This window comes from Pseudomonas sp. YuFO8 (assembly GCF_035065025.1).
In the GTDB taxonomy this organism is placed as follows: domain Bacteria; phylum Pseudomonadota; class Gammaproteobacteria; order Pseudomonadales; family Pseudomonadaceae; genus Aquipseudomonas; species Aquipseudomonas putida_AE.
On record NZ_JAXDEQ010000002.1, the window covers coordinates 1 to 57,671 of the forward strand.

Annotated in this window: 40 protein-coding genes and 1 pseudogene (1 of these 41 running past the window's edge); 27 read left to right on the top strand and 14 right to left on the bottom strand. The window is 61.4% G+C overall.

What is annotated here, in order from left to right; all coding sequences use genetic code 11:
* The 4 genes from SOP95_RS01860 to SOP95_RS01875 form a co-directional block, all read left to right on the top strand.
* Positions 1-201: hypothetical protein (locus SOP95_RS01860; RefSeq protein ID WP_323605743.1), on the top strand; the 201-nt coding region annotated here is incomplete at its 5' end.
* A gap of 351 nt (positions 202-552) precedes the next feature.
* Positions 553-1,353, top strand: a complete 801-nt coding sequence (locus SOP95_RS01865) for an endonuclease/exonuclease/phosphatase family protein (protein WP_274077317.1) — start codon at positions 553-555, stop codon at positions 1,351-1,353.
* Between the two features lie 229 nt (positions 1,354-1,582).
* Complete coding sequence (locus SOP95_RS01870) at positions 1,583-4,297, top strand: autotransporter outer membrane beta-barrel domain-containing protein (protein WP_323605747.1); 2,715 nt, start codon at positions 1,583-1,585, stop codon at positions 4,295-4,297.
* A gap of 310 nt (positions 4,298-4,607) precedes the next feature.
* Positions 4,608-5,675, top strand: a complete 1,068-nt coding sequence (locus SOP95_RS01875; RefSeq protein WP_323605749.1) for an autotransporter outer membrane beta-barrel domain-containing protein — start codon at positions 4,608-4,610, stop codon at positions 5,673-5,675.
* A 79-nt stretch (positions 5,676-5,754) separates the two neighbouring features.
* Here SOP95_RS01875 and glgB read toward each other — a convergent pair whose 3' ends face one another.
* From glgB to SOP95_RS01890, 3 genes are all read right to left on the bottom strand, one after another.
* Entirely contained in the window at positions 5,755-7,989 is a 2,235-nt protein-coding gene (gene glgB / locus SOP95_RS01880; protein ID WP_323605751.1) for a 1,4-alpha-glucan branching protein GlgB, read from the bottom strand.
* Between the two features lie 2 nt (positions 7,990-7,991).
* Positions 7,992-11,333, bottom strand: coding sequence for a maltose alpha-D-glucosyltransferase (gene treS / locus SOP95_RS01885; RefSeq protein WP_323605753.1), 3,342 nt, complete (start codon positions 11,331-11,333; stop codon positions 7,992-7,994).
* A gap of 142 nt (positions 11,334-11,475) precedes the next feature.
* Positions 11,476-13,473, bottom strand: coding sequence for an alpha-1,4-glucan--maltose-1-phosphate maltosyltransferase (locus SOP95_RS01890; protein ID WP_274077322.1), 1,998 nt, complete (start codon positions 13,471-13,473; stop codon positions 11,476-11,478).
* Between the two features lie 219 nt (positions 13,474-13,692).
* Between SOP95_RS01890 and SOP95_RS01895 the strand changes: the two genes are divergently transcribed.
* A complete protein-coding gene (locus SOP95_RS01895; RefSeq protein ID WP_274077323.1) occupies positions 13,693-13,860 on the top strand; it encodes a hypothetical protein in 168 nt (55 codons plus the stop codon).
* 543 nt (positions 13,861-14,403) lie between these two features.
* Here SOP95_RS01895 and SOP95_RS01900 read toward each other — a convergent pair.
* Entirely contained in the window at positions 14,404-14,907 is a 504-nt protein-coding gene (locus tag SOP95_RS01900) for an MgtC/SapB family protein (RefSeq protein WP_274077324.1), read from the bottom strand.
* A gap of 125 nt (positions 14,908-15,032) precedes the next feature.
* Here SOP95_RS01900 and SOP95_RS01905 point away from each other — a divergent pair, with 125 nt between their 5' ends.
* The 3 genes from SOP95_RS01905 to mapR all read left to right on the top strand — a co-directional run bounded on the left by SOP95_RS01905 (position 15,033) and on the right by mapR (position 18,446).
* Entirely contained in the window at positions 15,033-15,266 is a 234-nt protein-coding gene (locus tag SOP95_RS01905) for a DUF3203 family protein (protein ID WP_274077325.1), read from the top strand.
* 195 nt (positions 15,267-15,461) lie between these two features.
* Positions 15,462-16,892, top strand: coding sequence for a cytochrome c oxidase accessory protein CcoG (gene ccoG, locus SOP95_RS01910; RefSeq protein ID WP_323605756.1), 1,431 nt, complete (start codon positions 15,462-15,464; stop codon positions 16,890-16,892).
* 144 nt (positions 16,893-17,036) lie between these two features.
* A complete protein-coding gene (mapR, locus tag SOP95_RS01915; protein ID WP_323605758.1) occupies positions 17,037-18,446 on the top strand; it encodes a GntR family transcriptional regulator MpaR in 1,410 nt (469 codons plus the stop codon).
* Positions 18,447-18,508: 62 nt separating this feature from the next.
* Here mapR and SOP95_RS01920 read toward each other — a convergent pair whose 3' ends face one another.
* The 7 genes from SOP95_RS01920 to tpx all read right to left on the bottom strand — a co-directional run bounded on the left by SOP95_RS01920 (position 18,509) and on the right by tpx (position 31,468).
* Complete coding sequence (locus tag SOP95_RS01920; protein ID WP_274077328.1) at positions 18,509-19,255, bottom strand: SDR family oxidoreductase; 747 nt, start codon at positions 19,253-19,255, stop codon at positions 18,509-18,511.
* A gap of 92 nt (positions 19,256-19,347) precedes the next feature.
* Entirely contained in the window at positions 19,348-21,429 is a 2,082-nt protein-coding gene (locus SOP95_RS01925) for a putative bifunctional diguanylate cyclase/phosphodiesterase (protein WP_323605760.1), read from the bottom strand.
* Positions 21,430-21,807: 378 nt separating this feature from the next.
* Positions 21,808-23,271, bottom strand: coding sequence for an efflux transporter outer membrane subunit (locus SOP95_RS01930; RefSeq protein WP_274077330.1), 1,464 nt, complete (start codon positions 23,269-23,271; stop codon positions 21,808-21,810).
* Positions 23,268-26,375, bottom strand: coding sequence for an efflux RND transporter permease subunit (locus SOP95_RS01935; RefSeq protein WP_274077331.1), 3,108 nt, complete (start codon positions 26,373-26,375; stop codon positions 23,268-23,270). Before SOP95_RS01935 ends, SOP95_RS01930 begins: the two co-directional genes overlap by 4 nt.
* Entirely contained in the window at positions 26,372-29,476 is a 3,105-nt protein-coding gene (locus SOP95_RS01940; RefSeq protein ID WP_323605762.1) for an MdtB/MuxB family multidrug efflux RND transporter permease subunit, read from the bottom strand. Before SOP95_RS01940 ends, SOP95_RS01935 begins: the two co-directional genes overlap by 4 nt.
* Complete coding sequence (locus SOP95_RS01945) at positions 29,473-30,789, bottom strand: MdtA/MuxA family multidrug efflux RND transporter periplasmic adaptor subunit (protein WP_323605764.1); 1,317 nt, start codon at positions 30,787-30,789, stop codon at positions 29,473-29,475. The genes SOP95_RS01940 and SOP95_RS01945 overlap by 4 nt, the downstream gene beginning before the upstream one ends.
* Positions 30,790-30,967: 178 nt before the next feature.
* Positions 30,968-31,468, bottom strand: coding sequence for a thiol peroxidase (tpx, locus tag SOP95_RS01950; RefSeq protein ID WP_274077334.1), 501 nt, complete (start codon positions 31,466-31,468; stop codon positions 30,968-30,970).
* A gap of 358 nt (positions 31,469-31,826) precedes the next feature.
* Between tpx and SOP95_RS01955 the strand changes: the two genes are divergently transcribed.
* The 17 genes and pseudogenes from SOP95_RS01955 (at position 31,827) to SOP95_RS02035 (ending at position 53,035) form a co-directional block, all read left to right on the top strand.
* Positions 31,827-32,252 carry a YciI family protein gene (locus SOP95_RS01955; RefSeq protein ID WP_323605766.1) on the top strand — a complete coding sequence of 142 codons (426 nt, stop codon included), beginning with the start codon at positions 31,827-31,829 and terminating at the stop codon, positions 32,250-32,252.
* A gap of 319 nt (positions 32,253-32,571) precedes the next feature.
* Positions 32,572-33,363: a hypothetical protein gene (locus SOP95_RS01960; protein ID WP_274076948.1), complete on the top strand. Its 792-nt coding sequence runs from the start codon at positions 32,572-32,574 to the stop codon at positions 33,361-33,363.
* A gap of 14 nt (positions 33,364-33,377) precedes the next feature.
* On the top strand, positions 33,378-34,829 hold the full coding sequence (locus SOP95_RS01965; protein ID WP_323605768.1) for a DUF1254 domain-containing protein: 1,452 nt from the start codon (positions 33,378-33,380) through the stop codon (positions 34,827-34,829).
* Positions 34,830-34,855: 26 nt separating this feature from the next.
* A pseudogene (locus SOP95_RS01970) lies at positions 34,856-35,629 on the top strand (DUF1254 domain-containing protein); the annotation flags it as partial.
* 23 nt (positions 35,630-35,652) lie between these two features.
* Entirely contained in the window at positions 35,653-36,600 is a 948-nt protein-coding gene (locus tag SOP95_RS01975) for a SphA family protein (RefSeq protein ID WP_323605770.1), read from the top strand.
* 8 nt (positions 36,601-36,608) lie between these two features.
* Positions 36,609-37,589, top strand: coding sequence for an AAA family ATPase (locus SOP95_RS01980; RefSeq protein ID WP_274076951.1), 981 nt, complete (start codon positions 36,609-36,611; stop codon positions 37,587-37,589).
* A complete protein-coding gene (locus SOP95_RS01985; protein WP_323605772.1) occupies positions 37,586-38,521 on the top strand; it encodes a DUF58 domain-containing protein in 936 nt (311 codons plus the stop codon). The genes SOP95_RS01980 and SOP95_RS01985 overlap by 4 nt, the downstream gene beginning before the upstream one ends.
* Positions 38,518-39,093, top strand: coding sequence for a DUF4381 domain-containing protein (locus SOP95_RS01990; RefSeq protein ID WP_323605773.1), 576 nt, complete (start codon positions 38,518-38,520; stop codon positions 39,091-39,093). Before SOP95_RS01985 ends, SOP95_RS01990 begins: the two co-directional genes overlap by 4 nt.
* Entirely contained in the window at positions 39,080-40,072 is a 993-nt protein-coding gene (locus tag SOP95_RS01995) for a vWA domain-containing protein (protein ID WP_323605774.1), read from the top strand. Before SOP95_RS01990 ends, SOP95_RS01995 begins: the two co-directional genes overlap by 14 nt.
* 1 nt (position 40,073) lies before the next feature.
* Entirely contained in the window at positions 40,074-41,654 is a 1,581-nt protein-coding gene (locus SOP95_RS02000; RefSeq protein ID WP_323605776.1) for a VWA domain-containing protein, read from the top strand.
* Positions 41,651-43,033: a hypothetical protein gene (locus tag SOP95_RS02005; protein ID WP_323605778.1), complete on the top strand. Its 1,383-nt coding sequence runs from the start codon at positions 41,651-41,653 to the stop codon at positions 43,031-43,033. The genes SOP95_RS02000 and SOP95_RS02005 overlap by 4 nt, the downstream gene beginning before the upstream one ends.
* Positions 43,030-44,058, top strand: a complete 1,029-nt coding sequence (locus SOP95_RS02010; protein ID WP_323605780.1) for an HAD family hydrolase — start codon at positions 43,030-43,032, stop codon at positions 44,056-44,058. Before SOP95_RS02005 ends, SOP95_RS02010 begins: the two co-directional genes overlap by 4 nt.
* A gap of 75 nt (positions 44,059-44,133) precedes the next feature.
* Positions 44,134-45,714, top strand: coding sequence for an arylsulfatase (locus tag SOP95_RS02015; protein ID WP_274076958.1), 1,581 nt, complete (start codon positions 44,134-44,136; stop codon positions 45,712-45,714).
* A gap of 184 nt (positions 45,715-45,898) precedes the next feature.
* Entirely contained in the window at positions 45,899-48,412 is a 2,514-nt protein-coding gene (locus SOP95_RS02020) for a fused MFS/spermidine synthase (protein ID WP_323605782.1), read from the top strand.
* Between the two features lie 187 nt (positions 48,413-48,599).
* Positions 48,600-50,972, top strand: coding sequence for a tetratricopeptide repeat protein (locus SOP95_RS02025; RefSeq protein WP_323605784.1), 2,373 nt, complete (start codon positions 48,600-48,602; stop codon positions 50,970-50,972).
* A gap of 414 nt (positions 50,973-51,386) precedes the next feature.
* Entirely contained in the window at positions 51,387-52,814 is a 1,428-nt protein-coding gene (gene ccoN / locus SOP95_RS02030) for a cytochrome-c oxidase, cbb3-type subunit I (protein WP_323605785.1), read from the top strand.
* Entirely contained in the window at positions 52,814-53,035 is a 222-nt protein-coding gene (locus SOP95_RS02035) for a cbb3-type cytochrome c oxidase subunit 3 (protein WP_274076962.1), read from the top strand. Before ccoN ends, SOP95_RS02035 begins: the two co-directional genes overlap by 1 nt.
* Positions 53,036-53,129: 94 nt before the next feature.
* On the opposite strand, the gene SOP95_RS02040 is transcribed toward SOP95_RS02035, so the two are convergent.
* Together SOP95_RS02040 and SOP95_RS02045 are read right to left on the bottom strand one after the other, a co-directional pair.
* Positions 53,130-53,624 carry a hypothetical protein gene (locus SOP95_RS02040; protein ID WP_274076963.1) on the bottom strand — a complete coding sequence of 165 codons (495 nt, stop codon included), beginning with the start codon at positions 53,622-53,624 and terminating at the stop codon, positions 53,130-53,132.
* Between the two features lie 109 nt (positions 53,625-53,733).
* Positions 53,734-54,255: a GNAT family N-acetyltransferase gene (locus tag SOP95_RS02045; protein WP_323605788.1), complete on the bottom strand. Its 522-nt coding sequence runs from the start codon at positions 54,253-54,255 to the stop codon at positions 53,734-53,736.
* A 301-nt stretch (positions 54,256-54,556) separates the two neighbouring features.
* On the opposite strand from SOP95_RS02045, the gene SOP95_RS02050 reads away from it, so the two are divergent.
* Positions 54,557-56,530, top strand: coding sequence for an S-type pyocin domain-containing protein (locus SOP95_RS02050; RefSeq protein WP_323605791.1), 1,974 nt, complete (start codon positions 54,557-54,559; stop codon positions 56,528-56,530).
* The gene (locus SOP95_RS02055) at positions 56,527-56,784 is read left to right on the top strand and encodes a bacteriocin immunity protein (RefSeq protein WP_274076966.1); all 258 of its coding nucleotides are present in this window, start codon (positions 56,527-56,529) and stop codon (positions 56,782-56,784) included. Before SOP95_RS02050 ends, SOP95_RS02055 begins: the two co-directional genes overlap by 4 nt.
* A 60-nt stretch (positions 56,785-56,844) precedes the next feature.
* On the opposite strand, the gene SOP95_RS02060 is transcribed toward SOP95_RS02055, so the two are convergent.
* Positions 56,845-57,671 carry the 3' portion of a LysR family transcriptional regulator gene (locus tag SOP95_RS02060; RefSeq protein ID WP_323605794.1) on the bottom strand. It continues 154 nt past the right edge of the window, so 827 of the gene's 981 nt are visible here — the last part of the coding sequence; its start codon lies beyond the right edge, outside the window — the gene reads right to left on this strand; it ends in the stop codon at positions 56,845-56,847.

Genomic DNA, 57,671 nt, shown 5'->3' on the forward strand with positions numbered 1-57,671 from the left:
GATTTTGAACTGAACGGAATACTTGCCCATTGGAACACCCCAAAAGTCAGGATCGGTGTCCAACTTTTGGGGGGCAGTTCAAACTGTAGGAGCTGGCTTGCCAGCGAAGGCGGCCTGACAGCCGAGCAATCTCCTGCAGATATACGCCGATCAAACTGTAGGAGCTGGCTTGCCAGCGAAGGCGGCCTGACAGCCGAGTAATCTCCTGCAGATATACGCCGATCAAACTGTAGGAGCTGGCTTGCCAGCGAAGGCGGCCTGACAGCCGAGTAATCCCCTGCAGATGTACGCCGATCAAACTGTAGGAGCTGGCTTGCCAGCGAAGGCGGCCTGACAGCCGACCTCTTATGTGTTGACCGAAAAAAATCTGGACAACACCGTCACTCAGACAGTGTGCGTCATCGTTGACGACCATCGCTGGCAAGCCAGCTCCTACAGTTTGATCGGGGATAGCCGCGAAAACCAAGGAAATAGATAAGTACGCAAAAGAGCTGAACTGCACGCTGCCAGATCAGTCGCATACATAAGCAACCCGGATTCAGAGGAGTGAAAGTGAGCAGCGACTCTAATCGCCAGACCCTTGGCTCAATACCGTTGGACAACCCCCCGGTCATCCATCGACTGCGCGTGCTGACGGTCAACACCCACAAGGGATTTACCGCACTCAACCGGCGCTTCATCCTCCCGGAGTTGCGCGATGCGGTACGCAGCACCTCAGCCGACCTGGTGTTCCTGCAGGAAGTCGTCGGTGAACATGAGCGCCATTCCTCGCGCTACAACAACTGGCCGCAAATGTCGCAGTACGAGTTCCTGGCCGACAGCATGTGGAGCGACTTCGCCTACGGACGCAATGCGGTCTACCCCGACGGTCACCACGGCAATGCGCTGCTGTCCAAATACCCGATCCGCGAATACCGCAACCTCGACGTTTCCATTACCGGGCCCGAACGCCGTGGCCTGCTGCATTGCGTGCTGGACGTGCCGGGTCACGCCGAGGTCCATGCGATCTGCGTGCACCTGAGCCTGCTGGAGAGTCATCGCCAGTTGCAGCTGCAGTTGCTCTGCCAATTGCTCGAATCCTTGCCCGATGAGGCGCCCGTGATCATCGCCGGCGACTTCAACGATTGGCAGTTGCAGGGCAACGCCGCCCTCTCCCGTCGCGACTACTTGCACGAAGCCTTCGAACGCCACCATGGCCGTCCTGCAAAGACCTACCCAGCCCGATTCCCGTTGCTGCGCCTGGACCGGATCTACCTGCGCAACGCCAGCAGCCATGAGCCGAAGATCCTCAGCCACAAGCCCTGGACGCACCTGTCAGATCACCTGCCATTGGCGGTCGAAGTACATCTGTGATGCGTCTGATCTGATCTCTACCTGTCATTTGTGACAGTAGATACCCCAAAAAACACCTGCTACGGTGCTCCCGTCCGTTTCGAACGAATCGTGCGGACAGGCCCCGTAGCCGTCGTTGCCCGAAAGGTTTTGCCTTCCTGATGATGTCTCGCAACTCGCGCTGCCGATGCACTTGATGCCTTGCCCTGCTGGCAAGACACAGGGTGCCGATTCTTACGCGGAGACGAGCATGAAGCTTTGCAAAGAACTGCCCAACTACCGTTACAGCGCCTGTGCCATTTCCATCTGGCTCTGCATGGGCTGGTCACTGCCCGCTAACGCGGCTTGTAACCTCACCCCCTCCCCCGGCAACGACAACTTCGTCTGCGACAGCGGCAACAGCGGGCCGCTGACTGACCTTGCCGGTAACAACAGCCTGAGTTTTCCCGCCAATGGCAGCGGCTCGATCACAGGTAATGTGACCTTCGGCGCCGGCAACGACACCCTGGGCATGAATTCCGGCGTCATCACCGGGATCGTCAATCAGGGCGACGGTAGCGACACGTTCAACATCAGTGCCGGCCAGGTCACCGGGGCGGTGAACCAGGGTAATGGCGTCGATACCTTTGTCATGAGCGGCGGGACCCTCCAGTCGCTGGCCCAGGGCGACAGTCGCGACTTTTTCGAGATGAGCGCAGGCACCATCACGGGCGCCTTCGAAGACGGCGACACCGCCAGGATGACCGGCGGCAGCATCGGCCGGGTCGACATGAAGCTCGATAACAATCTGTTCGACATGTCTGGCGGGCAGATCCTCGGCAATCTGGTCACCGGGTTCGGGACTGACACCATCATCGTTTCCGGTGGACGGATTGGCGGCAACATCAGTGTCAGCGGTGGCAACGACAGCATTACGGTGACCGGCGGCGAAATCGTCGGCGAGATCCGTACCAGCGTGGGCGATGACACATTGACCTGGGAAGGCGGCGGGATCATCCGCTCGGCGATCCTGATGGGAGATGGCAATGACCAGGCAACCCTGCGCAATCTCAATGACACCATCCTGGCCCAGACGCCGACCATAGATGGAGGCAACGGCAGCGACCTGCTGACCTTCGATAACACCACGTCCAGCGGCGCTGCGCGTTACACCAACTGGGAAACCGTCAACCTGGACAAAGGCTCGCGGTTCGACTTCGACGGCAACTTCGTCCTGGGTGACAGCGACACTGGCAGCGGCGTGTTCAACATCGACAGTAGCAGTGTCGTGACTTCGACCCAGGGCAGCCTCACCCCGTTTACCGCAGGTCAGCGTGCGACGCTGAACAACGCCGGGGTCATCGACCTGAGCAGCGGCAATAGCCGCACCAGCGACACCCTGACGGTACAGGGCAACTATGCGGGCAACGGCGGCCAGTTGTGGGTACAAAGCGTCCTGGGCGATGACAGTTCCCCCAGTGACAAACTGGTGGTCAAAGACGGCACCTTGACCGGCACCACCTCGATTACCGTCAACAACCTGGGTGGCACGGGTGCGGCAACCCTGCAAAACGGCATTCAGGTTGTCCAGGCCCAGGGAACGGCCATCAGCGACAGTGGCGCCTTTACGCTAAAAACCCCGTTATCGGCCGGCGCTTTCGATTACCAACTGTTCAAGGGCGGCGTCACCGCTGGCAGCGAAAACAGTTGGTTCCTGCGCTCATCCGTAGTGGCCGCGCCAGTGGTCGAGGTGCCGAATCCGAACCCCGCCTTGCCACCGATTCTGGTTCCACCGCTTGTGGTGCCCAACCCGGATCCTGCCTTGCCACCGATCCTGGTAGCACCGGTCGCAGTGCCCAACCCGGATCCCACCTTGCCACCGATTCTGGTTGCACCGGTCTCGGTGCCTAACCCCAATCCTGCCTTGCCACCGATTCCGGTACCCCCGGACGCGGCGCCGCTCGCGACGCCGGTAGCGGCCGTCGGCTCGCCGCCATTGCCGGTCCCTGAACCCGGTGCAGCGCCCATTCCCCTGTACCGTCAGGAAGTCCCGGTCTGGTCCGTATTGCCACCGGCGGCCGCGCAGCTGGCCCTGACGGCGCTCGGCACCTTCCATGATCGACAGGGTGACCAACGACTGCTCAACGAAACCGGTGCCTTTGGTGCGGGCTGGGGTCGGGCCTACGGGAAAAACTTCGACCAGACCTGGGCCGGTACCGTCACGCCACGGCTCGACGGCTCGCTGAACGGGTTCCAGGTGGGCAACGATCTGTTCGCTTCGCAAACGTCCACCGGGCAAACCCAGCGCACTGGTTTTTTCGTCGGTCACAGTCGCTTGCAGGGTGATGTCGACGGTTTCAACCAGGGTTTCCATGACCAGCGCGCCGGCAAGGTCGAGTTGCAAGGCGACAGCCTCGGGCTCTACTGGACCCTGATCGACCCCAAGGGCTGGTATGTCGATACCGTGGCCATGTATAGCTGGCTCAACGGCGACAGCCACTCCGACCGTGGCCTGAAAATCGACAACGACGGCCACGCCACGACCCTCTCGGTCGAGGCCGGCTACCCCTTTGCAGTGGCAGACAATTGGGTGCTCGAACCTCAGGCACAGGTCATCCATCAGCAGGTTAAGCTGAAGAGTCAGGACGACGGTATTTCCAGGGTGTCGTTCGATTCCGACCCGGCCTGGACCGGCCGCCTCGGCGCCCGGCTCAAGGGGAGCTACGAAGTTGCCGGCCTGCCGCTGGAACCTTACCTGCGCGCCAACCTGTGGCACACAATGTCGGGAACGGACACCGTGACATTCGGCGACAGCACCGAGATCAAGACCGAACAACGCACCTCATCGGCCGATCTGGGCATCGGTGCCATCCTCACCCTTGCGCCCGCTGTGAGCCTGTATGCCAATGCCGATTACAGCAGCAATATCGACAGCAACCCACTGCGTGGAATGAGCGGTAACGTGGGAGTCAGGGTGAGTTGGTAAGCCTCGAAAACGGCTCTAGCTCGCGAGTTTTTTGACGTTTCAACCAATAAACAAGAACTTAGGGAGGCGTCGTAAATCAGTCACTTATATGATCTGAAATACCCCTACCATTTATCGGCCATTTTCTTGACGCAATGGCAGGGGTCTTCTTGACTTCACGGTACTACCCCGGAATCACCATCAGGACCAACCGCCGCCACCCGTGAAAACGGGCAGGCGTCGGCTTGCCCTAATTCCTTCGGTCGCCCCTCACTCGGGGTAGGAGAGACGCCAGAGCGAGATACCGCATGCGATTGCAAGGTAGACCTCCATGAAGACTTCATTCACCTCACAAGAGATCCGCGTCAGTATTTGCACCGTTTCCAGTACCCTGCTGTTGTGTTCGTCGATGGAAGTGCAAGCCTCCCCCGCCGAGGAAGAAACGACCCCCTGGTATCGCCAGGATATCCCCGTGCTCACCTTGCCCGCACTCGCCAGCTCCTATCCCGGCCATTTCAGCCCGATTGCCGATACCCGAAGTTCCAGCCTGACCGTCGAAGACGCCGCGCCCGGTGCCTGGGATCAACTCTATGGCCAGGCCTCGCGCCAGGCACAAACCGATGCCCTGGCCCAGGGTTTTTCCATCCCCGGCTCCGGCGAACATAAAAGCCCGGCCCTTGTGACCCTGCGAAGCAATAGCGGTCATACACAACGGGTCGGCCTGATCGGCGGGACTGCAGAGTTCCACGGCACCGGCAACGGCTTGATGACCAATCGCGCGCAATCGGACCCGCGCAACGACACCCTCAACCTGCAGGGGCAGAGCCTCGGCGCCTACTACAGCCTGACCGGCCCACAGGGCTGGCACGTCGATCTGTCGGCCAGCGGTGGTCGGGTCAACGGTTACAGCCGCAATGAACAAGGCGCCCGACAAATTACCGAAGGTAGCGCGGTGACGCTCTCGGTCGAAGGCGGGTTCCCGATCGGCATCAGTGAGAACTGGGTGGTCGAACCCCAGGCGCAATTGATCAATCAGCGCATCACCCTGGATACGCCCTATGCCGGTTCCGGCAACGCCTCCTCCAGCGACCTCTCCTCGTGGAGCGGCCGGGTCGGTGCCAAGTTGAAAGGTAGCTACGACATCAACGGCCTGCCCATTGAACCCTATGTGCGCACCAACTTGTGGCACACGGTGTACACCGGCAATACCGTTTCCCTCGACCAGGTCGACAAGATCAGCAGCAGCCGCAACTCCTCGACGGTCGAACTGGGCTTGGGTCTGGTCGCCAGAATGACACCCACCGTGAGCCTGTACGTCAGCGCCGACTACAGCAGTGATGTGGATGACAATGATTTGAACGGGCTGATTGGCAGCCTCGGGGTAAGGATGCGTTGGTGAGGGAAACTGCCGGTACTCAGCAGTTCCCAACGCAGGCGCTTCGCGGGCACGTCGTATCGCCCGCGAAGACGGCGCCTGATCAGCCTTGCGGGCGCAACATCAACACCGCCAACGGCGGCAGATTCAACGCCAGTGACAATGCCTGCCCATGGCTCGGTGTTGCCTCGGCCGTTGCCCCGCCACTGTTGCCATAGTTGGACCCGGCATAGATCGACGAATCGCTGTTGAACACCTCGCTCCACTGCCCGGCAAACGGCACGCCGACGCGATAGGCCTCGCGCGGTACCGGCGTGAAGTTGGCCACCACCAGGATCGGCTGGCCGTCCTTGCTCCAGCGCATCCAGGCGTAGACGCTGTTGATCGCATCGTCGCCGATCAGCCACTGGAAGCCCTGCGGTACGTCGTCCTGCTCGTGCAGCGCCGGCTCTTCGCGATACAGCCGGTTGAGGTCGCTCACCAGCTTCTGCACGCCTTTGTGCTCGGAGTACTGCAACAGATACCAATCAAGCTGCTGGTCGTGGTTCCACTCGCGCCATTGGCCGAACTCGCAGCCCATGAACAGCAGTTTCTTGCCCGGATGAGTCCACATGAAGCTCAGGTAGGCCCGCAGGTTGGCGAATTTCTGCCAGCGGTCGCCGGGCATCTTGTCGATCAGCGAGTGCTTGCCGTGCACCACTTCATCGTGGGAGATCGGCAGGATGAAACGCTCCGACCAGGCGTACACCAGGCCAAAGCTCAGTTCGTTGTGGTGATGGGCGCGGTACACCGGATCTTGCTGGATGTAATGCAGCGAATCGTGCATCCAGCCCATGTTCCACTTGTAGGCAAAACCCAGACCGCCCTGTTGCGTGCTCTGGCTGACACCCGGCCAGGCCGTGGACTCTTCGGCGATCACCAGCGCCCCGGGGGCTTCAAGCGCCACGACGTCGTTGAGGTGACGCAGGAAGTCGATGGCCTCGAGATTCTCTCGGCCGCCATGGCGATTAGGCACCCACTCGCCGGCCTTGCGCGAGTAGTCGCGGTACAGCATCGACGCCACCGCATCGACCCGCAGGCCATCGACGTGGAAATGCTTGAGCCAGTGCAACGCCGACGCCAGCATGTAGCCGTGCACTTCGGTGCGGCCGAGGTTGTAGATCAGGGTGTCCCAGTCCTGGTGAAAACCTTCCTGGGGGTTGCCGTATTCGTACAGCGCGGTGCCGTCGAACTGGGCCAGGCCATGGGTGTCGGTGGGGAAATGCGCCGGCACCCAGTCGAGGATCACGCCGATGCCCGCCAGGTGGCAGGCATTGACGAAGGCGGCGAATTCGTCGCCGGTGCCGTAGCGGGCGCTGGTGGCGAATTGCGAAAGCAATTGATAGCCCCAGGAACCGCCGAACGGGTGCTCCATGATCGGCATCAGCTCGATGTGGGTGAAGCCCAGTTCTTTCACGTACGGAATCAGGCGCTCGCCCAGCTCCGGCCAGGTGTACTGGCGGGCGACTTCGCCCAGGTCATCCAGCTCGCATTGCCAGGAACCGGCGTGCAGTTCGTAGATCGACAACGGCGCCGTCGGTCGTTGACGCTCGCCGCGGGACGCCATCCAGTCCTGATCCTGCCAGTCGATCTTCAACGGCGGGGCGACTTTCGAGGCGGTGTCCGGTGGCAGGCTGGTCGCCAGCGCCATGGGATCGGCCTTGAGGGGCAGGATCCCGTCCTTGCCGAGAATTTCGTATTTGTAGGCCTCCCCTGCTTGCAGGCGTGGAATGAACAGCTCCCAGACACCGGTGGGGTGGCGCAGGCGCATCGGATGACGACGACCGTCCCAGCCGTTGAAGTCCCCCACCACCGACACCCTCCTGGCGTTCGGTGCCCACACGGCGAAGCGCACGCCATCGACGCCATCCACGGTCTTCAACTGGGCGCCCAGGGCGCTGCTCAGATCGCGGTGGTTGCCTTCGGCGAACAAATACAAATCCATCTCGCCGAGCAACGGGCCAAAACTGTAGGGGTCTTCGGCAATCTGCTCGCCACCGGCCCAGCGGGTTCGCAACAGATACGGCTGTGCCCGTTGGAAATGACCGGCGAACAGCCCGGGGGTCTGTGTCGCTTCAAGGTTGCCCAGTTCTTCCCCGGAATCCCTGGCCACCACCTGCACGCTCAAGGCACCCGGCAGATAGGCCCGGATGAATTGTCCGCCGGCGCCATCGCCGTGGGGACCGAGAATGGCAAAGGGATCGCGATGCTCGGCGCGCACCAGCGCATCGATATCCCGCGCTTTGGGTAGCAGCGCTTCACTGTGATGATGACCCGTTTCCTTGTTCGAGAAACTCATGACTACTCTCCACCAAGATCGGAAAAGGGTTTAAGCCCACTCAATAATCCATATAAACCGTGCAACGGCACGGGCAGCCAACCGGGGCGATTTTCCGCCTCGTAGGCCACTTCATAAGCCGCCTTCTCCAGACCGAACAATGCCAAAGCGGCATCTTCGCCTTCAGGATCTTGCCACGCATGGCCAAGCGTAGCTGCCGCCAGCCGATAAGCGTGGATAAATGCCTGTTTTGCCTCACTCAAATAACGATCGCCGACTCGCTGGCGAGCTGCCTGGGCCTGGTCGGTGTTATCAACGTTGTGCACATTGATGGTCATGGCCGCCGCGTAGTCGAAGGAACGCAACACGCCGCTGACATCCTTGTACGGGCTGTGCTTGCCTCGACGCTCCGGCAGCGGACGTGCCGGTTCGCCTTCGAAGTCGATCAGGTACGCATCGCCCTTGATCACCAGCACCTGGCCCAGGTGCAAGTCGCCATGCACACGGATCCGCAGGCCACCCGCCGTCTTTTTCGCCAGCTCCTGGACATGGCCGAGTATGGCCTTTTTATGGTCCAGTAAACGGCTGACCAGGGTTTTGTCCGCCGGGTTCAGTTCATTTTGATGCTGCTTGAGCAACTTCAACGCATGCTCGATTTGTGCCACCACATCCTTGCCCGTCGCCAGCGCATCCTTTTGCGTGGTGATGTACGGATCAAAGTCGGGGTTGTCGCTCGACGCCGCCAGCACCTGATGCATTTCACCCAGGCGCTGGCCGAGCATGGCAGCGAAATCCTTCAATTCGCCAAGGGCGTTGTAGTGCTGCTCCTGCTCGGACATGGCATCGGCGAGCTCGTCGCGCAACGCCCGCTCCAGGTTGTTCTGGGTCCATTCCCAGGCATCGCCCTGGTTGCTCAGGTAGCCCTGGGCGATCATCAGCAGGTTGTCTTCGCCCGCTGCATCCCGACGCACCACCGAGCCCAGCAGAGGCGAGATATTGGCGAAGCCGGCAGCGGTCAGGTACGCGCTCATTTCCAGTTCCGGGTGCACGCCGGATGCGACCTTGCGAATCAGCTTCAACACCAGGCTATTGCCGACCACCACCGAACTGTTGGATTGCTCGGCGGACAGGTAACGCACATCCGACTCCGCCGTCAGGCCCAGTTTGGCAAGCTGCGCAGTGGGTTCGAAACGGATCTCGCCGCCGTCCGACGGTAGCACCCTGTTGTCGTGCATGCCTTGCAGCACCGTGCGGATAAAGTTTTCCAGACTGAAGGCATCCGTGATCAGACCGACCTGCGGGCCTCGGCGCACGCGCGACAGAGCCAGTTGCTGGGGTAATGCGGCGCCCACCTGGTCTTCGGTAATGAAGCCGAACGGCAGTTGATAGCGGCTGGTCACGCCTGCGCTGGTGACTTCGATTTCACTCAACAACACCGGGTGCTGCGCATCGCCGAAACGCACGCCGTAGGCCAGGTTGACCTGTTCGATGGCCGCGTCCTTGCCGGCGAACCAGCGGCGGTTCTGCAGCCAGTTCGGCAGGATGGCCTGCTCCAGGGTGGAGCGCGATGGTGCTTCGAGCAGCTCTTCCATGCGTTTTTTCAGCACCAGGGTGGTGAAATCCGGCAGGCTTTGCGCCGGTTCCACGTGCCAACTCGGCATCTGGTTCTCCGCGGCGAGGCCGAACCAGTAGAAACCGTAAGGCGCCAGGGTCAGGAGGAAACTCAACTGGCCAATGGGCGGGAACGCGTTACCGCCGAGCATCTCCACCGGCACCATGCCAACGTACGCCGACAGGTCCAGCTCCACGGCTTGGGCGCTGCGCGAAACGTTGGCCACGCACAGGATGACTTCGTGCTTGCCGTCCGGCCCGGTGTATTCACGGGTGTAGGCCAGCACCCGGCGATTGCTCGGCGAAAGCATCTTCAAGGTGCCGCGGCCGAAGGCTTTGGACTGCTTGCGTACCGTCAGCATGCGCCGGGTCCAGTTCAACAGCGAATGCGGATCACCGGCCTGGGTTTCGACATTGACCGACAGGTAGCCGTACTGCGGGTCCATGATCGGCGGCAGCACCAGGCTGGCGGGATCGGCACGGGAGAACCCGCCGTTGCGGTCGATGGACCACTGCATCGGCGTGCGCACGCCGTCGCGATCGCCGAGGTAGATGTTGTCGCCCATGCCGATCTCGTCACCGTAGTACAAGGTCGGCGTGCCGGGCATCGACAGCAACAGGCTGTTGAGCAGCTCCACGCGCCGGCGATCACGCTCCATCAGCGGCGCCAGGCGCCGGCGAATCCCCAGGTTGATCCGCGCGCGACGGTCGGCCGCGTAGTAATTCCACAGATAGTCCCGTTCCCTGTCGGTGACCATCTCCAAAGTCAGCTCATCATGGTTGCGCAGGAAAATCGCCCATTGGCAATTGGCCGGGATCTCCGGGGTCTGGCGCAAGATATCGGTGATCGGAAAACGGTCTTCCTGGGCCAGCGCCATGTACATGCGCGGCATCAGCGGGAAGTGGAACGCCATGTGGCATTCGTCGCCGTTCAGCCCGGACTTATCGGTGTCGCCGAAATACAGCTGAGTGTCTTCCGGCCATTGGTTAGCCTCGGCCAGCAACATGCGGTCCGGATAATTCGCGTCGATTTCAGCGCGGATCTGCTTGAGCACGTCGTGGGTTTCGGGCAGGTTCTCGTTGTTGGTGCCGTCGCGCTCGATCAGGTACGGGATCGCGTCGAGGCGCAGACCGTCGATGCCCATGTCGAGCCAGTAGCGCATCACCGACAGCACGGCTTTCATGACCTGCGGGTTGTCGAAATTCAGGTCCGGCTGGTGCGAGTAGAAGCGGTGCCAGAAGTATTGGCCGGCCACCGGGTCCCAGGTCCAGTTGGATTTTTCGGTGTCGAGAAAAATGATGCGGGTGCCGTCGTATTTTTGGTCGTCATCGGACCAGACGTAGAAGTCCCGGGCTGCCGAGCCCTTTTTCGCCTTGCGGGCGCGCTGGAACCACGCATGCTGATCCGAAGTGTGGTTGATGACCAGTTCGGTGATCACCCGCAAACCACGCTTGTGCGCCTCGGCAATGAAGCGCTTGGCGTCGGCCATGGTGCCGTAGTCGCTGTGGACGCCCCGGTACTCGGCGATGTCATAACCGTCGTCGCGGCGTGGCGAGGGGTAGAACGGCAACAGCCAGATGGTATTGACGCCGAGGTCGGCAATGTAGTCGAGTTTGGCGATCAGACCGGGAAAATCGCCGATTCCGTCGTTATTGGAGTCGAAATAGGATTTGACGTGAACTTGATAGATGACCGCGTCCTTGTACCAGAGCGGATCCTTGATGAAAGTGGCTGCCTTGGGTTTCTTCGCCATTTGAAACTCCTGTTGAATTCGAATTAACCACTACCCCTGTAGGAGCCGGCTTGCTGGCGATAGCGGTGCGGCAGGCACCATCCAGTTGTCAGATGCACCGCCATCGCCAGCAAGCCGGCTCCTACAGGTGTCGGTGGTGTATCTAAGAGGTAGTAATCCGCCAGATCCCGAACGGCTGATACGCCGGGTCCAGGCGCATGAACTGGTACTTGCCGTGCCAGGTCCAGCGATGGCCGCTCATCAAGTCCTCACCCTGGGTGCTGGCGTCATCGGGCAAACCCATTTCCCACAGCGGCAACTCGAAATTCGCCTCTTGCGGGTTATGAGGGTCGAGGTTGACCGCCACCAGAATGAAATTGCTGCCATCGGCACTGCGCTTGCCGAAGTACAAAATGTTGTCATTCCAGGCGTTATAGACCTTCAGGCCCAGATGAGTTTGCAGTGCCGGGTTTTGCCGGCGAATGCGGTTGAGCTGGGCGATCTCGGCGATGATGTTGCCGGGGGCATTGAAGTCCCTGGGGCGGATCTCGTACTTCTCGGAGTCGAGGTATTCCTCCTTGCCCGGTACCGGCGCCGACTCGCACAGCTCGAACCCCGAATACATGCCCCACAGCCCCGAACCCATGGTCGCCAGCGCTGCGCGTATCAGAAAACCGGGACGCCCGGATTCGTGCAGGAACGCCGGGTTGATGTCCGGGGTATTGACGAAGAAATTCGGCCGGTAGCATTCGCGCCACGGCGATTCATTGAGTTCGGTGAAATAGGTCGCCAGCTCGGCCTTGGTGTTGCGCCAGGTGAAGTAGGTATAGCTCTGGGAGTAACCGACCTTGCCCAGCCGCGCCATCATCGCCGGGGTGGTAAAGGCTTCTGCGAGGAAAATCACCTCCGGGTACAACGCGCGAACGTCGGCGATCAGCCATTGCCAGAACGGCAGCGGCTTGGTGTGCGGGTTGTCGACGCGAAAGATCTTCACGCCCTCCTGCACCCACCCTACGACGATGTCGCGCAGCTCGACCCACAGGCTGGGGATCGCCTCGACGGCATAGAAGTCGACGTTGACGATGTCCTGGTATTTTTTCGGCGGGTTCTCGGCGTATTTGATCGTGCCGTCGGGCCGCCAGTTGAACCAGCCCGGGTGCTGCTTGAGCCATGGATGGTCCTGGGAGCACTGGATGGCAAAATCGAGGGCGATCTCCAGGCCGTAGTCCGCAGCCGCCGCCACCAGGCGCCGGAAGTCTTCGCGGGTGCCCAGCTGCGAATGAATCGCCTCGTGCCCGCCCTCCTCACTGCCAATGGCATAGGGGCTGCCTGGATCGTCCGGCCCGGCCGTCAATGAGTTGTTTGGCCCCTTGCGATAACTGCGGCCGATCGGGTGGATCGGCGGGAAATACAGCACGTCAAAGCCCATGTCCTGGATCATCGGCAGCCGTGCATGCACATCGTTGAAGGTGCCGTGGCGCTTGGGATCGTCGGTGATCGAGCGCGGGAACAGTTCGTACCAGCTGGCGAATTGCGCAAGCTGGCGCTCGACGTCCACCGGGTACTCCGGGCTGAGGCTCAGGTAGGCACGATGATCGGCCTGTGCCATCAACTGCGCGCTGCGCTGGTGCAGGAACAACGCCACCTGCTCGGTTTCGAGCAGGCCCGACAGTTCATGGTGCAATGCCGCGAGGTCTTCGCTGAGTTGCCCTTCGGCGCGCTCGGCTGCTTGCTGGACATGCAGGCGGCCTTCCTGCAGCTCAAGGCTGACGGGTACCAAGGCGGCATGCTTTTTTTCCAGTTCGTAGCGAAAGCTGGCGAACTGGTCGATCCAGGCTTCGATGCAGAACACATAACGGCCCTGGCTCTCGACCCGAAATTGGCCTTGCCAGCCGTTGTTGCCCAGGTCGGCCATGACCTCGCTTTGCCAGACCTCATCGCCCTCGGCCCGCCAGCGCACCCGCACGGCCAGCTTGTCGTGACCGTCGGCGAACACCTTGCTGGTCACCACCACGTCCTGGCCGACCACGGCCTTGACCGCAAACTGCCCGCCTTCGAGGGTCGGCAGGGTATTTTCAATCACGATTCGCGGCAGTAACAGTGCCTGTGAAAGCGGCATGTGCGGGTTGTAGCTCAGTTCATTCGGTTTTTCAGCAGTCATCGAGCATCACTCCTTTACGCCCCATGGACGCTCTTGTGTCTGGTGTCTGATGTCTGGTTTTCATCCCGCCGGGCACTTCACCCTGGAATGAACTCACTTAGGTTCCGAGCGCCGGCCGCCGGTAAAAGTTCAGCAGGATCTGCCGGGAATCAAATCCTCCACGCAGTGGTCAACCAACTTAAGCACGACTCACGCCATGTGCCACTGGAGAGATGAACAATGAACAATCCATTCCCGGCCGAAACCCCCGATCCGAACATCGATAACCCGGTGATTCCACCCAGCGATCCGCAGCCTGTACCCGAACAGGATCCGCCTGGCAGCAACCCGCCACCCAGGGAAGAGCCACCAACGACCATGCCACCGGTGATTGTTAACCCTGAATGAAGACAGTTGATCGTTCCCCTGGCGTGCTGGGGGAATGATTGCGGGAAGAAACCGAAGGACGTTTCCTACGGGTGCGTAGTACCGGTCCTGAAATGGTTTTTTTGTGCAGGTATGGCGGCTCATTTGCGCTTATCGAGCGACATACTGACGACGCCACCCACCTTGAGTACGGCCAGCCATGAGCATGATCTTTTTTACCGTCGGCACATTCACAGATCGAGCAAGCGCAGAGGAAAACGCGCTTATCCGTGAACCCTCGGTCGACGGCTGGTCTCTCTTTGAAAATCTTCAGTTACGAATTTCTTTGGTTCCATACCGAGCGGAGTCTGCTAGAGGACGGTAGAAGCTCGATACTCAAAGAGCTCGACAATCATCTTCTCCTTGGTGAGTTCGACTATAGCCAGCATGAGCTCCCCCCGAAAACGAGCCCTGCACCTGCACCTGCACCTGTAGGAGCGAGCTTGCTCGCGATGGTCGTCAACGATAACGCGCAGTGCCTGGATGAACGCGGTGGCTGAACGTTTTTCGCGAGCAAGCTCGCTCCTACATTGGGTCTTTGTCTTTATCGATCAGCTTCACGATCCTCGGCATCACGCCAAGAATCAGCAGCGCCAACAACGTACTGAGCACCGCCGTCGCTTCCCGCCCCAACCCGGCGGATACGCCAATGGCGGCGGTCATCCACAGTCCGGCGGCGGTGGTCAGGCCTTTGACGTGGCCTTCGTCGCCTTCCTGGTTTTTCAGGATGGTGCCGGCGCCGAGGAAGCCGATCCCGGCGATCACGCCTTGCACCACCCGGCTCATGGCGTCGGCCTGGGAGCCGGACATCTGCGGTACCAGCACGAACAACGCCGCACCCAGCGCCACCAGCATGTGCGTGCGCACCCCGGCGGCCTTGCCCTTGTGCTCGCGCTCGAACCCGAGGATGCCGCCCAGCACCGCCGCCATCAGCAGGCGCACGGTGATGCGGGTCAATTGCGAGGCATCGCCGATGTCGGCGAACTCCGCTTGCAGGGTCACCCAGACTTCATGCCACCAGGCGTTCATTGGCGCATTCCCTTTTGAAAAAGTGATGGAGGATGGACCACATCAACCATTAATCAGTTGCACAGAACGATGCTCGCCGCCGATAGCCTAATGCTGCATCAGTCGTAAAAAACAAGGATCACGTCATGACCGTACGCATCGAGAACGAGACCTGCTTCTTTATCACCGAAAACGGCGAGGAAATTCGCTTGTGCCCCGATGTGACCATCATCACCGATAGCGCCAAAGCAATGTCGGCAGTCGACCTCGAAGGCCAGCGCATCTACATCACCGAAGCAGAAGCCGACGCTTTGACCGTAGCAGGTGCGGTGGACGGTCGCCGGCATTTGAAGGCCACCGACAGTGATTCGGTGATTTGACTGACCTGGATCAACAAGGCCTGCAAGCGTGGGATATAGCCGCCCACGCCCCGCCGCGACAGGTGCTTCAACTTGTCGCAAGCCGGGCTGCCGCGAGCATCTGATCCGGTTTTTAATGCAATACCTGAGTCTGTTATGCAAACAGATCGCCGCTCATAGTGCTCCTGCCTGATGGAGGCTGATGAGCGAAAGACCATGAGCGATAGAATCCCCGTCCGAACCGTAGAAAGCGCCCCCTTAGTACAGACTTTCGAGCCTTCGCGACCAAAGATGAAGGCCAAGTCCAGCGACAACCTGATCCACACCCGCAGCTTCACCGGTCTGTTCCGAACCCTGCGCATCAGCGGCGCGGGTGTTCTGTTCCTGCTGTTCTTCGGCACCGTTTGGCTGAACTGGGGCGGTCGCCAGGCGGTGCTCTGGGACCTCTCCGAAAGCAAATTCCACATCTTTGGCGCGACCTTCTGGCCGCAGGATTTCATCCTGCTCTCGGCACTGCTGATCATTGCCGCGTTCGGCCTGTTCGCGATCACCGTGTTCGCCGGCCGGGTCTGGTGCGGCTACACCTGCCCGCAAAGCTCCTGGACCTGGATCTTCATGTGGTGCGAGAAAATCACCGAAGGCGAACGCAACCAGCGCATCAAGCTGCAAGCGGCGCCCTGGGGGCTGAACAAATTCCTGCGCCGCTCGGCCAAGCACAGCTTGTGGCTGGCGATCAGCCTGCTCACCGGCTTGACCTTCGTCGGCTATTTCACGCCGATCCGTCCGCTGGCCGAAGAACTGCTGACCCTGCAGATGGGCGGCGTCAGCCTGTTCTGGGTGCTGTTCTTTACCGGCGCCACCTACATCAATGCCGGCTGGCTGCGTGAAGCGGTGTGCATGCACATGTGTCCGTACGCGCGATTCCAGAGCGTGATGTTCGACAAGGACACCCTGACCATTTCCTACGACGTGGCCCGTGGCGAGAACCGTGGCCCGCGCAAGCGCGAGGTCAAGCCGGCCGAGGTCGGCCTGGGTGACTGCATCGATTGCCAGCTGTGCGTGCAGGTGTGCCCGACCGGCATCGACATTCGTGACGGCTTGCAGATGGAATGCATCGGTTGCGCCGCGTGCATCGATGCCTGCGATTCGATCATGGACAGGATGGGCTACGAGCGCGGGCTGATCAGCTATACCTCGGAGCATCAGTTGCAGGGCGGCAAGACTCACCTGTTGCGGCCACGGTTGATCGGTTACACCGCCGTGCTGCTGGTGATGATCGTTGCACTGGTCATCGCGCTGATGGAGCGGCCGATGGTGTCGCTGGACGTGAGCAAGGACCGCGGCCTGTTTCGCGAGAACAGTCAGGGGCAGATCGAGAACATCTACAGCCTCAAGGTCATCAACAAGACCCAGCAACGCCAGGACTACCACCTGGCCCTGGTCGACGGCGAGGGCTTCCAGTTGCAGGGCAGGACCGAGCTGAGCCTGGCACCGGGCGAGATTGTCGATGTGCCGGTGTCGGTGGCGATGACCACGGAACGGCCAGGCAGCAGCTCGCAGGGCATCAGCTTCAAGGTCGTCGACAGCGATGAGCCAAGCGTCTACAGCGTGGCCAAGAGCCGGTTTGTTGCGCCGATGAACCGTTAAGGCTTTAGACTGCGGTGCGCCATTCGCGAGCAAGTCGAATCGTCGCACCGCCGCTCCCACATGAACGATGCAATACCTGTAGGAGCTGGCTTGCCAGCGAAAAAGTCACCTCGGTTTCTTGAATGACACCAATCCAGGCTAACGATGAAACGCTACGAAAAATTCGCCGATGAAATCGCTGAACTGATCCGCACCGGCGTCCTCGGGCCCGGTCAGCGCGTGCCGTCGGTGCGCTACGCCAGCCAGACCTACGGGGTCAGCCCCTCGACCGTGTTCCAGGCCTATTACCTGCTCGAACGGCGCGGCCTGATCCGCGCCCGCCCGCGCTCCGGCTACTTCGTCAACGCCCATGCGCCACGGCCGTTTTCCGAGCCGGAGATCAGCAGCCAGGTCAATGAATCCACCGAAGTCGACGTCAGCGAACTGGTGTTCTCGGTCCTCGACTCGATCAAGGACCCGAACACCGTCGCCTTCGGTTCGGCGTTCCCCAGCCCGACCCTGTTTCCACTGCAGCGGCTGTCGCGCTCGCTGGCCAGCGCCAGCCGCGACATGGACCCGCGCATGGTGGTCACCGACATGTCGCCGGGCAACCCGCAACTGCGCCGGCAGATTGCCCTGCGCTACATGGTCGGCGGCCTGATGCTGCCCATGGAAGAGTTGCTGATTACCAACGGCGCCCTGGAAGCGCTGAACCTGTGCCTGCAAGCCGTGACGCAACCCGGCGACCTGGTGGCCATCGAAGCCCCGGCGTTCTACGCCTGCCTGCAAGTGCTGGAGCGCTTGAAACTCAAGGCCGTGGAAATCCCCGTGCATCCGCGCGACGGCATCGACCTCGGCGTGCTGGCGCAAACCCTGGAACGCCATCCGATCAAGGCCTGCTGGTGCATGACCAGCTTCCAGAACCCGATGGGCGCGACCATGCCCGAAGCGAAAAAACGCGAACTGGTGGAATTGCTGCGCGTTCATCAAGTGCCGTTGATCGAGGACGATGTCTACGCCGAACTCTATTACGGCCAACAGGCGCCCAAACCGGCCAAGGCTTTCGATACCGAAGGCCTGGTGATGCATTGCGGCTCTTTTGCCAAGAGCCTGGCCCCGGGTTACCGCATCGGCTGGGTCGCCGCCGGACGTTATGCGCAGAAGATCGAACGGCTGAAACTCATGACCTCGCTCTGTGCCTCGATGCCGGCCCAGGCCGCGATTGCCGATTACCTGCAACACGGCGGTTATGACCGCCATTTGCGCAGGTTGCGTTACGCCCTGGAGGAGCAGCAAAGCGCCATGCTGTCAGCCATTGCCCGCTATTTCCCGGCGCAGACCCGTGTCAGCCAGCCGGCTGGAGGATACTTCCTCTGGTTGGAACTGCCCGAGCAGATGGATTCGTTGAAGTTGTTCCAGATGGCGTTGGCGCAAGGGATCAGCATTGCACCGGGGCCGATTTTTTCGCCGACCCAGCGCTTCAGGAATTGTATTCGGTTGAACTATGGCAGCCCATGGGATGAGGCTGCGGAGAAGGCGATGGAGACGTTGGGGCGGATAGTCAGATCATTTTAAAAGCAAAGATCGCAGCCTGCGGCAGCTCCTACGGGCAGGCTGCGATCTTTTGATCTTGATCTTTACCGGCCACCACCCAAATCGACAAAGGTCCCCGTCGCATAGGACGCCTTGTCCGACAGCAACCACACAATCGCCTCCGCCACTTCGTCCGGGCGCCCGCCACGGGCCATGGGAATCGCCGACTCCAGCTTGCTGACCCGATCCGGATCGCCGCTCAGCGCATGGAAATCGGTGTAGATGTAGCCCGGTCGCACCGCGTTGACCCGAATCCCCTCACCCGCCACTTCCTTGGACAAACCGATGGTGAAGGTGTCGAGCGCCCCCTTGGAGGCTGCGTAGTCGACGTACTCGTTGGGTGCGCCCAGACGCGAGGCCACCGAGGATACGTTGACGATGCTGCCGCCCTGCCCGCCGTGCTTGGGCGACATGCGCAGGATGGCGTGCTTGGCGCAGAGTACGGGCGCCAGCACATTGGTCTTGAGGATCTTGAGGATGCGGAATTCGGACATCTCGTCGACCCGGGATTTTTGCCCGACGGTGCCGGCGTTGTTCACCAGCGCCGTGACCCGGCCCAGCTCGCTGTCCACCCGGTTGAACAAGGCGATGACTTCGTCTTCGATGCTGACGTCGGCGCGCACCGCGATGGCTTGGGCGCCCAAAGCGCGGACCTGGTCCAGCACCGTTTGCGCGGCCTGCTCATCGGCCTGGTAGTTGATGCAGATCCGATAGCCTTGTTTGGCAGCCAACAGCGCCGTAGCGGCACCGATGCCGCGACTCCCGCCGGTGATGACGATGACTTTTTCCATGCAAACTTTCCCCCTTTCAACCCTATGCAGTCGGGGGGAAGAATAACCGCCATTGGCGGATTTTGCATGAAACCCTCATCGGTCCGGCCGGATCAAGCCAAGGCCAACTGCTCGGCGCGGTGGATTTCTTTCATGAAGCGTTCGGCTGGCAACGGGTGCCCCAGCAGATAACCCTGCAACGAATCGCAACCGAGCTGGGTCAGGAAGTCCTGCTGCGAGCCCGTTTCCACGCCTTCGGCGACGATCCGCAAGCCCAGTGCCTGGCCGAGGGCGACGATGGCCGATACGATCGCGGCGTCATCGCTGTCACGCTCCAGGTCGCGTACAAAACCGCGGTCAATCTTCAGCTCGTTGGCCGGCAGGCGCTTGAGGTACATCAAGCTCGAGTAACCGGTACCAAAATCATCGATGGACAGGTCAACGCCCATGTCCGACAGCTCCTGCAACACCGTCATGCTCGCATCGGCATCGCTCATGGCCGTGGTTTCAGTGATTTCCAGAGTCAGGCTGTTGGCTGGCAAACGGTGCGTGGCCAGCGCCTTGGCGACGCTCTGCACCAGGCCCACATGGCAGAACTGCAAGGCCGAGAGGTTCACCGCGATGCGCCAGTCGGTGTAGCCCAGCACATACCATTCGCGCATCTGGCGGCAGGCTTCGTTGAGCACCCACTCACCGATAGGAATGATCAGCCCGGTCTTCTCCGCCAGTTCGATGAATTTGTCCGGCAACAGCATGCCCTGGGTCGGGTGCTCCCAGCGCAACAACGCTTCGGCGCCCACCGGGCGGCCGTTGTTGGCATCGAACTTGGGCTGGTAGTGCAGGCTGAACTCTTTCTGCTCCACGGCATTGCGCAGGTCCTGGAGCAATTGCAGCTGCTTGCGCGCGTTGCTGTTCATCGAGGCATCGAAAAAGCTGTAGCCGTTCTTGCCCGTGCCCTTGGCGTGATACATCGCCGCATCGGCGTTCATCAGCAATTCGTGAGCGGTCTGGCCATTGCCCGGATACAGCGCGATGCCGACGCTGGCGGAGATCTGCAAATCATGATCGGCCACCCGGAACGAACGGCCGATCAGGCTGACCTGGCGGGCCGCGAGGTTCATCGCGTCGTCGGGCTCGCTCAATTGCACCAGCAGCACGAACTCATCGCCGCCGATGCGCGCCAGGGTGTCCTGGCCACGCAGATCCTCGCGCAGGCGCAGGCTGACTTCGCGCAGCAACTGGTCACCCATGTGGTGGCCGAAGGCGTCATTGACCGGTTTGAAGCCATCGAGATCGATGAACATCAACGCCAGACATCCCCCCTCGGTGTCGACCCTGGACATGCCCTGATCGATGCGATCGGCCAGCAACACGCGATTGGGCAGGCCGGTCAGCGTGTCGTGCAGGGCCAGTTGGGTCAGTTCGCGATTGGCCTCGGTCAACGACTGGGCAAGGTTGGCGGTCCGGGCTTCCAGGCGCGCATCGAGGATCGAGGTCAGCAAGGCGATGCACAATACCGCCAGGGTGGTGATCAGGACCAGGTTATCGAGGCCATTGCCTCGCAGGCCATTGACGGCTGCGCCGCAAAAACTGCCCTCAGGGAATTGCGCGGCGGCCATGCCGGTGTAGTGCATGCCGACGATGGCAATGCCCATGATCACCGCCGCGCCACCACGGATCAGGCGCACATAAGGTGTGTGCTGGCGCAGGCGGAACGCAATCCAGAGTGCAGCGCCCGAGGCGCCAACCGCTATGCACAGCGACGCGCCGAACAGCGTCGGGTCGTAATCGATGCCCGGCTGCATGCGCATGGCCGCCATGCCGGTGTAATGCATGGCACTGATCCCGGCACCCATGACCAGCGCACCGAACGCCAGCTGCCAGGCCGGCAACCGCGCCTGGCTGACCAGCCACAGGGCGAAACCGCAGGACAGGATGCCGATCAGCAGTGACAGCAAGGTGATGGGAAGGTCGTATCCCAGGTCGATGGGCAACTTGAACGCAAGCATGCCGATGAAATGCATCGACCACACCCCGACGCCCATGGCAAACGCCCCGCCCGCCGTCCACCAATGCACCGCCCGGCCCTTGGCCGTGGCAATGCGCCCGGTCAGGTCCAGTGCGGTGTAAGAGGCGAGGATGGCCACACAAAGCGAAATGATTACCAGCGTTGGGGAATAACTACCGATGAGCATGAAGATGTCTCGTTATCACCCCCGTACTGCTTCCGTTCTCGGAGGTATAAATCCGGCGATTGTACTGATTCCAAATGAGAACGCACTCACAAAATGAGCAAAAGGCCAGCAAGGCGATGAAACGCTTGTTTTAAGGTTTTACATTAACTCCGTCCACACTCGTGCCCCCCTGTAGGAGCCGGCTTGCCGGCGAAGGCGTCCTCGAACCTTGCGCCAGTCTTTCGGACGCCTTCGCTGGCAAGCCAGCTCCTACAGGTTTTGCGGTGATACATAGATCTTGTGGCATAACACACCCCCCTGTAGGAGCTGCCGCAGGCTGCGATCTCTTGACGTTGCCTTTAAAAATCAAGATCAAAGGATCGCAGCCTGCGGCAGCTCCTACAGTTGACCATCCCATCCGCCACCCAGCGCCGCAATCAGCTGCACACTGGCAATCAGGCGGCTCTGCAGCAGGTCCAGGGTGCTGCGTTCATTGCTCAATGCCGCGGCCTGGACCACCACCACATCCAGGTACGCGATCACCCCCGCCTTGTACTGGTTCTCGGTCAGGCGCAACGACTCGCGGGCTGCATCCAGCGCCTGCTGACGTACCACGGCTTCGTCCTGCAGCACCTTGAGCTGGACCAGGTAGTTCTCCACTTCGCGGAAGCCGTCGAGCACGGTCTGGCGGTATTTGGCCACGGTTTCGTCGTAGGCCGCTTCACTGCGGTCCACTTCCGCCGACCGCTGGCCGCCGTCGAACAAGGTCATGGCCAGTTGCGGGCCGACCGACCAGAAACGGTTCGGCAGGCTGAACAGGTCTTTCGAGGTGCTGCTGCTGTAACCGCCGTTCAAACTCAGGGTGAGATCGGGGTAATAAGCGGCCTTGGCCACCCCGATGTTGGCGTTGGCGGCGATGACCGAGCGCTCGGCCGAGGCAATGTCGGGGCGGCGTTCCAGCAGTTGCGAAGGCAGGCTCAATGGCACCGCCGGCAAGGCCGGGATGGTCTGGGTTTCCGCCAGGCTGAATTCGGCCGGCGGCAAGCCGATCAGCACGGCGATGGCGTTTTCCAATTGGGCGCGTTGCCAGATCAGGTCGACCATGTCCGCCTCGGTACCCTTGAGTTGCGTCTGCGCCTGGGCCACCGCGTCCTTGCCGGAAACCCCGGCGCGGTACTGGTTTTCGGTCATCTTCAGCGAGCGCTGGTAGGCCGCGACGGTCGCCTCAAGTAAACGTTTCTGCTCGTCGATCACCCGCAATTGCAGGTAGTTCTGCACCAGTTCCGACTGCTGGCTCAAGCGCATCGCCGCCAGGTCGGCAAAACTCGCCTGGGCATTGGCGGTGTCGGCTTCCAGCCCGCGGCGCAACTTGCCCCAGACATCCGCTTCCCAACTGACCCCGGCCTGGGCGGTGTAGGTGTCACGAATACCACTGGAGGAACTGGTCAGGCTGGAGCTGCTGCTGCCGGTGCCCTGGCTGGAGCGGTTTTTCCCCAGGGTCAGGTCCACCGTCGGAAAAAACGCACCCCGGGCGCTGCGCACCAGGGCCTGGGCCTGGCGGTACTGGGCTTCGGACTGGGCGACGGTCTGGTTGGCGCTGTTGAGCTTGTCGATCAGGCCATTGAGTTGCTGATCGCCGTACAGCTCCCACCACGCACCGCGAGCCAGGGAATCGCTCGGATTGGCCTGGCGCCAGCCGGCCGCTTCCTTGTACTGCGCAGGTTCCGCGGTTTGCGGGCGCTGGTAATCCGGGCCGACGGCGCAGGCACTGAGCATCGCCACGCACAGCGACAGGCTCAGCAAGCGCGAGCCACGGGCGGTGATCAGCGGTGTAGCCAGGTTGAACAGCGAACGGTCAGTCATAGCGGAGTTTCCAGGGCAGCATCGGTACGCACCCCACGCCAGCGGTTGAAGCGATGGCGCAGTTTGTCGAGATAGAGGTAAACCACCGGGGTGGTGTAAAGGGTCAGCACCTGGCTGAAGATCAGCCCGCCGATGATGGTCAGGCCCAGCGGCTGGCGCATTTCCGCCCCTTCGGCGCGGCTCAGCAACAGCGGCAAGGCGCCGAGGATCGCGGCCAGGGTGGTCATCAGGATCGGCCGCAAACGTTGCAGGCAGGCATTGCGAATCGACTCCAGCGGTGCCATGCCCTGATGGCGCTCGAGCTGCAACGCCAGGTCGATCATCAGGATGGCGTTTTTCTTCACCACGCCGATCAGCAGGAACAGGCCAAGCAATGAGATCAGGCTGAACTCACCGCCCAGGGCATAAATCGACAACAGCGCGCCGACACCCGCCGAAGGCAAGGTCGAGAGAATGGTCAGCGGATGAATGTAGCTTTCATACAGCACGCCCAGCACCAGGTACACCGCCACCAGCGCGCCGAGGATCATCCATGGCTGGCTCTTCTGGGTCGCGGCAAAGGCATCGGCGGTGCCGGCCATTTTCGCAATGACGTCTTCGGGCAGTCCCACCGAGGCAATGGCCCGCTCGATGGCGGCACTGCCCTGCTCCACGGTCACGCCTTCGGCCATGTCGAAGGCAATGCTTTCCGAGGCGAACTGGCCTTCGTGGCTGACCCGGTCGTCTGCCAGGCTGTTCTCGTAATGGGCGATGGTCGACAGCGGTATCCGCGCGCCGTCCGCGGTGATCACCTGCACCTGCTTGAGCGTGATCGGGTCCTGGGCGTACTTCGGATTGACCTCCATCACCACTTGATACTGGTTGAGGCTGTCGTAGATGGTCGAGATCTGGCGCTGGCTGTAGGCGTTGTTGAGCACCGCCGTGACCATGTCCATGTCCACCCCAAGGCGCTTGGCCTGGTCGCGGTCGACGATCAGCGTCACCTGCTGGGCACCCCGCCCTTCGCGGGCATCGATCGCGGTCAGTTCGGGCAGCGCCTTGAGGGCGGTCACCACTTTCGGATACCACTCGCGCAACGCGCCCAGATCCCCGCTTTGCAGGATGTAGGAGTACTGCGACGAGGTCTGTTCGCGGCCACCGCCAAACTGCAGGTCCTGGTCGGCCATCAGCATCAGTTGCGCGCCGGCGACCTTGGGCATTTCCTTGCGCAGGCGTTCGATGACCTTTTGCGCGGAGATACTGCGCTCCTTGATCGGTTTCAGGCGCACCAGCATGAACGCGTTGTTGGTGCCGTTGGTGCCTCCGATGAACCCGGCGACGCTTTCCACCGCCTCGTCCTTGAGCACGGCGCGGCGGAAGATCTCCATTTTCGGCTGCATCACGCTGAACGACAGACCATCGTCGCCGCGCACGAAACCGATCAGCTGACCGGTGTCCTGCTGAGGAAGAAACGTTTTAGGAACAACGATATACAACGCAACGTTAACGCCAATTGTCACAAACAGACTGAGCAGCGTCAGGCGCTTGTGACGCAGCACCCAGTCGAGGCTGGTGGCGTATTTGCCGACCATCCAGTCGTTGGCCCGCCGGCTCCAGCGCTGCAGGCGGTTTTCCTGGCCCGGTGTGTGTGGCTTGAGCCAGCGGGCACAGAGCATCGGCGTCAGGGTCAGCGAAACCACCAGCGACACCACGATCGCCGCCGCCAGGGTGATGGAGAATTCGCGAAACAGGCTCTCGATGATCCCGCCCATGAACAGGATGGACAGGAACACCGCCACCAGCGAGACGTTCATCGACAGCAAGGTGAAGCCGACTTCCTGGGCGCCGAGGTACGCCGCCTTCATCGGCCGCACCCCCGCGTCGATGTGCCGGGAGATGTTCTCCAGCACCACGATGGCATCGTCCACCACCAGCCCGGTGGCCAGGATCAACGCCATCAGCGACAGGTTGTTCAGCGAGAAACCGTAGAGGTACATCACGGCAAAGGTGCCGACCAGCGACACCGGCACCGCCAGGGTCGGGATCAGCGAGGCGCGGAAGTTGCCGAGAAACAGGAACACCACCAGGATCACCAGCGCCACGGCGATCAGCAGGGTCATTTCCGCTTCGTGCAGCGTGGCCTTGATCACCGGCGAGCGGTCCATGGCCAGGTTCAGCTTGACGCTGGCCGGCAGTACGGCCTGCAACGCCGGTAACTGGGCCTTGATCTCGTTGACCGTCTCGATGATGTTGGCCCCGGCCTGGCGGTTGATCACCAGCAGCACCGCCGCATCGTCGTTGAAGAAGCCACTGTTGTAGCGGTCCTCGACGCCGTCGCTGACCTTGGCCACGTCCTTCAGGCGCAGGGCGGCACCGTCCGCGTAGTGGATGATCAGCGACTCGTAGTCCTTGGCCTTTTCCAGCTGGTCGTTGGCCTGCACCTGCCACAGCCGCTGGCCATCCTCCACCGAGCCCTTGGGCCGGCGCACGTTGGCATTGGCGATGGTGTTGCGCACATCGTCCAGGGCCACGCCGTATTGGTTGAGCGCGTGGGGTTCGAGCTCGATGCGCACCGCTGGCAGGGAGCTGCCGCCGATCTGCACTTCGCCGACGCCCTGCACTTGCGACAGGCTCTGGGACAGGATGGTCGACGCCAGGTCATAGAGCTGGCCTTTTTCGAGCACGTCCGAGGTCAACGACAACACCATGATCGGCGCCTGGGACGGGTTGACCTTCTTGTAGGTCGGCATGCTGCGCATGCCGCTGGGCAGCAGGTTGCGCGAGGCGTTGATCGCCGCCTGCACTTCCCGCGCCGCGCCGTTGATGTCGCGGTCCAGGTCGAATTGCAGGATGACCCGGGTCGAGCCCTGGCTGGAGCGGCTGCTCATGGTGTTGACCCCGGCGATGGCGCCGAAGGAACGTTCCAGCGGCGTGGCCACGGTGGAAGCCATGACTTCCGGGCTGGCGCCAGGCAGGCTGGCCTGGACCACGATCACCGGGAAGTCCATCTGCGGCAACGGCGAGACCGGCAACAGGCCGAAACTCACGCCGCCCAGCAGCATGATCGCCAGGCTGAGCAACATGGTTGCCACCGGGCGCTTGATGAAAGGACCGGAGAGGTTCATGGCTGCTCTACCGCTTCCACGGCTTCAGGCTTGCGACCCCAGCGCCGACCGAGGCGGTCGAAATACAGGTAGATCACCGGCGTGGTGAACAGGGTCAGGACCTGACTCAACAGCAAGCCGCCGACCATCACCAGACCCAAGGGTTGCCGCAATTCCGCGCCGGAACCGGTGGCCAGCATCAACGGCACCGCGCCGAACAAGGCTGCCAGGGTGGTCATCAGGATCGGCCGGAAACGCAACAATGCCGCCTGATAGATCGCCGTTTCCGGATCCATGCCCTGGTTGCGTTCGGCGTCGAGGGCGAAGTCGATCATCATGATCGCGTTCTTCTTGACGATGCCGATCAGCAGGATGATGCCGATGATCGCGATCATCCCCAGGTCATTGCCGCTGAGGATCAACGCCAGCAAGGCGCCGACCGCCGCCGAGGGCAAGGTCGAGAGAATGGTGATCGGGTGGATGTAGCTCTCGTAGAGCACGCCCAGCACGATGTACATGGTCACCACCGCCGCCAGGATCAGCAGCAAGGTGCTCGACAGCGACGCCTGGAACGCTTCGGCCGCGCCCTGGAACTGGGTCTGCACGCCAATCGGCATGCCGATGTCCTGCTGCACCTGTTCGATGATCTCCACCGCATGCCCCAGCGCCACGCCGGGGGCCAGGTTGAACGACATCATCACCGCCGGGAACTGGCCGATGTGGGTGATCGCCAGTTGCGCCTGGCGCTCTTCGATATGCGCCAGGCTGGACAGGCGCACCTGCCCGCCATCGGTGGTCTTGACGTGGATCTGGTCCAGCGCCTGCGGACCGATCTTCTCGCCGGACTGCGATTGCAACACCACGCGGTATTGGCTGGCCTGGGTGTAGATCGTGGATATCTGCCGCTGCCCGAAGGCGTCGTACAGCGCATCGGTGATGTTCGACACCGACACCCCGACCCGCGACGCGGCGTCGCGGTCGATCACCAGGTAGACCTGCAAGCCCTTGTCCTGCAAGTCGCTGGCCACGTCGGTCAGCTCCGGCCGTTGGGCCAGGGCTTCGACCAGGCGCCCGCTCCACAGGCTGAGCAGTTCGGAATCCGGCGACGACATGCTGAACTGGTACTGCGTGCGGCTGACCCGATCTTCGATGGTCAGGTCCTGCACCGGTTGCATGAACAGGCGGATGCCCACCAGTTTGTCCAGTTCCGGCTGCAAGCGCGCGATCACTTCAGTAGCGCTCAGGTCGCGGTCGCTGTGGGACTTGAGGTTGATCAGCAACCGACCGCTGTTGAGTGTCGAGTTGTCGCCGTCGACGCCGATGTAGGACGACAGGCTCTCGACCGCCGGATCCGCCAGGATCACCTTGGCCAGCTCCTGCTGGCGCTCGCTCATCGCGGCGAAGGAAATCGACTGCGGTGCTTCGGAAATGCCCTGGATCACCCCGGTGTCCTGCACCGGGAAAAAGCCTTTGGGCACCACCATGTACAGGAACACCGTCAGCGCCAAGGTGCCAATGGCCACCATCAGCGTCAACGGCTGGTGCTTGAGAACCCACTTTAACTTTCGCCCGTAAGCCGCGATCATCCAATCAATTGCTGCGCCACTTGCGCGGTAGAAACGGCCTTGCTCTTCTTCCTTGGGTTCACGCTTGAGCAACCGCGAGCACATCATCGGCGTCAGGGTCAGGGACACCACCAGGGAAATCAGGATCGCCACGGCCAGGGTGATGGCGAACTCGCGGAACAGCCGCCCCACCACATCGGCCATGAACAGCAGCGGGATCAGCACGGCGATCAGCGACAGGGTCAGGGAAATCAGGGTGAAGCCGATCTGCTTGGCGCCCTTGAGCGCCGCGTTCAATGGGCTGTCGCCCTCTTCGATGAACCGGGAAATGTTCTCCAGCATCACGATCGCATCATCCACCACGAAGCCGGTGGCGATGGTCAGGGCCATCAGGGTCAGGTTGTTGACCGAAAAGCCGGCCAGGTACATCACGCCGAAGGTGCCGATCAACGACAGCGGCACGGCCACCGACGGAATGATCGTGGCACTGGCCCGGCGCAGAAACAGGAAGGTGACCATCACCACCAGGGCGATGGCGATCAGCAGTTCGTGCTGCACGTCGGTGACCGAGGCGCGAATGGTCTGGGTGCGGTCGGTCAGCACGGTGACATCGAGGCCGGCCGGCAGGTTGTCGGTGATGCTCGGCAGCAAGGCCTTGATCCGGTCCACCACTTCGATCACGTTGGCCCCTGGCTGGCGCTGGATGTTCAGCAACACCGCCTGGTTTTCATTGGCCCAGGCCGCCAGGCGTTCGTTCTCGGCGCCGTCGACGATTTCTGCTACGTCCTTGAGCCGCAACGGCGCGCCGTTGGCGTAGGCCAGGATCAGGTTGGCGTAATCCTTGGGCGAGGTCAGTTGATCGTTGGCATCGAGCATCGACACCCGGGTCGGGCCATCGAAGTTGCCTTTTGGCTGGTTGACGTTGGAGGCGCCGATCAGGGTGCGCACGTCCGACAGGTTCAGGCCGTTGGCCGCCAGGGCCTCGGGGTTGACCTTGATCCGCACCGCCTGGCGCTGGCCACCGGCAATGCTGACCATGCCGACGCCGCTGATCTGGGCGATTTTCTGCGCCATGCGGGTGTCGACCAGGTCATTGAGCTTGGGCAACAGCATGGTCTTGGAGGTGATTGCCAGGGTCAGCACCGGGGTATCGGCCGGGTTGACCTTGTTGTACACCGGCGGTGCCGGCAAATCCTTGGGCAGCAGGTTGGTCGCGGCGTTGATCGCCGCCTGCACCTGTTGCTCGGCGACGTCCATGTTGATGTCGAGGCTGAAACGCAGGGTCAGCACCGAGGCGCCGCCGGAGCTGGTGGACGCCATCTGGGTCAGGCCGGGCATCTGCCCGAACTGGCGCTCGAGCGGCGCGGTCACGGCACTGGTCATGACATCCGGGCTGGCGCCGGGATACAGGGTCATGACGCGAATGGTCGGGTAATCGACCTGGGGCAAGGCCGACACCGGCAGCAGGCGATAGGCGATCACGCCGGCCAGGATAATGGCCAGCATGCTCAGGGTGGTCGCAACCGGGCGAAGGATGAACAGCCGCGAGAGATTCATGCGCCGCCCTTTTTCGCCTTGTCGGCAGGTGCCGGTTCAGTCGTGGTGGCCGCGGATTTGCCCTGCAGGTGGCCGGCGGGGTTAGTCGGCACTTGCTGCGGGTCGTTGACCACTTCCACATCGCTGCCGTCCTTGAGGCGGTCGGTGCCCTCCAGCACCACCCGATCACCGGCGGACAGGCCTTCGGTGACCACGGTGTTCTCGCCGTCGCTGGCACCGATCTTCAACTGACGGATCTTGACCTTCTTGTCGCCATCCAGGGCATAGACGAAGGTGCCGTTGGTGCCGAACTGGATCGCTGCGGATGGCGCGAGCACCACGCCTTTGAGGGTGTCCGCCAGCAGGCGCACATTGACGAACTGATTGGGGAACAGCGCCTGGTCGCGATTTTCGTAGCGCGCCTTGAATTTCAGGGTGCCGGTGGTGACGTCGATCTGGTTGTCCAGGCTCTGCAGCACGCCGGTGGCCTGCAGCTTGGTGTCGCCACGATCCCAGGCCTCGGCCGGCAGCTTGGCACCGCTGCGATAGCGGGCCAGCACCACGTCGAGGCTGTTTTCCGGCAAGGTGAAGGCCACGCTGATGGGCTGGGTCTGGGTGATGATCGCCAGCGCGGTGGTGTCGTTGGCCGCCACCAGGTTGCCGACGTCCAGCTGGCGCAGGCCGACACGCCCGGCAATGGGTGCGCGGATGCGGGTGAATTCCAGATTGAGCTTGGCGTCGTTGACCGCCGCCTGGTTGGTCTTGACCGTGCCCAGGTACTGACCGACCAGTGCCACGGCGGTGTCCAGGGTTTGCTTGGCGATGCTGTCCTCACGGTACAGGCCGGTATAGCGCTCGACATCCACCTGGGCGTTTTTCAACTGTGCCTGGTTCTGCAGCAAGGTGCCTTCAGCCTGGAGCAAGGCGTTCTGGTAGGGACGCGGGTCTATTTCAGCCAGCAGGTCACCCGCCTTGACCATCTGCCCTTCCTCGAAATAGATCTTCATCAACTCACCACCGACACGGCTGCGCACGTTGATGGTGTTCAGCGCCGTCACCGTGCCCAGCGCCTTGTAATACAGCGGGAAATCCCCCGTGACCGCCGGCGCCACACGCACCGGCACAGGCCCTGCCGCGCCGCCAAACCCCGGCCGCATCCCGCCTGACCTGCCGGTGTGCCCGGCCACGGCTTTTTGCCCCGCACCCTCTTTCGGCGCAGCGCTGCCCGGCCAGAATTTCCAGCACAGGGCGGCGATGACCAACAGGACAAGCAGGCCAAACAGCCAGCGACGAGGACTACGGGAAGCGGAGGATTGCATTGAGTGATCAACCATTGGGCGCGTGGGCTTGTTTTACATGAGGCTGAACGATAAGCACTGGTGGGTCATAAGCAAAGCGCCTTTACCGGCAATTTACCTTCGGCTTACGTAACAGGAGAGATATCCAACATACTGAAACACAAATGAAAACGGCCTGGACAGGGCCAGGCCGTTAACAATTGTAATGCTTTACTTACTTCAGAGCGGCGAGCGCGGCTTCGTAGTTAGGTTCTTCAGCGATTTCCTTGACCAGCTCGCTGTGCAGCACGTTGTCGTTTTCGTCCAGTACCACCACGGCACGGGCGGTCAGGCCTTTGAGTGGGCCGTCAGCAATGGCCACGCCGTAGTTCTCGATGAACTCGGCACCGCGCAGGGTCGACAGGTTCTGCACGTTTTCCAGGCCTTCGGCACCGCAGAAGCGAGCCTGGGCGAACGGCAGGTCAGCGGAGATGCACAGCACCACGGTGTTGGCGACATCGTTGGCCTGGGCGTTGAACTTGCGCACGGAAGTGGCGCAGGTCGGGGTATCGACGCTTGGGAAGATGTTCAGCACTTTGCGCTTGCCGGCGAAGTCTTGCAGGGTGACGTCGGACAGATTGCCGGCCACCAGGGAAAAGGCTGGCGCCTTGGAACCGGCTTGTGGCAGTTGGCCGTTGACTTGAACCGGGTTGCCTTTAAGAGTGACTTGAGCCATGAACGGAGTCCTTCTGAACGTTGGTGGTGGAGAATTTTGAAGAGGCAGAAGTTAACCACGAAATTGTCCGACGACCTATGGCCAAACATAAATTGTCATGCTTCGGCGCACAGAATTGCATACAACCCTTGACCCGCCCCTGCCCCCCCTGTTTCCTGTTTCCCTGTAGGAGCTGCCGAAGGCTGCGATCTTTTGATCTTGATCTTCGAAGCGATAAAGTCAGGTCAAAAGATCGCAGCCTGCGGCAGCTCCTACAGGGATCGGTGTGTACCCAGGAATTTGTTGGTACAGCGTTGTCGATTTGGCCGGTGATCGTTCGACTATAACTGAACCATCCAAATCCAACGGAGACTCCACCATGCGTTTCATGATCATCATCAAAGCCAGCCAGGACTCCGAAGCCGGCATCATGCCCGGCACCGAACTGCTGACCGCCATGGGCAACTACAACGAGGAACTGGCCAAGGCCGGCATCCTCCTCGCCGGCGAAGGCCTGCAGCCGAGCAGCAAAGGCGCCCGCGTGCGCTTCGCGGGCGACAAGCGCACGGTCATCGACGGCCCCTTCGCCGAAACCAAGGAACTGATCGCCGGTTTCTGGCTGTGGCAAGTGAAGTCCAAAGAAGAAGCCATCGAATGGGTCAAGCGTTGCCCCAACCCGATGCCAGGCACCGAAGCCGAGATCGAGATTCGCCAGGTATTCGAATTGGAGGATTTCGGCGAAGAGTTGACACCGGAGTTGCGCGAGCAGGAAGAGCGGGCGTTCGGGCAGGGGAAAAAGAGCTGAAGGTTACAGCAAATACCCAGACGCCTCGCGCCTGCAGGTAGCAACCTCTTGCAGGCGCGAGCCTTGCCACCAAAGCGCGCCCCAATACGCCAGCTTCTAATTACTCCCCGCAACCCCCTGATTCGTATCAACTTTTTAGTACACAAAATTAATACGAACCCGCACACAAAACCAAAGAATTAACCCCTTCGACTAGCGAATCGCTGGTTAACTGCTAGCGTCTACAGACATATCCTACAGGCTGATAGGAAAGAGCTTACGCAGTAACGGCCGCCAAGTGCCGAGTCATCCAAATGAGCCACCAAGGAATCGGGGAATCATGTTGAACAAACCGGGGACGCGCGCCTTTTTTTTGGCGACCTTGCTTGCGCCTGTTGTTTGCGCCCAGGCGGATAACGCCGAGACCGCCAACAAAAGCAACAACCCGCTGAATTTCGCCCCGGGCATGAGCGCTCAGGACTACTACACCCCGAAGTACTACGACACCAACATCCATACCAATGACCTGCTGATACGCGGCACCCTGCCGATTGCGCCCAACGACTACATTAGCGTGCCGCAGTTGATACGCGCCACGGCGCCGATCAGTACCCACCCGGACCCGAACAGTGGCTACAGCACCGGCGAAGGTGACCTGAACCTGTTCGATATTTTCCTGGTGAAGACCGAAGGCGTGCAGTTGGGCATCGGCCCGATGATCACCGCCCCCACTGCCGACCAGGACGAGCTCGGTACCGGCAAATGGCAAGCCGGTCTGGCCGCGGTTGCGATCGACTCTTCACCCCGCGGCCTGTTGGGCGCGCTGGTGCAATACCAGAGCTCGTTCGCCGGCGACCACGACCGGCCCAACGTCGAAAGCGCAACGATGCAGCCCTTCATCATCCATAACCTGGAAAAGGGCTGGTACCTGCGCTCCACCGGCATCTGGACCTTCGACCTGAAGAACGACACCCACTACATCCCACTCGGTTTGGGTGGTGGCAAAGTGTGGAAGGACGGGTCCAATATCCTCAACGCCTTCATCGAACCGCAATGGACCGTCGAGAAAAAAGGCGATGGCATGCCGCAATTCACCCTGTTCGTCGGCCTCAACGCCACTTTCGGTAAATAAGGAATCCCCCGCCTATGCACGGTGCCATTCGCGCAGCCGGTTTCAGCCTGATGACGATGTTCGTCAGTTGCGGAGTGGGTGCCCAGGAACTGGACACCCGGATCGGCAAGATCGCCATGGAAGGCGAACTGCCCGCCCATGACGCCATTGCCAAACTCTATGCCGAACTGGACTTCCAGCAGGCGACCCAGAGTTATCTGTGGGCCTTGCCGCTGGTGTCCTACGCACAATGGCAGGAACAATTCCGCGACAAGCTGGGCGCCCACAATGGCGACCTGATGGTGCTCGACAGTTATGAAGACAAGCTTGGCGTCATCACCGCCAACGCCACCACACCCTACATCCTGGGTTTCGTCGATCTGAATGAAACCGGGCCGCTGGTGATCGAACTGCCCCCTGGCCCCACTGCGGGTGGTATTGGCGATTTCTGGCAACGGGCGATCATCGACATGGGCCAGACCGGCCCGGACAAAGGCAAGGGCGGCAAATACCTGGTGCTGCCACCGGGCGCCGAGCCACCGGCCGATGCAGGCCAGTATTACCTGGCCAGGTCACAAACCATGAACGTGCTGGTAGGTTTTCGCGTGCTCGACCCCGACCCGGCCAAGGGCAAGGCACTGGTCGAGCAATTCAGGATGTACCCCTACGCCAAGCGTGCGGAGCCCAGCCAGACCAAACTGCTCTCCCCCGGCGGCAAAGCCTGGTCCGGCACCCAGCCACGGGGCATGGCCTACTGGGAACGCTTGCACCAGATCATCCAGAAAGAACCGGTCAACGAACGTGATCGCTTCTACATGGCCATGCTCGCGAGCCTTGGCATCGAGAAGGGCAAACCGTTCAACCCGACCGATGTCCAGCGCAAGGCCCTGGAACAAGGTGCACAAGTCGGCGAGCTGATTGCCAAGGCCAACACCTTCGCCAAGCGCTTTCCCGGTGCCCAGTACTGGCCGGACCGGCAGTGGGACACGGTGTTGAACATCGCCGACCCTTCCCAGCGCGTCGCTTACTACGACCAACTGTGGGAACGCAGTGCCTGGTTCTACGAGGCGGTCACCAACACCAAGGGCATGGTTTCGAAAACCCCGGGCCTGGGCCAGACCTACCTCGGCGCCTACACCGACGCCAAGGGCAACTGGCTCGACGGTGCCAAGAGCTATCGCCTGCACGTCGGCGCCAACCCGCCGGCCAAGCAGTTCTGGTCGATGACGGTGTATGACATCGACAGCCGCTGCCTGATCGACAACCCGCAGCGCAAGGCCGACCTGTCGTCGCGCCAGGATCTGAAAAAGAACGCCGATGGTTCGGTAGACCTGTACTTCGGCCCCACCCCGCCAAAAGGCTTCGAGAGCAACTGGGTACAAACCCTGCCGGGCAAACACTGGTTCAGTTATTTCCGCCTGTATGCCCCGACCCTGGCCTACTTCGACAAGAGCTGGAAACTCGACGACATCACGGCCGTGGAATGACGCCGCGTGTTCATTAAGGAAGTGTCATGAATAACCGCATTCTGTTATCCGCCCTTGTACTCACCTTGAGCAGCAGTGCCTGGGCCGATTTCACCGCCACCCCGGAAGAAGCCCGGGGCATCGCCAAGGAGGCCTACCTGTACGGTTTCCCGGTGGTGGAGATGTACAAGACCCTCTACACCCAGGCCGTGGACAAGCAGAGCCCGAACTTCAAGGCGCCGTTCAACCAGATCGGCAACACCGCCAAGGCGCTCACCGCCAAGGACACCGCGTTCGTCACGCCGAATGCAGACACCCCCTACTCCTTCGTCTGGATGGACCTGCGCGCCGAGCCGGTGGTGCTGACCCTGCCGCCCATCGAAGAGCATCGCTATTACTCGGTGCAATTGATTGACGCCTACACGCAGAACTTCGCCTACCTGGGCACCCGCAGCACCGGCAACAACGGCGGCCATTTCATGATTGCCGGCCCCAATTGGCAAGGCCGGCAGCCGCTGAACATCGACCGCCTGCTGCGCAGCGAAAGCAACATCGCCTACGCGCTGTATCGCACGCAGTTGTTCGATGACAAGGACCTGGCCAAGGTCAAGCAGATCCAGAAGGGCTACAAGGTTGAAACCCTCAGCCACTACGACAAGCAAAAAGCCCCGCCTGCCGCGCCGAAGGTCGATTGGCCGAAACCCACGCCGACCATGAGCGACACCCCGGACCTGTTTCGCTACCTGAATTTCATGCTGTCGTTCGCCCCGCCCCAGGACGTGGAAAAAGACCTGCTCGGGCGTTTCGCGAAAATCGGCATCGAAGCCAGTAAGCGGAGCAAGTCATGATCAAGCCTTACGTAGTGCGCTCGTTGTTAGCGCTGTGCCTGGTCGGCAGTAGTCCGCTGGTGCTCGCAGTCGAGGGTGGCGTTGGCCGGCCAATCACCGGGCAACAAGTGTTTTCCAATGCCGGGATCGTGCCGCCGGAACCGGGCTGGGTGATGTCCCTGACCAGCATCTGGTACGACGGTGATCTCAAGGGCAACTCGCAGATACCGATAGGCGGCGCAATCAGTACCGACCTGGACATGAAGGTGTCCTACACCATGGCCAACTTCACCCATGTCTGGGACACCGGCAAGGGTCGCTGGAACTACGCCTCGGCCATCGGCGTGCCGGTGCAGTACACCGACGTTACCGCGAGCATCACCGGCCCCCGTGGCCGCACCCTGGGCACAGAGGACACGGCCACCCAGTTCGCCGACATGCTGGTAACGCCGATCGCCGCCGGTTATCACTTCGACGAGGTCAACCACATCTCGTTCTCGCTGCCGATCTACGTGCCCACAGGCGCCTACGACGTCGATCGCCTGGCCAACGCCGGGCAGAACACCTACACCTTCATGCCCACCGTGGCCTTCACCCATCTCGACGGCAAGAGCGGCGAGTTCACCCTGTCCAGTGGGCTGGAGTTCTATACCGAGAACGACGAGACGGACTACCAGAACGGCGATCTCTTCACCCTGGACTTGCTGTGGACCCACGGTTTCGGCAATGGCTGGGCGGCCGGCATGGCGGCCGGTTACATCCAGCAGATCAACGACGACTCCGGGTCGGGCGCCAGCAGTGGCTTTCGCGGGCGTTCGGTCGGTGCCGGCCCGGTGATTGGCTGGACCGGCAAGTTCGCCGATGCCCAGGCCAACTTCAGCCTGCGCTGGGTGCCGGAGTTCGACACCAAGAACCGCCCTGAAGGCAACGGCGTCGCCGCCAACATGACCCTGGCGTTTTTCTAGGAGCAGACATGAGCGCACTCAACGACCTTAACGCCCTGCAAGCGAGCATCGCCGAAGCGGTGCTCGGCCAGGACCAGGTGATCCGGCAGATTCTCGTCGGCCTGCTGGCCAACGGGCACCTGCTGCTGGAAAGCCTGCCGGGGCTGGCCAAGACCCGCACGGTGAAGGCGCTGGCCAAACACCTGGACGCGAAGATGAGTCGCATCCAGTTCACCCCGGACCTGCTGCCGTCGGACATTACCGGCGCCGAGGTGCTGCACCAGGTCGAGGGCAAGAACGAGATCCGCTTCCAGCCGGGGCCGCTGTTCGGCAACCTGATCCTGGCCGACGAAATCAACCGCGCCCCGGCCAAGGTCCAGGCCGCGCTGCTCGAAGCCATGGAAGAACGGCAGATCACCGTGGCCGGCAACAGCCATGCGCTGCCGGAACTGTTCATCGTCGTCGCAACGCAAAACCCCATTGAACAGGAAGGCACCTACCCGCTGCCTGAAGCGCAGATGGACCGCTTCCTGATGAAGGTGCTGCTGGATTACCCGAGCGCGGAAAACGAGAGCCAGGTGCTGCGCCTGCTGCGCGAGGAAGAAGTGGCGTTGGGTGCCAAGACTGCGCCGGTACAAGGCTTCGAGCTGTCCCAGGACGTGATCTTCGCCGCGCGCCGGGAAGTCAGTGCGGTGCATGTGTCCCCCGCCATCGACCGCTACCTGATCGACATCATCAATGCCACCCGCCACCCGGCCGATTACGACGCCGACCTCGGGCGCTGGATCAACATCGGTGCCAGCCCGCGCGGCGGAATCGGCCTGGATCGCTGCGCCCGCGCCGATGCCTGGCTGCAAGGCCAGGACTTCGTCTCGCCGGACAACGTGCGCGCCGTGGTGCACCCGGTGCTGCGCCATCGCCTGCAACTGAGCTACGACGCGGTGGCTGACGGCGTAACGGCCGATCAGGTGCTCGACCGTCTGCTCGACAAAGTCGCGATTGCGGCATGAATGTCGACGGTCTGGTCTATGTCTCTCTGGCGCAATTGATGGCGCTGGAGTTCAAGGCCCGTGACCTGAGTTTTGCTGCCTGCCAACCTCAAGGCAGCATCCTGGCCGGCAACCATGCGTCGCGCCTGCGTGGCCGTGGCCTGAATTTCGATGAATTGCGCCGCTATCAGCCGGGGGACGATTTGCGTCATCTGGACTGGCGGGCGTCGCTGCGCACCGGCAAACCGGTGGTGCGCACCTTTACCGAAGAACGGGACCGCCCGGCGTTGATCGTCGTCGACCAGCGCATGTCGATGTTTTTCGGCTCGCAACGCAGCTTCAAATCCGCCGTCGCCGCCGAACTCGGCGCACTGGCGGCGTGGATGGTGTTCAACGCGGGGGATCGGGTCGGCGGGCTGGTGTTCAACGATCAGCGCATCGACAGCATCGCGCCCCTGCGCAGCCGCAAGCGCATCGAAGCCTTGTGCAGCCGCATCGCCCAGCAGAATCAGGAACTCAACGCGGCCAATGCCGACGCCGAAGGCGAAGACCAGTTGGACAAGGTTTTGCAGCAGTGCCTGGCGCTGGCCGGGCATGATCATCTGATCTGCATCGTCAGCGACTTTGCCGGCGCGGGCGAGCGCACCTTGCAGTTGATGCGGCAGCTGGCGGCGCACAACGATGTGATCGCCATGCAGGTCTACGATCCGCTGGCGCTGAACCTGCCCAGGAACGGCCGCCTGCTGATCACCCAGGGCCAGTTGCAGGTTGAACTGGCGGTGGAGCGTCGCCAGGTGCACCAACCGTTGGGTGATTTCCTCAGCGGTCGACTCAAGGACGTGGCCACGCTGCTGCGACGCAGCCAGGTGCCGTTGATGATGTTCAGCACCGCCACCGAAGCTCACGAACAACTGCGCGCCGAGCTGGGCAAACGAGCGGGAGCACGGCGGTGAACCCGAATGTGCCGAGCATCGAGCAACTCAAGGAGATCGCCCTGCCCGCGCCGGTCAGTTACGCGCCGCAGACCTGGGGTTGGTGGGTGCTGCTGGCGGTGTTGGTGGTGGCGGTTGTGCTGCTGAGTGCGCGGCGTTACTGGCAATGGCGGCGAGATCGTTATCGCCGTGAGGCCCTGGTGCGCTTGGCGCAGCTGCAAAAGCGCAGTGACGATCTGAATGCGTTGCGCGAGCTTCCAGAATTGCTCAAACGCACCGCCATCTCCATGCCGAACACATCCCCTGTAGGAGCTGGCTTGCCAGCGAAGGGGGCCTTGAGGCGTGCAGTGTTCTGGCGGCCGCCTTCGCTGGCAAGCCAGCTCCTACAGGGTCCCGGTGCGCTTGGGAATGCGGAATGGCAGGCCTTCCTGCAACGGCACAGTAAAGCCCCCCTGCCCGCCGACTTCAGCCAACAGCTTGCACAACTGGCCTACTCACCCGATGCCGTGTTACGCGCCATGCCCAACGAGCAGCGCCAGCAACTGTTCAACACCTGCAAACACTGGGTGGAGCATCACCATGTGGCAGCTTGATTACCCCTGGCTGTTACTGCTTTTGCCCTTGCCATGGCTGGGCTATCACTTCTTGCCCGATTACCGTGAGGCGCGCAGCGCGGTGCGTGTGCCTTTTTTCGCCGCCATGAGCCGTGCGGTCGGCCAGGCGCCGAGCCAGGCCGGTACGCGCACCAATCACTGGCAATTGCTGCTGAACCTGTTGGTGTGGGTGCTGTTGCTGCTGGCGGCATCGCGACCGGTGTACGTGGAACAACCCATCGAGCGCCAGCAACCGGTGCGCGACCTGATGCTGGCCATCGACATTTCCCAGTCCATGGAAACCACCGATTTCACCGACGCCAACGGCCAGCAGATCAATCGCCTGGCCGCGGTCAAGGAAGTGGTGCATGGCTTTATCGACAAACGCAAAGAGGATCGCCTGGGCCTGATCGTGTTCGGCAGCGGCGCGTACCCGCAAGCGCCCTTGACCCTCGATCACGCCAGCCTGTCGCTGTTGCTGGACGACACCGGCATCGGCATGGCCGGCCCCAACACGGCGATCGGCGATGCCATTGGCCTGAGCCTGAAACTGCTCGATCAGGCTCATGAGCAGGAAAAAGTGCTGATTTTGCTCACCGACGGCAACGACACCAGCAGCGCCATCACCCCGGATCACGCAGCCGAAATGGCCGCGGCCAAAGGCGTGGTGATCCACACCATCGGCATTGGCGACCCCGAGGCTTCCGGTGAAGCCAAGGTCAACTTGCAGGGATTGCAGCAAATCGCCACGGCCACCGGTGGCAAGTTCTTCCGTGCCGAAGACCGCAACGCCCTGGATCAGGTCTACAGCACCCTCGACCAGCTCACCCCGCATCAGGTGAAAACCCTCAGCCATCAACCCAAACGAGATCTGTTCTGGTGGCCGCTCGGGGCGGCGATTGCCCTGCTCGCGCTCTATCACGTGATCGCCATGCTATCTCCTCGATTGTCCATCGCACGCCAGCGGCAGGAGGCCTGAGATGGAGATCAACCTCAGCGACTTCCACTTCCTGCGCCCACTCTGGCTGTTGCTGCTGCCTTTTGCCGCGTTGTTGCCACTGCTCTGGCGCCGCAGCCGCGACTTGCAGCGGCGTTTGCGCGGCAACATCGCCGAACACCTGCTGCCGCACTTGCTGATTACCCCGCAGGATCAACAATGGCTACGCCCGGTGCACCTGGTCTGCGCACTGTTGATGATCGGTGCGGTTGCCGCCGCCGGGCCGACCTGGGAACAGGATCGCCCGGACTTCCTGGAGAACCGGGCGCCATTGATCATCGCCGTTGACTTGTCGCCGTCCATGGATGCAACCGACGTGCAACCGAGTCGCCTGGAAGCGGCCAAGCATAAGCTGCATGACCTGATCCAGCGTCGCGCCGGTGCGCGTAATGCGCTGATCGCCTACGCCGGTAGCGCGCATCTGGTGTTGCCGCCGACGGACGATCCGGCCCTGCTCGACACCTTCATCCAGGCGCTGGGCACCGAACTGATCGGCAAACCGGGGAAAAACGTCGGCGCGGTGATCGAGCAGGCCAAGCGCCTGCTGGCAGCGGAAAAAACTCCAGGCACCTTGTTGCTGATCACCGACGGCGCCGACACCTTGGCACTGGCCGGCCTGGACAAACAACTGGCAGACAGCGCGCTGCAAGTGCTGATCCTCGCGGTCGGCAGCCAAGACGGCGGGATCATCCGCGATGCCAACGGCCAGCCGCGCACCGACAGCAATGGTCGCCCGGCGCTGGGCAGTTTCGATCAGGCCGCCCTCAAGCAACTGGCGTCAGCCCTGGATGCGCCGCTGGGCAGTCTGACACTCAATGACGACGACCTGGATTGGGTCGACCTGCACGCCCAGCAGCACTTCCAGTCGGCCAGCGATGAACAGCGCGAGCTGCACTGGAAGGATGCCGGTTACTGGTTGTGCTGGCCGCTGCTATTGCTGGCGTTTTTCAGTGTGCGCAAGGGCTGGAGCCTGAACTGGATGGCGGGTCTTTTATTGGCCATCGGTATCGGCTATCAACCGGCACCGGCACAAGCCAATGCGCTGACCGATGCGTTTTTCACCCCGGACCAGCAAGGTCGCTGGGCCTTCGAGCACGAACACTTCCCCCAGGCCGCCGCGCATTTCGTCGACCCGTACTGGAAAGGCATCGCCGCCTACAACGCCGCCGATTTCGACCTGGCCCTGGCCAGTTTCGCGCGCCTGGAAACGCCCCAGGCGTATTTCTACCTGGGCAACATCTACGTGCGCCGCTTCAAGTTCGACCAGGCCATCGCGGCCTACAACCAGGCGCTGAAGTTGCAGCCGCAGTTCCCCGAAGCCACGGCCAACCTGGCCCTGGCCATCGCCCTGCAGAAAGACACCGAAGACGCGGAGAAAAACGCCCCTGAGGTCAAACCCGACGAAATCAAGATGGACAAGGCACCGGGCAAGGGCCAGAGCAAACAGGTGCAGACCGAACAGGCGGCGTCGGATGCCCAGTGGTTGCAGAACCTGACGACATCGCCGGCGAAGTTCCTGAAACAAAAGTTCAGTTTGCAGGATCAGGTGGGAGGCAGGCCATGATCAGTCTGAGAGACCGTTTCGCCCCGCCCAACTGTAGGAGCTGGCTTGCCAGCGATGGCGCCCGTCCAGTCATCACAAAACTCAGCGCCCTGCTCCTTTGCCTGATCAGCACCACCACCCTCGCCGCCGAACCCGACCTGCGCGTCCAGGCCACCCTGCAACCCGCCGACACCGCCATGGTCGGCAGCCTCGTCGAATTGCGCCTGGACGTACTCACCGACACCTGGTTCACCAGCGCCCCCACCATGCCCGACCTCAAATTGCCCGGCGCACTGGTGATGCCGTCCGATGGCCACGCCGAGCACCTGAACCAGACGCTCGACGGCAAATCCTTCAACGGCATGCGCTACACCTACCTGATCACGCCAAACCTGGCCCAGGCCTTCGACATCCCACCGCTGACAGTGCGGGTCACCCCGGGCCAGGCCACCAGCGAGCTCAGCGCGCAAAGCCAAGCACTGCACTTCACCGCGACGCGACCGCCAGGTTTCCAGCCCGGCGAGCCGGTGCTGGTTGCGCAAGGGCTGCGGTTCAGCCAGAAGATCGTTGATTCGTCCTCGCCGCCCAAAGTTGGCGACAGCCTCACCCGAGAGCTTACGCTTCAGGCTGACGGTGCCCTGGCCATGTCGCTGCCGACACCTTCACTGGGCGATGTCAGCGGTCTGAGTCGATACCCGAAAACCCCGCAAATCAGCAATCTGGACGACGGGCGCGGCAACTTCACCGGCGGCCAGCGCATCGACAGCGTGACCTACCGCATCGACAAACAAGGCCAATACAACCTGCCGGCCATCGAGCTGAAATGGTTTGACGCCAGCAGCCAGCAGACCCGCATCGCCCAGGTCCCGGCCGTAAGCATCGACGCCGCCGCCAACAGCGCTTACAAGCCCGTGTTCTCGATTACCGAAGACCTGAAAAAACTCGGTCAGGGCAATCGCCTGCACCTCTCGGGTGTTGCCCTGAGCCTGCTGGCGTTGCTGTCGGGCGTGATTTTGCTCGCCTGGTTTGCCCGCCCGTATGTGCACCGCGCGCACCTCGCCTGGCAGGCCCGCCGCCGTGCCCGCCACGCGGCGTGGCTGCAATCGCCCGACTACGCCTGGCGCCAGATCCCGGCGCAACTGGATGGCCAACCGCCACAACTGGGCGCCCTGTACCTGTGGACCCGCCGCAGCCGCAACGGCCTGAAGCTGACCGGCTTCGGCCCGCGCCTGCAAGCCTTCCTGCGTGCGTGCTACGGCCGCCAGCCGACCAAGGATCAGGCGCTGCACCAACTCAAGGAATCCTTGACTACGCTGCATAGTCTGGCCGAACACAACCACGAATCAGTCGCTACCGCACTGCGACCACTCAACCCCGTTCACGAGAAGGATGTCCCATGATGAGCTCCGTATCGCTGCGCCAACTGCACGGTTTCCGGTTTCTATTGACCCTTGCCCTGAGCCTGCCATTGCTGGTGCAGGCCGCTGAGCCGCTACCTTCCTGGAATGATGGTCCGTCGAAAAAGAACATCATCGAATTCGTGCAAGCGGTGACCGATCAGGGCAGCAAGGACTTCGTCAAACCCGAGGACCGTATCGCCGTGTTCGATAACGACGGCACCCTGTGGAGCGAGCAGCCGATGTACTTCGAGTTTCTGTTCGCCCTGGAAGAGGTCAAGCGCACCGCAGCGCAGCACCCGGAGTGGAAAACCACCCAGCCGTTCCAGGCCGTGCTGGAAAACGATCACAAGGCCCTCGCCGCCAGCGGCCTCGACGGCATGATGAAAATCTTCGGTGCGACCCACACCGGCATGACCACCGAAGCCTTCGACGACTACGCCAAGACCTGGCTGACCCAGGCCCGCCATCCGAAAACCGGCAAGCCCTACACCGAGATGATCTTCCAGCCGATGCTGGAAATGCTCGACTACCTGCGCAGCCAGAACTTCAAGACCTACATCGTTTCCGGTGGCGACACCGCGTTCATGCGCGCCTTCGCCGAAAAGGTCTACGGCATCCCGCCCGAGCAGGTGATCGGCACCACATTCGTCACCACTTTTGACTACAAGGATGGCCAGGCATCGATCCTGCGCACTCCGAAACTGGCGCACAACGATGACGGGCCGGGCAAACCGGTGAGCATCGACGCCGTGATCGGCCGTCGACCGATTCTCGCCTTCGGCAACTCCGACGGCGACCTGCAGATGCTGCAGTGGACCGCGGCCGGGTCGGGCAAACGATTCATGGGGCTGGTGCACCACACCGACGCCAAACGCGAATGGGCTTATGACCGCCAATCGCAGATCGGTCGGCTGGACAAGGCGCTGGACGAAGCAAACAAACGTGGCTGGACCGTCGTCGACATGGCCGCCGAATGGCGCCGGATCTATCCGTTCGATGCCGCCACAACCGGGCAAGTGCAATAAGAAAGCGTAACGCAGGACTGCAATAAACGTTTGTCGTATTCAAGCGACGCCAATGAGCAAAAAGGAGCAAGTCTTATGACTCGCATACGCAAGTGGCTACCCAAACTCGCCCTGGTCGCGACGTCGGTGATGGCAATCTCGGCAACGGCCGGGGCTGCCGATAAACCCAACATTTTGGTGATTTTTGGCGACGACATCGGCCAGACCAACATCAGTGCCTATTCCATGGGCGTGGTCGGCTACAAGACGCCGAACATCGACCGCATCGCCAAGGAAGGCATGATGTTCACTGACTATTACGCGGAGAACAGTTGCACGGCAGGACGTTCGTCGTTCATCACCGGGCAGACGCCTCTGCGTACCGGCTTATCCAAAGTCGGCGTACCGGGTGCACCGGTCGGCCTGCAAAAGCGTGACATCACCATTGCCCAGGCGCTGAAATCCCAGGGCTATGCGACCGGTCAGTTCGGCAAGAACCACTTGGGCGACAAGGATGAATACCTGCCGACCAACCACGGTTTCGACGAGTTCTTCGGCAACCTCTACCACCTCAACGCCGAAGAAGAACCCGAGCGTCCGTACTGGCCCAAGGACGACCCCGAGTTCGTCAAGGCCGTGTCACCCCGGGGCGTGATCCACAGCTTCGCCGACGGCAAGATCGAAGACACCGGTGCGCTGACCACCAAGCGCATGGAAACCATCGACGACGAAACCACGGCGGCGGCGCAAGCGTTCATCGAGAAACAGGCCAAGGCCGACAAGCCGTTCTTCGTCTGGATGAACACCACCCGCATGCACTTGTTCACCCACGTACGCGAGTCGATGAAAGGCCAGAGCGGCATGCCCGGCAACGACTATGCGGACGGCATGCTCGAACATGACGGCGACGTCGGCAAGCTGCTGAAAACCCTCGATGACCTGAAAATCACCGACAACACCATCGTCGTCTACACCACTGACAACGGCCCGAACCAGTTCTCCTGGCCGGACGCCGCGACCACGCCGTTCCGCAACGAGAAGAACTCCAACTGGGAAGGCGCCTACCGGGTTCCAGCCATGATTCGCTGGCCAGGCAAAATCAAACCGGGTGAAGTGTCCAACGAGATGTTCTCGGGCCTGGACTGGTTCCCGACCTTGCTGGCTGCCGTGGGTGAGCCTGACGTAAAAAACAAACTGCTCAAAGGCTGGGCACCGACTTCGGGCGGTAACAACTTCAAGGTGCACCTGGACGGTTACAACCAGCTGCCTTACCTGACCGGCCAACAGCCTAAAAGCGAGCGCAAGGAGTTCTACTACTTCAACGACGACGGCGTGCTGGTGTCGATGCGCTTCGATAACTGGAAGGCGGTATTCTGCGAGCAGCGCGCACCTGGCGGCTTCAAAGTCTGGAGCGAACCGTTCGTATGCCTGCGCGTACCGAAAATCTTCAACCTGCGGATGGACCCGTACGAAAGGGCCGACATCGTTTCCGACCAATACTACGATTGGACCACCAAGAACGTTTACCTGACTGAAATGGCAGTCATGAAGTCGGCTGCGTTCCTGCAAACGTTCATCGATTACCCACCAAGCCAGAAACCGGCCAGCTTCAGCGTTGACCAGATCCGTGCTGCGGTAGATGCGAAAATTGCTGAAAAAATGAAAGCTGCACAGTAAGACCGCTTGACCGCCGCTCGCCTTCACCGGCGGGCGGCCTTATTTTCGACTTGGGACCGCATCGGCCCCTTCGCGAGCAAGCCCGCTCCCACAGGGGGCCGCGTTCCAAATGTGGGAGCGGGCTTGCTCGCGAAGGGGACGGCACAGTCACAGGTGTTCTTGAACCGGAACAAGGCAATCCGCAATGTCCTCACGTGTCGCCAGCAAGTCGTCGGCCATACCCGCCCCCCACGTCGCCTCCCCGGCGCTGTTGATCCCCGCCCTGCTGCTGTTCGTCTCCGGCGCCGCGGCGCTGGTGTACCAGGTGCTGTGGATCAAGCAGCTGTCGCTGGTGGTGGGCGTCGAGGTGTACGCCATCACCACCGGGATCAGCGCATTTTTCGCTGGCTTGGCCCTGGGTGGATTGCTGTTCGGCCGCTGGGCGGACCGCCTGCAGCAACCGGTGCTGCTGTACGCCGGGCTGGAAGTGCTGGTGGCGGTGCTGGGTGTCGGCGCGACCTTCGCCATGAGCGTCGCGGCCAGCCCTTTCGCCTGGCTGGAACAACACATCGGCCTGCTGGCCTGGGTGCTGCCGTTTGTGCTGGTGGGCGTTCCGGCGCTGCTGATGGGCGGTACGTTGCCGGTACTGGTTCGCTCCCTGGCCAGCGACCCGCAGCAGTTGGGCAAGGCCGGCGGCCACCTGTACGCGGCCAACACCGCCGGCGCCATCGCCGGCACGCTGCTCGCTGCGTTCGTGCTGATCGCCACCCTCGGCGTGCGCGGCAGTGCCCTGGCCGCCGCGATGCTCAACCTGCTGGCGGCCGCGGGCGCCCTGTGGTTCCAGCGCCATCGTTCGCCCGCCGTTGAGGCACCGGTCAAGCACCACGCCAACAAGGCGCCGGATCGCCTGGCCCTGTGGCTGTACTCGATTGCCGGTGGGGTGGCCCTGGGTTACGAAGTGGTCTGGTCGCAATCCATCGTGCAGTTCATGAGTACCCGCACCTACGCGTTTGCCGTGGTGTTGGCGACCTACCTCACCGGGCTGTTCCTGGGCAGCGCCCTGCTCGCCCGCCGGGTCGATCGCCTGCGCGATCCCTGGGGGGTGTTCGGCCTGCTGATCGCCGGTGCCGGCTTGATCGCCTTGCTGGAAATTGCCCTGCTGGGACGCTGGCTGGTGCTCGCGCAAAGCGTGGCCGAAGCCTGGGTGTTGTCATGGGGTGCCAGTGAATTGCTGGGCATGAGCGTACGCTTTGCGGTGGCCGCATTGAGCATCGTGTTCGTGCCGACCGTGCTGCTCGGCGCGGCGTTTCCCGTGGCCCTGCGCTTGAGCGTCGGGCGCGAGCATGTCGGGCGTAATGTCGGTGAGGTGGTAGCGTTCAATACCCTGGGCGGCATCGTCGGGGTGATGCTCTGCGGTTTTGTGCTGATCCCGCTGCTAGGGCTGGTACGAACCTTGGGATTGCTGGCGATCATCGCCGCCGGAATCGGCTACTTCGCGGTGCGCAAGGGTCATGGCGTGAAGAAAGGCCGGCGCCAGGGTGTGATCGCGGTCGGCCTGGTCTCGCTGGCGCTGGCGCTGCTGACTCCGGTGGACAAACTGGCCAGCCTGCTGCCCGGTGCGCGCAACGGTACCCTGGCGTTCTACGAGGAAGGACGCGGCGGCACCGTGGCCGTGGTCACCCAGGGCAAGGGCCAGCGGGCGTTCCAGCGTTTGTACATCCAGGGCGTGTCCAATACCGGCGATGCCATGCCTTCGCTGCGCTACATGCGGATTCAGGCGCTGTTGCCTCTGTTGATCCACAACGGCGAACCGCGTTCGGCGCTGGTGATCGGTTTCGGTACGGGCATCACGGCGGGTGCCCTCACCCGCTATCCGGGCCTGGAACACCGGGTGGTCGCCGAGCTGCTGCCTTCGGTGGTCAAGGCGGCGCCCTTGTTCAAGGGCAACTTCAATGCGGCTGCCGACCCGGGTGTCGACGTGCGCCTGCGCGACGGTCGCCAGGAACTGCTGCGCAACCCGCAGCCCTACGACCTGATCACCCTGGAACCGCCACCGCCCTCCGCTGCCGGCGTGGTCAACCTGTATTCCCGGGACTTCTATCAACTGGCCGCCAGTCGCCTGCAGAAACAGGGCCTCGTCGCCCAGTGGCTGCCGTTGCCGACGCAGAACATCGACGACTCGCGCTCGCTGGTACGCAGCTTTCTGGATGTCTTCCCCTACGCCACGCTGTGGACCAGCGAGTTCCACGAGATGCTGCTGGTGGGCTCGATGGAGCCGATCGAGCTGGATGCGGCGAAAATCAACCAGCGCTTCCAGCAGGACAACGTACGCAGCACCTTGCAGGACGTCGGTATCGGCTCGGCCGCCGCGCTACTCGCGACCTGGGTGACCGATCGCACCGGCCTGGAGCGCTTCGCCGCTGACGCCCCCGCGGTGACGGACGATCAGCCGCGCATCGAATACGCGCCGTGGGTGCGAGCCAAGGAAATCGGCCGGGTGCTTCCGGCGCTGCTGGATCTGCACGTTGCGCCGCCGCTGGTGAATGCCGATGCCGGGTTCAATGAGCGCATGAATGCTCATCGGCAACGCCTGATGCAGTTTTATCGGGCAAGCCTGCATGCCTATGACGGCGATCGGGATGCCTGGGCCAGGGATGTGCGCGAGGTGATGCGCGGGGATGGCGGGAATCCGTATTTCCGCTGGTTTGTCGGGGAATGACAGATCGCTATCGCGAGCAAGCCCGCTCCCACATTGGAATGCGTTCCCCTGTGGGAGCGGGCTTGCTCGCGAAGGAGCCACCCGCTTCACCACAACCATCATTTGACACACGCCGCCCTTCCGGCAAAGCTCCCTCGAGCCTCAACGCGCGCCTGACGGCAAACGCACCTGGACTACGGAAGTCGTAATGCCGACACATAAAAATAACGCAGCAAAGCCAAACCCTGATTCGCAACCGAACCTGATCAATCGTTACCTGTTCCCCGTCACCATCGGCATCCTGCTGCTGGCGGTCGCGGGCATCGGCTGGTTCCTGTTCAGCAGCCAACCGGCCCCCGTGCCCCCTGCGCCGGCTAGCGCGCCTGTCGCTCAACCCGCCAAGTCGCAACCGCAACCGCAAACTGTCGCGGTAGCGCCGGCGAAAATGGTCGACGAACAACAATGCCAGGGCTGCCACAGCGCCCAGGTCAAGGACTGGCAAGGTTCCCATCACCAATTGGCGATGCAGGAAGCCAACGCCGAGACCATGCTCGGCGACTTCAACAACGTCACTTTCAAAGCCGAAAACGAAACCACCCGGTTCTCGCGCAAGGACGACGGATTCTGGGTCAACACCCCCGGCATCGATGGCAAGAACACCGATTTCAAGGTCGCCTACACCTTCGGCATCGCGCCGTTGCAGCAGTACCTGATCGAAGTCGGCGAAGGTCGCTTGCAAGCCCTGGGCATCGCCTGGGATACCGAGAAACATCGCTGGTTTCATCTCTATCCGGGCCAGGGCGTGACCTTCAAGGACCCGCTGCACTGGAGCAAACCCAGCCAGAACGCCAACTTCATGTGCGTCGAGTGCCACACCACCGGTTACAAGCGCAATTTCGATGCCGCGAAAAACACCTTCGACGGCCAGTGGAACAGCCTCGGCGTCGGCTGCCAGGCCTGCCACGGTCCGGCTTCCAATCACCTGGAATGGACGGCGAAAAAGACCGACCTGATCCACGCAGGGTTCGCCGTCGACCTCAAGGACAAGAACGCCACCGTCGAAATCGAAACCTGCGCCCGCTGTCACTCGCGCCGCGCGCCGCTGGGCGATGGCTTCACCGTCGGCAAGCGCCTGATGGATGATTACCTGCCAAGCGCCCTGACCCGCGAGCTGTACGCCCTGGACGGCAAGATCAAGGACGAAGTGTTCGAGCACGGCTCCTTCGCCCAGAGCAAAATGTTCGACAAGGGGGTGCGTTGCAGCAACTGCCACAACCCCCACAGCAGCGAACTCAAGGCACCGGGTAACGGCGTCTGCCTGCAATGCCACAACACCGCCGGCAAGACACCGGTGGCAACCGTCGACGGCAAAGGCCTGCAAGCCAAGAACTACGACTCCATCGAACATACCCGCCACACCATGGGCCAGCCGGGTTCGCAGTGCGTGGATTGCCATATGCCCGGCAAGTTCTACATGGGCAATGACTTTCGGCATGACCACAGTTTCAGCATCCCCAACCCCGAGCGCGCGAAAAAACTCGGCACGCCGGACGCCTGCCTGACCTGCCACCAGGGCAAGGCCAGCGACAAGGTCACCGAGCAGTTCAAGCTCTGGAACACGGCCAACGCCAGCGCCTTGCAAGCCCCACGCTACGACGAAAGCCTGTGGCTGATTCGCAACGGCCAGCCCGGAGCCGCGCAAGCCTTGTACGAGCAACTGCAACGCAGCAACCTGCCGGCGATCCAACGGGCGACGCTGTTGACGGAGTTGCCGCTGTACCCCAGTGAGCAGGCGCTGAAACTGGCGACCAAGGACCTGGCCAACCCGGCACCGCAAGTGCGCGAAAGCGCCATCCGTGCCATTAGCGCATTCCTGCCGCCGCCAGAGCGTGCGCCACTGTTGACGCCCCTGCTGAGCGACCCGGTGAAGGCCGTGCGCATCGCGGCGGCCCGCGACTTGCTCAGCGTCGCCCGCAATGGCTTGGGCAGCGCCCAGGGCAACTGGGAGTCTGCCATCGGCGAATACGAAGCCGTGCAAAAGAGCCTGGCCGAACGCGCCGAAGCCAACCTCAACCTGGCCATGCTGTATCAGGCCAGCGGCCGCAGCGGCGAGGTCGAAGGCTTGTTGCGCACATCACTGCAGCGCGACCCGGACTTCTACCCGGCGCTGGTGACCCTGGTGCAGTGGCTGGAGGCCAATGGTCGCAGCCAGGAAGCCCAGGCGCTGATGGCGCAAAGCCTGAAGGAACACCCGGATGCGGCACTGCTGCAACACACCCAGGGCTTGTCACTGGTGCGCGCCGGCAAAGCCGAACAGGCCATGCCGTTCCTGCGCAAGGCCGCACAACTGGAGCCGCAGAGTGCGCAGTACGGCTACGTGCTGGCCGTGGCCCTGCATGACAGCGGCAAGGTCGATGCGGCGTGTGAGGAGCTGGAACGGCTGTTGAAAGTGCAGCCTGCCAACCGTAATGCCCGGCTGTCGTTGATCCAGTACTACCTGGATAACGGCCAGGAACCCAAGGCCCAGGTGTTGTTGCAGGGCTGGAAGAAAATGAACATGGGAGATCCGGCGCTGAAGTGATTGGTGGCTGATCCCAAGGCCCCTTCGCGAGCAAGCCCGCTCCCACATTGGATCTGTTCGGGTCACAGATTTTGTGAACTCTGAAGATCAAATGTGGGAGCGGGCTTGCTCGCGAAAACGTCAGCCCTGCCAATGAACAACTTGACTCACCGCCGCCACTTCACGACGCGGCAGAACCGTGGCGCTCTCGGTTTTTTTCGCGAGCAAGCTCGCTCCTGCAGAGGCATATGACTATTAACCGATGCTAATCTTCGTAACAGATTCAGCCATATGTGAAAAAACCATATCAGAGAAATACCCCGCGCATTCACGTCATGCTGGTTCTGATCCGCATAAATGAAATATTCCTGAGCCTGTTTTGTTTTCGCCACGGTTTCTACAGTGCATGGCATTGCAACCGTGGAAGCATTGATCATGAGCACAACAACTATCGGACAGGCTTATAACTACAAGGTGGTCCGCCAATTCATCGTGGCCACCGTGGTCTGGGGCGTCGTGGGGATGGCGATGGGCGTGTGGATCGCCTCGCAACTGGTGTGGCCGCAGATGAACCTGGACTTGCCCTGGACCACATTCGGGCGCTTGCGTCCGTTGCACACCAGCCTGGTGATTTTCGGTTTCGCCGGCAGCGCGCAATTCGCCGCCAGCTATTACGCCGTGCAGCGTACCTGCCAGGTGCGGCTGTTCTCGGACAAACTCGCCGCCTTCACGTTCTGGGGCTGGCAATCGGTGATTGTGGTGATGCTCATCACCTTGCCGCTGGGCTACACCACCACCAAGGAATACGCCGAGATCGAATTCTCCGGCGCGGTGTGGATGACCCTGGTCTGGGTCGCCTACGCCATCGTGTTCTTCACCACTGTGGTGCAGCGCAAGACCCGGCACATCTACGTCGGCAACTGGTTCTTCGGCGCGTTCATCGTGGTGATTGCGATGCTGCACGTGGTCAATCACCTGTCGATCCCGGTGGACTGGTTCAAGTCCTACCCGGTGTATTCGGGGGCCACCGACGCCATGGTCCAGTGGTGGTACGGGCACAACGCCGTAGGCTTTTTCCTCACCACCGGCTTCCTCGGGATGATGTATTACTTCGTGCCCAAGCAAGTGGGCCGGCCGGTGTATTCGTATCGTCTGTCGATCGTGCATTTCTGGGCGCTGATCACCCTGTACATCTGGGCCGGCCCTCACCATCTGCACTACACCGCGCTGCCGGACTGGGCGCAGTCGCTGGGCATGGCCATGTCGCTGATCCTGCTGGCACCCAGCTGGGGCGGGATGATCAACGGCATGATGACCCTCTCGGGGGCCTGGCATAAGTTGCGCAACGACCCGATCCTGCGTTTCCTGGTGCTGTCCCTGGCCTTCTACGGCATGTCGACCTTCGAAGGGCCGATGATGGCGATCAAGACGGTCAACGCCCTCTCCCACTACACCGACTGGACCATCGGCCACGTGCACGCCGGTGCCCTCGGCTGGGTGGCGATGATCACCTTCGGCGCGACCTACCACATGGTGCCGAAAGTCTTCGGCCGCGCGCAGATGTTCAGCACACCGCTGATCAACCTGCACTTCTGGCTGGCGACCATCGGCACCGTGCTGTACATCGCCTCGATGTGGGTCAACGGCATCACCCAGGGCCTGATGTGGCGCGCGATCAACGACGACGGCACGCTGACCTATTCCTTCGTCGAGGCCTTGCAGGCCAGCCACCCGGGGTTCGTGGTGCGTTTTGCCGGGGGTGTGCTGTTCCTCACCGGCATGCTGGTGATGGCATACAACCTGTGGCGCACGGTGCGGGTGGCCGGCGTGGCGTTGGCTGAACGTGAGGCGCAGATAGCCTGATGGCCGAGATCCTGTTGAATATCCTGGGGGTAGTGTTTGGGTGGGTCGCCATCGAATACTGCCTGCGCCATCAGACGGCTGAAAGCCTGGACGATGCCAGTTTGATTCCGTTTGCCGATGATCCGGAGGTTGCGCGGCGGGTGGAAGCCGCGACGGGCAAGACCATCAATGCGGTGGCGCCGCAAGAGCCTCGAAAGGGTTGGGGTAATCTGGAGGTTTGAGGTGAAGCTGAGGACGCCATCGCTGGCAAGCCAGCTCCTATAGGGACTGTACAACCCGTGTGGGAGCTGGCTAGCCAGCCATCGCGGTCTTGGATCAACCGCGTTCGCGGGGAATCAGGCTCTGCAACTGCTGGGCGAGGAAATTCCCGTCGAAGGCAAAGGTATCGGGGTCTTTCAAGCCATTGGTCTTGCGCCACTGCCAGCTCGTGGACGGCGGCAGGCACACCAGCGATACGCTGCCATAACGCGCCGCGGTAAACCCCATCACCGCCAGTGAAATCTGACCGCCGACACCCATCACGTCGGGCACGAACTCCACCGGTTTGCCGGCGATCAGGATGCTCAGCTTTTCAGTCTTGAAGGTGGAGCTCTCCACCGGCACGCTCGGCCCCGACGCGACATACGCCTCGCGGCTGACCTCCAGCAAATGGGGCGCCTTGACCGGCTCCAGCCATTGCTGGATCTGGTCGAACAGCTCACCAATGCGCGCCGCCCACTCGCTCGATTGCGTCTCGAACAGCTGCTTCTTGTGCGCTTCGCTTTCTGCGTAGTGGCGAAGCATCTCACCCAGTTGCTGTACATCGTCCATTGCGGTGTTCCTATGGTTGGAGCAGTGCTGCGGACATTGAGCATGGCAGATGCGCGCCACCGACGTACGACTAAACGTACGAGCGGTGGCGTTTACCCCTGGCGAGCGATCAATCGGCTCCGGGCATGCGGCGCAGGCGCGCCATGCTCAAGGTATCGACGAAGGCACCGTCACGCACCGCATAGTCGCGAAACAGGCCTTCGTTTTCGAAACCGAACTTGCGGTACAGGCCGATGGCGGCTTCGTTGTCGGCATACACGCTCAGCTCGACCCGCCGCAGGTTCATCCAGTTGTCCGCGATATCCAGCGCCGCCGCCAACAGTGTCGAACCCACGCCCTTGCCCTGCCACGCAGGGGCTACGCCCATGCCAAAGTTGCCGACATGGCTGCGACGGATACGGGAAAATTGTTCCAGGGTGATGCTGCCGATAACCGTCCCTTGGTGCACGGCCACCAGTTGAAAGACACGCTCGTTGTCCGTCGCCAGGCGTCTGTGCCAGGTTTCGGAGGACGGAAACGGCATTTGCAGCGTTTGACGAGCGACGAGCGGTTCGCGGTAAAGCTCGGTGATGCCTTCAACGTGGGAATCGTTGAGGCGTTCGAGGGTGATGACAGCGTCGGTGGCGGTCATGGGTGATTCATCCTTGAGACAGTCATGGCCAGTTACTCTATACCGCTTTGCACTGGGCGGGAATATAAGAAGAGTACGCCAATTAGCAGTGTTGTAGCGGCAAAAAATCCGTGGTGGTATTCGTAGATTCATTTTTAAAACAAACAACCTTTGCTTATTGCGAATCTCCTCAAGAGACCAGAGCTCGTTACAAATGTATTAATTTACTACTTGCACGAGTACCAGACAGCTGGATACTGAACCGTGCACCCACGTTATATTTTGCTTTATTGTTTTGATACCCCCTAACCAAGGAAAGGTTATGTTCAAACAATTAGATATTGGCCCCATTGTCATTACTCCCGATACAGAACAGGATTATTCAATCGATGGGTTTGGCGGTGGATATGGACCTCCACCCGTACCTGGATGGACAGCAAGTGTCCATGGAGAAATTATAAGAAGAACTGACAAACTACTCTTTGAGGGAAGCCAGGCAGCAAAAAATGAATATGAGGCAAGCGCAAACTCAACGATCCAAAAAAGTGTGGCGGAGCTTTCCGCAATTGCCGCTGAGGCGGCCATCAAGGATTCAACACCCAGTGGAAAACTGGCATTACAAATAACAGCAATCAAGGCGCTTATTGCGCACAAGGCAAGAGATTACCAAGCCCAACTGGCTGTCGCCCAATCGTACGACGGAGCGGATCCGACGACTGGATTCAGGATGCGCCCTGGAAATTGGCCACCCATCGAATACTACATATTCGCGCAGGACTGGATTAAATCCTACAAGGCGGCATTGAGCGCTCGCCTATTGAATTCGGAAGCGAAAATCCTCAATGACCGTCTAACCGATATCGTTGCCGAATTGATGGCCGTTGAAGAGGCAGAACGGGCACGTCTCATTGCTGAGGCCGAAGCTCAGCGCCTGGCGGCCGAAGCGGCGGAACAGGCTCGTCTCGTTGCTGAGGCCGAAGCACAGCGCCTGGCGGCCGAAGCAGCGGAACAGGCTCGACTCGCTGCTGAAGCAGAGGCGCAAAGACTCGCTGCCGAAGCTGCTGAACAGGCGCGAATTGCCGCACTGGCGGAAGCCAAGCGCATCGCTGAAGAACAAGCGCGGATTGCCGCTGAGGCAGAGGCTCAGCGGTTGGCAGCAGAACAGGCCCGTCAGCTAGAGGAGGCTATCCGTAGCGCCAATACGTTCCATGCATCTGGGCCACTTTCATCCACAGGCCCGGTTGTATTGACTTCGGCGGGAAACATAGCGGCCATAGAGACGGCACTTACCCTGCAGGCGGCCATCCGTTCCGCCATTGCTGCGTTGACCAGTTTTGTGGCCAGCACCGCTGCGGGTCTATTTGTTGGCGTTTCTGCATTGATCTATTCGCCCAAGCTGGCGAATGGGGAACTGCCCGGGCGTTACGCATTGAGTATTCCCCTCGCAGATCTGGCGCCTGATCAAGGGCAAGATCTGTCAGCAATTGCCGCCGCTGGTGGTAGCGTTGTTTTGCCCGTTCGTATCAGTTCGAAATCAACGGCGGAGGATCTGTCAGAAGTATTTGTCGCCTTGACCGATGGCGTGAGCGTTCCGGCAAACGTGCGGGTCGTGACTGCTACTTTTAACTCTGAGCAGAATGTCTACAGCGTCCAGACTACAGACACGCCACCGAGAACCTTGACGTGGACTCCCATCGTCAATCCAGGAAACAGCTCAACCACTTCGCCTGCTGAGTTGCCTGCTCCACCGGTTTACACTGGTGCATCGGTTACGCCTGTTGAGGGGAGGATTGACACCTTTCCAGCGGTTGCGGAAGCTGGCTTTGATGACTTCATCACCGTATTCCCGGCAGACTCGGGTCTACCACCGATTTATGTTGTGTTCAGGGATCCGCGGGAGGATGCAGGGGTTGCAACGGGTACTGGGCAAAACGTGTCGGGTGTGTGGTTAGAAACATCGTCGCAAGGTGAAGGAGTGCCAATTCCGACGCACATTGCCGATCAGTTGAGAGGTAGAGAATTCAGGAACTTCAGATCGTTTCGAGAACAGCTTTGGAAAACGGTGGCAAATGACCCGGAGCTAACGAAACAATTCCGGAGCAACAACATTTTCGAGATGAAGAGCGGTCGCGCACCGTTCGTTAAAAAAGGAGATAGAGTCGGAGGGCAAGTCAAATTTGAGCTTCATCATGTAACATACCTATCGAAAGAAGGAAAGGTTTTCGACGTCGATAACATTCGCATAGTCACTCCGAAGCTACACGGCCAGATACATAATGAGAAGAAATCAATATGAGCATTAGAAAATTTGAAGAGCACACAGAAGCAGAGTTTCTGCTGTTTGTTAAAATGATCTGTGAATCGACCTACAAAACGGAAAAAGAACAAGTGGCCGCGGTTTTGGAGTTCGAAGCTATCGCAGAGCATCCAGATGGGTCTGACTTGATTTACTACGCCGCATCCGATGAAGAATCCACCCCGGAAGCTATTGTGGCTAAAGTAAAAGAATGGCGAGCCGCCAATGGCAAACCTGGCTTCAAAACGTCCTAGTCAAAACCTGCCAAGCCCAGTCCCCAGGAAAAATCCCGGCGACTGGGTTATTCGCCTTGTCTAACCTTCGAACCACTCCCGCCGCTCTTCGAAGGTATTCTGGATCAACTCGACAATCGTCTGCACCTGCACCTCACCCAGGGACTCGGCATTCACCGCCATCCACACCTGGCGCTGCATCGGCTGGCCGAACAACCCCGGCAAACCGATCAAGCCACGATCAAAGTGACTCATGTAGCCGGGCAACAGGCCGATGCAGGCGCTGCAACGGACCATCTCCAGCATCAATTCGTAGGAATGCGACTGCACGACCCCGGCCAGGCGCTGGTCGACCAGGTCGTTCCATGGCCGAAAACTGTCGATCTGCCGATCGTGCTGCCATTGCACCAGCATGAAGTCGGCGAGGTCATCGAGGCCTTCCGGCCGCGCGGCGACCCGGGAATAACGCTTGGCGATGTGCGGCACGTAGTCGAGTCGCGCCAGGCAGCGCGGTTCGCTGACGGCGAAACTCGGTCCCGGCATCGGCGAATCGGGCCCCGCCAGCCACACCACGACATCGGCACTGACGGCCTGCAGGGACAATTCGCTGTCGAGGCTGATGATGTCCAGGCGCGCACTGGCATTGCGTCGCAGCAAAGCCACCAGGTCGCGGCCGAGGATGTCGTGCAGGATGGTCTCGGCGACGGCCAGGCGCACCCGGGGTTGTTCGATCACCGGCAAGTCGCGTTCGTGCGCCAGCGCGGTCAGCTGCCTGTGCAGTTGCAGGCCGTCACGGCTGAGCACCAGGCCGTTCTCCGAAGCGCTGAACAGCGAACACTGCAACTGCCTTTCAAGCTGCGTCAATTGCTGGCGCAACCGGGTCGCCTTGATGTTGAGGCGGCGAGCCG

Bases quoted from the DNA above. Each gene is read 5' to 3' on its own strand.
- SOP95_RS01870 (WP_323605747.1), top strand. From the start codon at position 1,583: ATGAAGCTTTGCAAAGAACTGCCCAACTACCGTTACAGCGCCTGTGCC.
- SOP95_RS01875 (WP_323605749.1), top strand. From the start codon at position 4,608: ATGAAGACTTCATTCACCTCACAAGAGATCCGCGTCAGTATTTGCACC.
- glgB (WP_323605751.1), bottom strand. From the start codon at position 7,989: ATGAGTTTCTCGAACAAGGAAACGGGTCATCATCACAGTGAAGCGCTG.
- treS (WP_323605753.1), bottom strand. From the start codon at position 11,333: ATGGCGAAGAAACCCAAGGCAGCCACTTTCATCAAGGATCCGCTCTGG.
- SOP95_RS01890 (WP_274077322.1), bottom strand. From the start codon at position 13,473: ATGACTGCTGAAAAACCGAATGAACTGAGCTACAACCCGCACATGCCG.
- SOP95_RS01895 (WP_274077323.1), top strand. From the start codon at position 13,693: ATGAACAATCCATTCCCGGCCGAAACCCCCGATCCGAACATCGATAAC.
- SOP95_RS01900 (WP_274077324.1), bottom strand. From the start codon at position 14,907: ATGAACGCCTGGTGGCATGAAGTCTGGGTGACCCTGCAAGCGGAGTTC.
- SOP95_RS01905 (WP_274077325.1), top strand. From the start codon at position 15,033: ATGACCGTACGCATCGAGAACGAGACCTGCTTCTTTATCACCGAAAAC.
- ccoG (WP_323605756.1), top strand. From the start codon at position 15,462: ATGAGCGATAGAATCCCCGTCCGAACCGTAGAAAGCGCCCCCTTAGTA.
- mapR (WP_323605758.1), top strand. From the start codon at position 17,037: ATGAAACGCTACGAAAAATTCGCCGATGAAATCGCTGAACTGATCCGC.
- SOP95_RS01920 (WP_274077328.1), bottom strand. From the start codon at position 19,255: ATGGAAAAAGTCATCGTCATCACCGGCGGGAGTCGCGGCATCGGTGCC.
- SOP95_RS01925 (WP_323605760.1), bottom strand. From the start codon at position 21,429: ATGCTCATCGGTAGTTATTCCCCAACGCTGGTAATCATTTCGCTTTGT.
- SOP95_RS01930 (WP_274077330.1), bottom strand. From the start codon at position 23,271: ATGACTGACCGTTCGCTGTTCAACCTGGCTACACCGCTGATCACCGCC.
- SOP95_RS01935 (WP_274077331.1), bottom strand. From the start codon at position 26,375: ATGAACCTCTCCGGTCCTTTCATCAAGCGCCCGGTGGCAACCATGTTG.
- SOP95_RS01940 (WP_323605762.1), bottom strand. From the start codon at position 29,476: ATGAATCTCTCGCGGCTGTTCATCCTTCGCCCGGTTGCGACCACCCTG.
- SOP95_RS01945 (WP_323605764.1), bottom strand. From the start codon at position 30,789: ATGGTTGATCACTCAATGCAATCCTCCGCTTCCCGTAGTCCTCGTCGC.
- tpx (WP_274077334.1), bottom strand. From the start codon at position 31,468: ATGGCTCAAGTCACTCTTAAAGGCAACCCGGTTCAAGTCAACGGCCAA.
- SOP95_RS01955 (WP_323605766.1), top strand. From the start codon at position 31,827: ATGCGTTTCATGATCATCATCAAAGCCAGCCAGGACTCCGAAGCCGGC.
- SOP95_RS01960 (WP_274076948.1), top strand. From the start codon at position 32,572: ATGTTGAACAAACCGGGGACGCGCGCCTTTTTTTTGGCGACCTTGCTT.
- SOP95_RS01965 (WP_323605768.1), top strand. From the start codon at position 33,378: ATGCACGGTGCCATTCGCGCAGCCGGTTTCAGCCTGATGACGATGTTC.
- SOP95_RS01975 (WP_323605770.1), top strand. From the start codon at position 35,653: ATGATCAAGCCTTACGTAGTGCGCTCGTTGTTAGCGCTGTGCCTGGTC.
- SOP95_RS01980 (WP_274076951.1), top strand. From the start codon at position 36,609: ATGAGCGCACTCAACGACCTTAACGCCCTGCAAGCGAGCATCGCCGAA.
- SOP95_RS01985 (WP_323605772.1), top strand. From the start codon at position 37,586: ATGAATGTCGACGGTCTGGTCTATGTCTCTCTGGCGCAATTGATGGCG.
- SOP95_RS01995 (WP_323605774.1), top strand. From the start codon at position 39,080: ATGTGGCAGCTTGATTACCCCTGGCTGTTACTGCTTTTGCCCTTGCCA.
- SOP95_RS02000 (WP_323605776.1), top strand. From the start codon at position 40,074: ATGGAGATCAACCTCAGCGACTTCCACTTCCTGCGCCCACTCTGGCTG.
- SOP95_RS02005 (WP_323605778.1), top strand. From the start codon at position 41,651: ATGATCAGTCTGAGAGACCGTTTCGCCCCGCCCAACTGTAGGAGCTGG.
- SOP95_RS02010 (WP_323605780.1), top strand. From the start codon at position 43,030: ATGATGAGCTCCGTATCGCTGCGCCAACTGCACGGTTTCCGGTTTCTA.
- SOP95_RS02015 (WP_274076958.1), top strand. From the start codon at position 44,134: ATGACTCGCATACGCAAGTGGCTACCCAAACTCGCCCTGGTCGCGACG.
- SOP95_RS02020 (WP_323605782.1), top strand. From the start codon at position 45,899: ATGTCCTCACGTGTCGCCAGCAAGTCGTCGGCCATACCCGCCCCCCAC.
- SOP95_RS02025 (WP_323605784.1), top strand. From the start codon at position 48,600: ATGCCGACACATAAAAATAACGCAGCAAAGCCAAACCCTGATTCGCAA.
- ccoN (WP_323605785.1), top strand. From the start codon at position 51,387: ATGAGCACAACAACTATCGGACAGGCTTATAACTACAAGGTGGTCCGC.
- SOP95_RS02035 (WP_274076962.1), top strand. From the start codon at position 52,814: ATGGCCGAGATCCTGTTGAATATCCTGGGGGTAGTGTTTGGGTGGGTC.
- SOP95_RS02040 (WP_274076963.1), bottom strand. From the start codon at position 53,624: ATGGACGATGTACAGCAACTGGGTGAGATGCTTCGCCACTACGCAGAA.
- SOP95_RS02045 (WP_323605788.1), bottom strand. From the start codon at position 54,255: ATGACCGCCACCGACGCTGTCATCACCCTCGAACGCCTCAACGATTCC.
- SOP95_RS02050 (WP_323605791.1), top strand. From the start codon at position 54,557: ATGTTCAAACAATTAGATATTGGCCCCATTGTCATTACTCCCGATACA.
- SOP95_RS02055 (WP_274076966.1), top strand. From the start codon at position 56,527: ATGAGCATTAGAAAATTTGAAGAGCACACAGAAGCAGAGTTTCTGCTG.